General features: G+C 29.9%; 42 protein-coding genes. 36 read left to right on the top strand and 6 right to left on the bottom strand.

The genetic code is table 11. From position 1 onward, the window contains the following. Nucleotides 1–60: 60 nt before the first annotated feature. The 5 genes from BLU40_RS00210 to BLU40_RS00190 are packed head-to-tail and all read left to right on the top strand — an operon-like array spanning nucleotide 61 to nucleotide 3,217. Nucleotides 61–468 carry a hypothetical protein gene (locus tag BLU40_RS00210; protein WP_090118513.1) on the top strand — a complete coding sequence of 136 codons (408 nt, stop codon included), beginning with the start codon at nucleotides 61–63 and terminating at the stop codon, nucleotides 466–468. 27 nt (nucleotides 469–495) lie between these two features. Further along, nucleotides 496–1,131, top strand: coding sequence for a hypothetical protein (locus tag BLU40_RS00205; protein ID WP_090118511.1), 636 nt, complete (start codon nucleotides 496–498; stop codon nucleotides 1,129–1,131). An 11-nt stretch (nucleotides 1,132–1,142) separates the two neighbouring features. Continuing rightward, nucleotides 1,143–1,772 carry a hypothetical protein gene (locus BLU40_RS00200; RefSeq protein ID WP_090118509.1) on the top strand — a complete coding sequence of 210 codons (630 nt, stop codon included), beginning with the start codon at nucleotides 1,143–1,145 and terminating at the stop codon, nucleotides 1,770–1,772. Between the two features lie 3 nt (nucleotides 1,773–1,775). Beyond that, nucleotides 1,776–2,552, top strand: coding sequence for a sensor histidine kinase (locus tag BLU40_RS00195; protein ID WP_090118506.1), 777 nt, complete (start codon nucleotides 1,776–1,778; stop codon nucleotides 2,550–2,552). An 11-nt stretch (nucleotides 2,553–2,563) separates the two neighbouring features. After that, complete coding sequence (locus BLU40_RS00190) at nucleotides 2,564–3,217, top strand: response regulator transcription factor (RefSeq protein ID WP_090118504.1); 654 nt, start codon at nucleotides 2,564–2,566, stop codon at nucleotides 3,215–3,217. Here BLU40_RS00190 and BLU40_RS00185 read toward each other — a convergent pair. Then, on the bottom strand, nucleotides 3,214–4,128 hold the full coding sequence (locus BLU40_RS00185) for a glutaminase (RefSeq protein WP_090118503.1): 915 nt from the start codon (nucleotides 4,126–4,128) through the stop codon (nucleotides 3,214–3,216). The two genes, BLU40_RS00190 and BLU40_RS00185, sit on opposite strands and share 4 nt — an antisense overlap. A gap of 163 nt (nucleotides 4,129–4,291) precedes the next feature. On the opposite strand from BLU40_RS00185, the gene BLU40_RS00180 reads away from it, so the two are divergent. From BLU40_RS00180 to BLU40_RS00160, 5 genes are all read left to right on the top strand, one after another. After that, complete coding sequence (locus tag BLU40_RS00180) at nucleotides 4,292–7,636, top strand: DUF4175 family protein (RefSeq protein WP_090118501.1); 3,345 nt, start codon at nucleotides 4,292–4,294, stop codon at nucleotides 7,634–7,636. 1 nt (nucleotide 7,637) lies between these two features. After that, complete coding sequence (gene ybeY / locus BLU40_RS00175) at nucleotides 7,638–8,051, top strand: rRNA maturation RNase YbeY (RefSeq protein WP_090118499.1); 414 nt, start codon at nucleotides 7,638–7,640, stop codon at nucleotides 8,049–8,051. A 33-nt stretch (nucleotides 8,052–8,084) separates the two neighbouring features. Beyond that, complete coding sequence (gene mnmG / locus BLU40_RS00170) at nucleotides 8,085–9,956, top strand: tRNA uridine-5-carboxymethylaminomethyl(34) synthesis enzyme MnmG (protein ID WP_090120256.1); 1,872 nt, start codon at nucleotides 8,085–8,087, stop codon at nucleotides 9,954–9,956. Between the two features lie 369 nt (nucleotides 9,957–10,325). After that, nucleotides 10,326–11,192: a class I SAM-dependent methyltransferase gene (locus BLU40_RS00165; RefSeq protein WP_090118497.1), complete on the top strand. Its 867-nt coding sequence runs from the start codon at nucleotides 10,326–10,328 to the stop codon at nucleotides 11,190–11,192. 225 nt (nucleotides 11,193–11,417) lie between these two features. Then, on the top strand, nucleotides 11,418–11,927 hold the full coding sequence (locus BLU40_RS00160) for an OmpH/Skp family outer membrane protein (RefSeq protein ID WP_090118494.1): 510 nt from the start codon (nucleotides 11,418–11,420) through the stop codon (nucleotides 11,925–11,927). Nucleotides 11,928–11,982: 55 nt separating this feature from the next. On the opposite strand, the gene BLU40_RS00155 is transcribed toward BLU40_RS00160, so the two are convergent. Genes BLU40_RS00155 through BLU40_RS00145 form a run of 3 tightly spaced genes read right to left on the bottom strand, consistent with a single transcriptional unit; the run spans nucleotide 11,983 to nucleotide 14,054 of the window. Then, a complete protein-coding gene (locus BLU40_RS00155; RefSeq protein WP_090118492.1) occupies nucleotides 11,983–12,510 on the bottom strand; it encodes a hypothetical protein in 528 nt (175 codons plus the stop codon). Nucleotides 12,511–12,520: 10 nt separating this feature from the next. After that, nucleotides 12,521–12,916 carry a hypothetical protein gene (locus tag BLU40_RS00150; protein WP_090118490.1) on the bottom strand — a complete coding sequence of 132 codons (396 nt, stop codon included), beginning with the start codon at nucleotides 12,914–12,916 and terminating at the stop codon, nucleotides 12,521–12,523. A 1-nt stretch (nucleotide 12,917) separates the two neighbouring features. Further along, nucleotides 12,918–14,054, bottom strand: coding sequence for a DNA polymerase III subunit (locus BLU40_RS00145; RefSeq protein WP_090118488.1), 1,137 nt, complete (start codon nucleotides 14,052–14,054; stop codon nucleotides 12,918–12,920). A 107-nt stretch (nucleotides 14,055–14,161) separates the two neighbouring features. On the opposite strand from BLU40_RS00145, the gene BLU40_RS00140 reads away from it, so the two are divergent. The 13 genes from BLU40_RS00140 (at nucleotide 14,162) to BLU40_RS00080 (ending at nucleotide 27,153) form a co-directional block, all read left to right on the top strand. Further along, a complete protein-coding gene (locus tag BLU40_RS00140) occupies nucleotides 14,162–14,734 on the top strand; it encodes a Crp/Fnr family transcriptional regulator (protein WP_090118487.1) in 573 nt (190 codons plus the stop codon). Nucleotides 14,735–14,807: 73 nt separating this feature from the next. Beyond that, entirely contained in the window at nucleotides 14,808–15,248 is a 441-nt protein-coding gene (locus BLU40_RS00135; protein WP_090118485.1) for a hypothetical protein, read from the top strand. A gap of 1 nt (nucleotide 15,249) precedes the next feature. Next, on the top strand, nucleotides 15,250–15,579 hold the full coding sequence (locus BLU40_RS00130) for a TfoX/Sxy family protein (RefSeq protein WP_139170903.1): 330 nt from the start codon (nucleotides 15,250–15,252) through the stop codon (nucleotides 15,577–15,579). 15 nt (nucleotides 15,580–15,594) lie between these two features. Further along, nucleotides 15,595–15,780: a hypothetical protein gene (locus BLU40_RS00125; protein ID WP_090118481.1), complete on the top strand. Its 186-nt coding sequence runs from the start codon at nucleotides 15,595–15,597 to the stop codon at nucleotides 15,778–15,780. A 6-nt stretch (nucleotides 15,781–15,786) separates the two neighbouring features. Further along, nucleotides 15,787–16,119 carry a DsrE family protein gene (locus BLU40_RS00120; RefSeq protein WP_090118479.1) on the top strand — a complete coding sequence of 111 codons (333 nt, stop codon included), beginning with the start codon at nucleotides 15,787–15,789 and terminating at the stop codon, nucleotides 16,117–16,119. A gap of 121 nt (nucleotides 16,120–16,240) precedes the next feature. Then, nucleotides 16,241–17,428: a phosphoglycerate kinase gene (locus BLU40_RS00115; RefSeq protein WP_090118477.1), complete on the top strand. Its 1,188-nt coding sequence runs from the start codon at nucleotides 16,241–16,243 to the stop codon at nucleotides 17,426–17,428. Nucleotides 17,429–17,595: 167 nt separating this feature from the next. Next, a complete protein-coding gene (locus BLU40_RS00110) occupies nucleotides 17,596–18,633 on the top strand; it encodes an aldo/keto reductase (RefSeq protein ID WP_090118475.1) in 1,038 nt (345 codons plus the stop codon). A gap of 206 nt (nucleotides 18,634–18,839) precedes the next feature. After that, nucleotides 18,840–19,457, top strand: a complete 618-nt coding sequence (gene nrfH, locus BLU40_RS00105) for a cytochrome c nitrite reductase small subunit (protein ID WP_090118473.1) — start codon at nucleotides 18,840–18,842, stop codon at nucleotides 19,455–19,457. Next, nucleotides 19,450–20,940 (top strand): ammonia-forming cytochrome c nitrite reductase, encoded by a 1,491-nt coding sequence (nrfA, locus tag BLU40_RS00100; RefSeq protein WP_090118471.1) that lies wholly within the window; start codon nucleotides 19,450–19,452, stop codon nucleotides 20,938–20,940. Before nrfH ends, nrfA begins: the two co-directional genes overlap by 8 nt. Nucleotides 20,941–21,009: 69 nt before the next feature. Further along, the gene (locus BLU40_RS00095; RefSeq protein WP_090118469.1) at nucleotides 21,010–22,254 is read left to right on the top strand and encodes a cytochrome c biogenesis ResB family protein; all 1,245 of its coding nucleotides are present in this window, start codon (nucleotides 21,010–21,012) and stop codon (nucleotides 22,252–22,254) included. Nucleotides 22,255–22,259: 5 nt separating this feature from the next. Beyond that, nucleotides 22,260–23,063 carry a cytochrome c biogenesis protein CcsA gene (gene ccsA / locus BLU40_RS00090; protein WP_090118466.1) on the top strand — a complete coding sequence of 268 codons (804 nt, stop codon included), beginning with the start codon at nucleotides 22,260–22,262 and terminating at the stop codon, nucleotides 23,061–23,063. Between the two features lie 482 nt (nucleotides 23,064–23,545). Further along, entirely contained in the window at nucleotides 23,546–25,969 is a 2,424-nt protein-coding gene (locus BLU40_RS17820; RefSeq protein WP_090118465.1) for a TonB-dependent receptor, read from the top strand. 59 nt (nucleotides 25,970–26,028) lie between these two features. Continuing rightward, nucleotides 26,029–27,153, top strand: coding sequence for a PepSY-associated TM helix domain-containing protein (locus BLU40_RS00080; RefSeq protein WP_090118463.1), 1,125 nt, complete (start codon nucleotides 26,029–26,031; stop codon nucleotides 27,151–27,153). A 12-nt stretch (nucleotides 27,154–27,165) separates the two neighbouring features. Here BLU40_RS00080 and BLU40_RS00075 read toward each other — a convergent pair whose 3' ends face one another. Both BLU40_RS00075 and trpS read right to left on the bottom strand, forming a co-directional pair. Then, the gene (locus BLU40_RS00075; protein WP_090118461.1) at nucleotides 27,166–28,338 is read right to left on the bottom strand and encodes a DUF418 domain-containing protein; all 1,173 of its coding nucleotides are present in this window, start codon (nucleotides 28,336–28,338) and stop codon (nucleotides 27,166–27,168) included. 105 nt (nucleotides 28,339–28,443) lie between these two features. Then, complete coding sequence (gene trpS, locus BLU40_RS00070; RefSeq protein ID WP_090118459.1) at nucleotides 28,444–29,412, bottom strand: tryptophan--tRNA ligase; 969 nt, start codon at nucleotides 29,410–29,412, stop codon at nucleotides 28,444–28,446. A 180-nt stretch (nucleotides 29,413–29,592) separates the two neighbouring features. Here trpS and BLU40_RS00065 point away from each other — a divergent pair, with 180 nt between their 5' ends. The 13 genes from BLU40_RS00065 to BLU40_RS00005 all read left to right on the top strand — a co-directional run. Next, nucleotides 29,593–30,261: a lysophospholipid acyltransferase family protein gene (locus BLU40_RS00065; RefSeq protein ID WP_090118457.1), complete on the top strand. Its 669-nt coding sequence runs from the start codon at nucleotides 29,593–29,595 to the stop codon at nucleotides 30,259–30,261. A 27-nt stretch (nucleotides 30,262–30,288) separates the two neighbouring features. Next, on the top strand, nucleotides 30,289–30,945 hold the full coding sequence (trhA, locus tag BLU40_RS00060; RefSeq protein WP_090118455.1) for a PAQR family membrane homeostasis protein TrhA: 657 nt from the start codon (nucleotides 30,289–30,291) through the stop codon (nucleotides 30,943–30,945). Nucleotides 30,946–31,043: 98 nt separating this feature from the next. Further along, complete coding sequence (locus BLU40_RS00055; RefSeq protein WP_090118453.1) at nucleotides 31,044–36,623, top strand: alpha-2-macroglobulin family protein; 5,580 nt, start codon at nucleotides 31,044–31,046, stop codon at nucleotides 36,621–36,623. Between the two features lie 169 nt (nucleotides 36,624–36,792). Next, the gene (locus BLU40_RS00050) at nucleotides 36,793–37,161 is read left to right on the top strand and encodes an endonuclease domain-containing protein (RefSeq protein ID WP_090120254.1); all 369 of its coding nucleotides are present in this window, start codon (nucleotides 36,793–36,795) and stop codon (nucleotides 37,159–37,161) included. Nucleotides 37,162–37,272: 111 nt separating this feature from the next. Beyond that, on the top strand, nucleotides 37,273–39,612 hold the full coding sequence (gene pbpC, locus BLU40_RS00045; RefSeq protein WP_090118451.1) for a penicillin-binding protein 1C: 2,340 nt from the start codon (nucleotides 37,273–37,275) through the stop codon (nucleotides 39,610–39,612). A 68-nt stretch (nucleotides 39,613–39,680) separates the two neighbouring features. Beyond that, on the top strand, nucleotides 39,681–40,418 hold the full coding sequence (locus BLU40_RS00040; RefSeq protein ID WP_090118449.1) for a LytR/AlgR family response regulator transcription factor: 738 nt from the start codon (nucleotides 39,681–39,683) through the stop codon (nucleotides 40,416–40,418). 8 nt (nucleotides 40,419–40,426) lie between these two features. Next, a complete protein-coding gene (locus BLU40_RS00035) occupies nucleotides 40,427–41,758 on the top strand; it encodes a sensor histidine kinase (protein ID WP_090118447.1) in 1,332 nt (443 codons plus the stop codon). 303 nt (nucleotides 41,759–42,061) lie between these two features. Continuing rightward, on the top strand, nucleotides 42,062–44,389 hold the full coding sequence (gene porZ / locus BLU40_RS00030; protein WP_090118445.1) for a type IX secretion system anionic LPS delivery protein PorZ: 2,328 nt from the start codon (nucleotides 42,062–42,064) through the stop codon (nucleotides 44,387–44,389). 1 nt (nucleotide 44,390) lies between these two features. Further along, nucleotides 44,391–45,107, top strand: a complete 717-nt coding sequence (recO, locus tag BLU40_RS00025; protein WP_090120251.1) for a DNA repair protein RecO — start codon at nucleotides 44,391–44,393, stop codon at nucleotides 45,105–45,107. Between the two features lie 3 nt (nucleotides 45,108–45,110). Beyond that, nucleotides 45,111–47,558, top strand: coding sequence for a TonB-dependent receptor plug domain-containing protein (locus tag BLU40_RS00020; protein WP_090118444.1), 2,448 nt, complete (start codon nucleotides 45,111–45,113; stop codon nucleotides 47,556–47,558). A 238-nt stretch (nucleotides 47,559–47,796) separates the two neighbouring features. Then, entirely contained in the window at nucleotides 47,797–52,107 is a 4,311-nt protein-coding gene (locus BLU40_RS00015) for a LamG-like jellyroll fold domain-containing protein (protein ID WP_090118442.1), read from the top strand. A gap of 393 nt (nucleotides 52,108–52,500) precedes the next feature. Then, nucleotides 52,501–53,433 carry a T9SS type A sorting domain-containing protein gene (locus BLU40_RS00010; RefSeq protein WP_090118440.1) on the top strand — a complete coding sequence of 311 codons (933 nt, stop codon included), beginning with the start codon at nucleotides 52,501–52,503 and terminating at the stop codon, nucleotides 53,431–53,433. Nucleotides 53,434–53,700: 267 nt separating this feature from the next. Next, a partial coding sequence (locus BLU40_RS00005; RefSeq protein ID WP_090118438.1) for a M14 family zinc carboxypeptidase occupies nucleotides 53,701–57,671 on the top strand: 3,971 nt, incomplete at its 3' end.

Genomic DNA, 57,671 nt, shown 5'->3' with positions numbered 1-57,671 from the left:
CCTTTTTATTTTATTTAATTATAAATACTATCTTTAACTAATCTTTAATTTTTATTTACAATGACACGAATTACAAAAGATGAAGCAATTGCTTTAAACCAAAATTTTGTTACCACACGAGGTAATATTATAAACAAAACCTTAAAAAAGAAAGATGCTATTTCTAGCTGGTTTTCTGTTGAAGAATTAGAAAAATTTATAACCGATGCTAAGCTAGAAGCTAAGCAGCAAAAGAAAGAAGTTTCTGGCTTTAGAGTTTATTTTGGAGCTTATGGAGTGCAAGAAAAGGACAAAGAAAAAGATAATATGTCTACAATTTTTATTGTGCCAACACAAGAAGTTATTAAAAATAGCGAAACAGAAAATGAACCTGTTGATGCTGTAGTACATAATGCAGATATTACAGATATTGATGGGTTAAATGACGGTGGATTAGGTGATCCTCCATATGGCATATTCCCTCAATAATTAATAACATTACATTAATAAACTATAATGTCGGATAAATATGCTTATATTATAATTTATGCAATAATACTTATTACAGGTATTGTAAGTTATAAAAAATACAACCATAGTTTATTATTAAAATTTTGGTTGTATTTTTTGGTTTATTCGTTTTTAACGGAGTTAGTAGCTAGTTATTTTATCCATATACTAAAAGTAAGAGCATATTTATTGTATAATTTATGGGGTATAATAAGTACGTTGTTTTATCTTATTTTCTATAGTTATATTTTAAAGAAAAAAATAAGAAAAAGATTTGCTTTCTTATTAATTATGGTATTTGTTGTATATACTATTATTGAATTATTATTTTATAAAAAAATACAATCAGATATATTGGTTTTTAATTCCATTATAGGGATGCTGTTAACTGTGCTTATTATATTGATTTATTATATAGAGTTATTAAACAGCGATTCAATTTTAACACTTCAAAAATCCTTATTTTTTTGGATTAGCTTGGGTGTTTTAATTTTTAATATAGGTTTAATACCTGTTTATGTAATAGGTGAATTAATAGATTGGCAAGGTATTTTTAATTATATAATTTTAATTTTAAATATTGTAATGGCTGGTTGTTTTATAACTGGCTTTACTGCTAGTAAAAAGGAGTTTAATAATTAATATAGTTAACAATGCCTTATTATACATATCCGTTACTTTATTTACTAACTATTTTAGTTGGTATTTACAATTATAAAAAGTATTCTCAAAATAAATATCTAAAACTGTTTTTATTTTTTTTGATTTACACCTGTATATCAGAATCTTTTGGAGTTTATTTATATTTAGTTTTAAAAATTAAAACAAATTTTATTTATAGTATATGGAACATTGTTAGTTTTATTTTTTATGCTATTTTCTTTTTAAGTATTATAAAAAATGTAAATAGAAAAAATAGTATTAAAGCATTAATTTTACTTTTTTCTGTAATTACTATAATTAATATTTTTTTAAATGGAATTATTGAAATTCCGTTGATTAATAATATGATTTTAGCTAAATTTTTAATTGCAATATCAGTAATTATTTATTTTATTGAAATAATTAAAAGTGATGAAATTTTAACCATTCAAAAATCATTATTTTTTTGGGTTAGTTTAGGAATCTTTATATACAATATTGGTTTTTTACCGGGTTTTGCTTTGGTAAAATACACGTCATTTGTTGGTATGTTTAAATACATAACTTTTGGTTTAAATATTTTAATGCATTTAAGTTTTATTGCTGGTTTTATAGTTAGTAAAAAGGAGTTTAATAAATAGTTTATGGAGCAAAAAGAATTACAAATATTAGTTTTAATTGTTACTATTGTAATTGTAGTACTAGCAGCTACTTTAGTAGTTTTCTTGTTGTATTTTCAGAAGAAAAAAACAGCATTTATATTAAAACAACGTGAAACGCAATTACGTTTTGAAACAGAAATAAATCAATCTAAATTAGAAATTCAAGAACAAGCCTTGCAAAACATTAGTTGGGAAATACATGACAATATAGGTCAGTTATTATCTGTAGCAAAAATGCAATTAAATATGGTACAATATACCTTACCAGAAACTGAAAAAAGCAAAATTAGTGAGGTTGGTGATATAGTTGGTAAAAGTTTAGAAGAATTGAGAGGTTTATCTAAATCATTAAATCCAGAAACTATTAAAAATAAAGGACTTGTAGATTCGTTAAAGTTTGAAGTTGAACGATTTAACCGTTTAAATATTATTGATGCTAGCTTAAAAATTACTGGTGAAGTATTTGATTTATCTAATGAAAAAGAGATAATTTTATTTAGAATTCTTCAAGAATTTTGTAACAACACATTGAAATATGCCAATGCTAATAACCTAATGCTAAATCTTACTTTTTTAGAAAATAAATTAGAAATTTTAGCCGAAGATAATGGTGTAGGTTTTAATATGTATGATACTTCAAAAGAAAAGGGTATAGGTTTAATTAATATAAAAAGTAGAGCCGAATTAATAAATGCAAAATTAGAATTAAAATCTGCTGTTGAAAAAGGAACTAAGTTGTATATTAGTTGCCTGAAATAAAATGTGTTAAGATGGAGAAGAATAGCCCAATTAAAATTTGCATTGTTGACGATCATCGTTTGTTTTTAGACTCTTTAAAAGGTTTAGTATCAAGCATTAGTAATTTTAATGTAATTGAAGTTTTTAATGATGGTGATGAACTTGTTACTTATTTAAAAGAAGGAAATGAAGCGCCAGATATTGTACTTTTAGACGTAAAAATGAAACGTATGGATGGTATTGCAACCTGTGCTTGGGTTAAAGAAAATTATCCAGAAATTAAAGCGCTTGCTTTATCTATGGAAGTAGATGAAGATACTGTTTTAAAAATGCTAAGAGCAGGAGCAAAGGGGTATTTATTAAAAGATATTCATCCAAATATTTTAGAGCACTCAATAAACGAAGTGCATACAAAAGGTTTTTATTATACAGAGAATATTACTAGTACACTTTTAAATTCTATAGATGGTAAAAAAAGCCACGATGGAGTTGAATTAAAAGAGCGCGAAATAGAATTTTTAAAACTAGCTTGTTCAGAAAGAACATATAAAGAAATTGCTTCTGAAATGTGCTTAAGTCCTAGAACTATAGATAATTACAGGGAAATACTTTTTCAAAAAATAAACTGTAAAACCCGTATTGGTTTGGTTTTATACGCTATAAAAGAAAAAATTGTTATTCTTTAAAAAATAGATAATTCTGTTTTTGTAGTAAATAATTCTAAAGCTTTAAAGCCTTTATTAGAGTTTCCTTTTTTGTTTAATTTTGGGCTCCAAACTGCAATAGCATATTTATTTGGGTGTATGGCAACTAAACCGCCACCAACGCCACTTTTACCAGGTAAACCTACTTTAAACGCAAAATTACCAGCCTCGTCGTAAAGTCCACAAAGTAAGGTAGTTGCATTAATTCGCTTTGCAATGCTTTTAGATATAATTTCTTCGTTGTTATAAGGTAATTTACCCTCATTTGCGTATACTAAAAATGAGGAAGAAAGTTCGTTACAAGTCATTTCTATAGAACACATATGGTAATAAAAATCTAAAACAGTTTCTACGCTGTTTTTTATATTTCCAAATGATTTCATTAGGTTAATATGCGCGGCATTTTTAAAACCACATTTTTTTTCTGAAGCAGCAACAGTTTTGTTAAAATTAATAGCGTTGTTGTTACTTAATTTTTGAACAAAACCTAAAAATTCTTCTTTCGGATTTTTTAAATTACTTACCAAAATATCGCAAATAACTAAAGCGCCAGAGTTTATTAACGGATTTCTAGGTATTCCTTTTTCAAATTCTAATTGCACCAACGAGTTAAAAGGATCTCCAGAAGGTTCTACACCAACACGTTTCCAAACTTTTTCGCCAATTAGTTTTAAAGCTAAGGTTAATGCGAAGACTTTTGTAATACTTTGTATCGAAAATTTTTCATTAAAATTACCAACTCCATAGGTATTATTATTCAGTGTATTTAAGCAAATACCAAATTTAGTTGGATCAATTTTTTTAAGTTCAGGAATGTAATTGGCTACTTTACCTTTATCAGTTTCACTGTTGCAAGTAGTATATATTTCGTTTATTATTTTTTGAAAATCCATAGGTGTAAAATTTCGTAACTAATGTAAAAATTACTCGTAATCTGGCAGCATTTTTATGTAATTATTTTACATAGTTTATGTTAAAATAATGGCAAATAAAAAATTAAAACTTAAAGTACTATAATTTTAGTTATTTTTATAAGTTAAAAACGTTATTACAAAGGTGAGTTATATAAATAACATAGAGCATAAACTTCAAAAGTTTATAAAAAAATATTACGTAAATGAACTTATAAAAGGAGTTATTTTATTTGTTTCAATTGGGTTGTTATATTTTATTTTAACCTTGTTAATAGAATACTTTTTATGGCTTAAACCAATGGCAAGAACCGTTTTATTTTGGTTTTTTATTTTGGTTGAAATTGCGCTGCTAGTATTTTATATTGTAATTCCTTTGTTTAAAATTTTTGGCTTAAAAAGTGGAATATCTAGTATTGAAGCTTCTAAAATAATTGGTAATCATTTTCCTGAAGTTAATGATAAATTGTTGAATATGTTACAATTACATACTTCAAGTCAAAATTCGGAGTTGTTAGAAGCTAGTATTGAACAAAAATCAAAACAACTGCAACCAATACCGTTTATAAAGGCCGTAGATTTTTCAAAAAATAAAAAATATTTAAAATACGCAGTATTACCGTTTATAATTTGGATGTTGGTTTATGTTACAGGTAACATAAATATTTTTAACGATAGTTTTTCTCGTGTTGTAAATCATACGCAAGTGTATGAACCACCTGCTCCTTTTTCTTTTGTGGTTTTAAACCCATCTTTAAAATTTGTTGAAGGCGAAGCGTTTACCATTCAAGTTAAAACTGAAGGAAGTATTGTTCCTGAAAATGCAAAAATTAAATTTTTGAATGAAAATTATTTTTTAGAGAATAATGGCTTAGGAAATTTTAAATACACATTTCCAGGATTAAATGAGTCTGTTTTTATTCAATTTGAAGCTAACAATGTTGTTTCTAAAGAATATAAAGTTGAAGTAATACCAACACCAATAATTACAAATATAAAAATGGTTTTGAACTACCCAAGTTATACAGGTAAGCGTTCAGAAATTATTCAAAATACAGGTAATGCAGTTGTTCCTTTAGGAACTTTTGTTAGTTGGCAAATTGAAACCGATAAAACTGAAAAAGTAGACTTAAATACTGATAATGAAGTGTATACATTTAATAAAACTTCAATAAATCATTTTAATTATAAAAAGCAAGTTCATAAAAACTTAAATTACACCATAAGTTCATCTAATAAAGAATTAAGTAATCACGAGCAATTAAATTTTAATATTGATGTAATTTCTGACGAATTTCCAAAAATTACGGTGCATTCTAATATCGATTCTATTTCTCGAGGACCTGTTCAATTTGTTGGTCAGTTAAGCGATGATTATAAAGTAAGAAAATTACAGTTGGTATATTACAATAAAAATACGCCATCTATTAAAAAGAATTTAAATTTAAAAATTGAAGGAAGCTCCTTTACTAATTTCGATTATACATTTCCAGATCAAATTGAAATTGTAGATGGTATAGATTATGAAATGTATTTTGAAGTTTTTGATAACGATTTTGTAAATGGAAGCAAAAGCACAAAAAGTAAAGTGTTTAGTTATTACAAAAAAACCGAAGAAGAAGTTAAAGAAGAATTGTTGAAGGAGCAGAGTGAATCTATTTCTAATATTTCTAAAGCCCTGGAAAAATCTAAAAAGGATAATTCTAACCTAGAAAAGTTTAAAAATCAATTGCAAAAAAAGGCAGAGTTTAATTGGAACGATACTCAAAAGTTAGAGCAATTTATGAAGCGTCAAACGCAGTATAAAAACATGCTTCAAAAGCAAACAGAAAAATTAGAGAATAATTTAAACGAACAACCAGATATTGAAAAGTTAGCTGAGAAAAAAGAAGATTTAAAAAAACGAATCGAAGAGACTAAAAAGTTAGCAGATCAAGATAAGTTGTTAAAAGAATTACAAAAACTTTCAGAAAAATTAAATAAAGAAGACTTGGTAGAGAAGTTAAAAGAAATGACCAAGAAGAATAAACGAAACGAACAAAGTTTAGAACGTATTTTAGAGTTAACCAAACGTTTTTATGTTGAACAAAAAGCAACTCAAATTCAAGAAAAATTAACCGAGTTAAGCGAAAAACAAAATGAATTGGCTAAAAGCAAAGACGAGGAAAATACTTCAAAAAAACAAGAAGAAATTAATAATGAGTTCGAAAAAATAAAAGAAGATTTTAAAGAGTTAGATAAAAATAATAAAGATTTAATTCGTCCTATGAAATTGCCTAAACCAGATGATGATTTAAAATCTATTGACAAGGATTTAGAAAATGCAATGAACGAATTGAATAAAGAAGAAAATTCAAATTCTAGTGATGGTGGAGATGATAAGAAATCTGACGCAAAAAAGAGTCAAAAATCTGCTGCAAAAAAAATGAAAGAAATGGGGTCTCAAATGGGAGAATCTATGGAAGGGATGGAAGGTGAAGAAATTGATGAAAACATTGAAGATTTACGTAAAATTGTTGAAAACTTAATTGAGTTTTCTTTTCAGCAAGAAGATTTATTAGAAAAATTTTTAAGAGGAAATAATCAACATCCAGAGTTTGCGAAAAATTTAAAAAATCAACATGTTTTAAAAGAATATTTTGAACATATAGATGATAGTTTGTATGCTTTGTCTTTGCGTTTAGTAAAAATGGGTGATAAAATTCAAAAAGAAGTAAGTGATGTACATTACAATATGGATGGAGCTATTTCTAGTTTTACCGAAAACAGATTCGATCAAGGAAGTTCTAAACAACAATTTGTAATAACTAGTGCTAATAATTTGGCTAATAATTTAAGTGTTTTATTGCAAAGTTTAATGAATGCTTCACCAAGTTTTGGTAAAGGAAAAAGTGGTAAAGGACAAGGTTTTAGTTTGCCAGACATTATAAAAAAACAAGGTGAATTAAGCGAGAAAATGAAAGAAGGAATGAAGAGTGGCGAAAAGGGGAAGAAAGGAGAAAAAGGAAAACCGAAAAATGGTAAAGGATCTGAAAAAGGTGAAGGAGATATTAATGGTGAAGATGGTGAGATGAAAAGTGCCGAGTTGTTTGAAATATACAAACAACAAGCTCAATTGAAAGAAATGCTAAAAGAATTATTAGGTGAGCAGGATGGTAAAAATGCAAAAGCTGGTAGTGGTAAAGCTGTTAAGCAAATGGAAGAGTTAGAAAAGGAAATGCTAGAAAAAGGTTTTTCTAAAGAGGTAATTGAGAAAATGCAAAACATAAGTTATGAGTTGCTTAAATTGGAAGAAGCAGAATTAAAACAAGGTAAGGATAGTAAGCGAAAAGCAAATCAAAATAATAGCGATTTTGAAAAAAGAAACATTGAAAAATTGAAGTTACAAAAGCAGTATTTTAATTCAACGGAGATATTAAATAGACAATCATTACCTTTGCGCTCGATTTATAAAAAAAAGGTTCAAGAATATTTCAAAGCAAAACAATAAAATGATAACGTTTAATTACGAAACAGAATTTAAATTAGAAAAGGAAAAACAGTTAAAAAACTGGATTTCTTGTTGTATTGAAAAACAAAATTTTGAAGAGGGTGAGTTGAATTATATTTTTTGTGACGATGAATATTTATTAAAATTGAATGTAGAATTTTTAAATCACGACACTTTAACCGATATAATTAGCTTCGATTATACAATAGGAAAACTAATTTCTGGAGATATTTACATTTCTGTGGAAAGAGTTGCTGAAAATGCAAAAAAATTTAGTCAATCATTTGATAATGAATTAAATAGGGTCTTGATTCATGGTGTTTTACACTATTGTGGGTTAAAAGATAAAAATGAAGAAGAAAAAGCTGCTATGAGAATGGCGGAAGATGAATGTTTAGAATTATATACTAATTAAAAAAAAGTGTTCCACGTGGAACAAATGAAAAATATGTTTAATACTGTTTATGATGTTATAGTAGTTGGTGGTGGTCACGCTGGAGGTGAGGCTGCAGCTGCAGCTGCAAATATGGGAGCGCACACTTTGTTGGTAACAATGAATTTACAAAACATAGCGCAAATGAGTTGTAATCCTGCTATGGGTGGAATTGCAAAAGGACAAATAGTAAGAGAAATTGATGCGCTTGGTGGTTATAGTGCAATAGTTACCGATAAAACTGCTATTCAATTTAAAATGTTGAATAAGTCTAAAGGTCCTGCAATGTGGAGTCCAAGAGCTCAAAGTGATAGAATGCGTTTTGCAGAATGTTGGAGAACTATGTTAGAACAAACTGATAATTTAGATTTTTACCAGGATATGGTTAATGGTCTTTTAATTGAAGACGGAAAAATTATTGGGGTAAAAACAGCATTGGGAATTGAGTTAAAAGCAAAGGCTGTAATTATAACTGCAGGTACTTTTTTAAATGGTTTAATTCATATAGGTGATAAAACTTTTGGTGGAGGTAGAGCAGGAGAAAGTGCATCGGTTGGGATAACTGAAGATTTAGTTAAAGTTGGTTTTGAATCGGGAAGAATGAAAACGGGTACGCCTCCAAGAGTTGATGCTCGTTCTTTAGATTTTTCAAAAATGATTGAACAACCTGGAGATGATAATCCTGAGAAATTCTCATATTCTCCAGATACAAAATCGTTAGTAAAACAACGTTCTTGTTATATGAGTTATACTTCAAAAGAAGTACACGATTTGTTGAGAACTGGGTTTGATCGTTCGCCAATGTTTAATGGTAGAATACAAAGTATTGGTCCAAGATATTGTCCTTCTATTGAAGATAAAATTGATCGTTTTGCTACAAAAGAAAGACATCAAATTTTTGTTGAGCCCGAAGGATGGGAAACAGTAGAGATTTATGTAAATGGTTTTTCAACATCATTACCAGAAGATGTGCAAGATAAAGCACTGCGTAAAGTTGCTGGTTTTGAAAATGTAAAATTCTTAAGATATGGTTATGCTATAGAGTATGATTATTTTCCACCTACACAATTAACACATACTTTAGAAACTAAGTTGGTAGATAATTTATACTTTGCTGGTCAAATAAATGGAACTACTGGATATGAAGAAGCGGCTGCTCAAGGATTAATGGCAGGTGTAAATGCTGCATTAAAAATTCAAGAAAAAGAACCTTTTATATTAAAAAGGAATGAAGCTTACATAGGTGTTTTAATTGATGATTTAATTACAAAGGGAACAGAAGAACCTTATAGAATGTTTACATCAAGAGCTGAATATAGAACATTGTTAAGACAAGATAATGCTGATTTACGTTTAACTCCTTTGTCTTATGAAATAGGTTTTGCTTCAAAAAATAGGATGGATAGGGTAATAGAAAAACAATTAAAAACTGATCTTTTTGTAAAATTTTTAATTGAAACAAGTGTTAAGCCAGAGGTTATAAATCCAATATTAGAAGAGAATAAAACAGCTCCAATTTCGCAATCAATGAAAATGTTTAAGATAGCTGCTAGACCTCAGTTAGATTTTACGGATATCCAAAAAATACCTTCTGTTGCAAGATTTATAGAAGAGAATAATATTGATTTTGAAATAATAGAACAGACCGAAGTGCATGTTAAATATGCGGGTTATATAGAAAAGGAAAAGAATCAAGCAGATAAATTAAATAGGTTAGAGAATGTTGCTATTCCATCTACTTTCGATTATTCTAAAGTAAAATCTTTATCTATAGAAGCTCGTCAAAAATTAGCTAAAATTCAGCCTACATCAATTTCACAAGCAAGTAGAATTAGTGGAGTTTCACCTAGTGATGTTTCTGTACTTTTAGTTTATATGGGAAGATAAATTTAAATGTTCCACGTGGAACGCTATCGATAAATATTGAAGGTTTAAGAAATATAATAGTGTTTTTTGTTTTTATTGTAAGCTTATAGTTTGGTTAAAATAAGAGTTTGTGAGTTGAAAAATTTATAGGTAATCTTAAAAATATATCTTCTAAATTCAATAGATTTTTATTAAAAAGTATACAGCATTTGAATTCGATAAAGTTTACAAGTTTGAAAATAGGAGGTTTGTTTAAAATTAATTTATAAGAATGAATTCAAAAAAATGAGTTAAACAGATTAATTCAATTAGTAGAAGAAAAATTAATATAGCATAAAATTGCTTATTTTTTTCTGAATATAAATTTTAATAATACAGTTTTAGATATAAATGAAATACCAAAATTCAGTTTACTTAAAGTTAAAAGATTACTCAGTTTCGAAAGAAAATTTTGAATTGATTTATAATTCAGAATTAGAATTACTTGAAACTTCACCAAAACCTACGTTACAGAAATTACCGTCATATTACGAAAGTGAAGATTATATTTCGCATACCGATGCTAAAGAATCTTTGGTTGATAAAGTGTATCAATTTGTAAAAGGAATTGCTTTAAAGAATAAATTAAAATTGATTAACTCTTTTAATTTAGAAGAAAAAAATATGTTAGATGTTGGTTGTGGTACAGGTGAGTTTTTATTGACTTGTAAAAATAATCAATGGAATGTAGTAGGAGTAGAGCCAAATAAAAATGCTCGAGATTTAGCAATTGGTAAATTAGATAAAAATACTTCGGTAAATATTTTTGCTGATATTGATGAGTTAATTTCTCAAAAGTTTGATGTTATTACAATGTGGCATGTGTTAGAACATGTTCCAAATTTAGATGAATACATTTTAAAACTGAAACAATTATTAAAACCTAATGGAGTTTTGATTGTAGCAGTACCTAATTATAAAAGTTTTGATGCTTTGCATTATAAACAATATTGGGCGGCTTTTGATGTGCCAAGGCATCTTTGGCATTTTTCACAAAATTCTATTTCTATACTTTTTTCTAAAGTAAATTTAAAAGTTGTAAAAACATTACCAATGTATTTCGATTCATTTTATGTTTCGCTTTTAAGTGAAAAATATAAATCTGGTTCTGGAAATATTGTAAAAGCTTTTTTTACAGGTTTACGCTCAAATTTAAAAGCAGCAAGCACAAAAGAGTATTCTTCTCTTATTTATGTGTTAAAATCGAGTGAAAACTAATTTTAAAAAGACGTATTCTTTTGTTTTTAGTTATAACGCTAGATAACCTTAGTAATTTCTAAAAGTGGCTTAAAACGCTTTATTTAAGGTTGATTTCAATAAAAATATCTTATAAAATAATAGTTAACTATAAATATTTTTAATACTGAGTTTTTAGGTTAATAAATAGGCTTTATTGTTTTATATTCGCAGCTATTTTAATTAGCAAATCAAAAAAGGTAAAAAATGAAAAAATTAGTAGTATTAGCTTTTGCTTTAGTTTTAGCTTCATGTAATCAAACAAAAATTGCTTATATAGATGTTGAAGATTTAATGAAAGATTATGAAGCAACAAAAGTTTTAGAAGAAACTTTAAAAGCTAAACAAGAAACAATGGCAAAAGAGTTAGATAGTTTAGGAGCTCCTTTTCAGGCTAAAGTTCAAGCTTATTATAAAGAGGCGCAAAGAATGTCTGCTTCTAAAAGAGCACAAGCTGAACAAGCTTTACAACAAGAAAACCAAATGTTACAAGCTAAACAACAAGAAGCTGCTCAAATTCTTCAAAAAGAAAACCAAGAGCGTAGTGAAGAAATTACAAAAAGAGTTGATAGTTTTGTTACTAATTACGCAAAAGAAAAAGGATTACATTTAGTTTTAGGTACATCAGGTCAAGGTACTGTTATGTATGGCGATGATAAACTTAATATTACAGATGAAATATTAAAAGTATTAAACGACGATTTCGCTAAGGAATAGTTGACTATTTATAACACATAAAAAAAGCCTTTAACTTTCGTTAAAGGCTTTTTTATTATTTAAGTTTTTGTCCAGAGAAGTGATGCTCTTTAATTTTAAAAAGAACGTTAAAAGTGGTTAAACTTCCGTAAATTCTAGATATATATTGTTGTAAATCTATCTTTTCTTGATCGTCTAATTGCTTACTAGAGTTTATTTTTTGTTCCATTACTCTAATACGATCACGAACCATTACAATTTTATGAAAAAATGTATCGATAGGAATTTCTTTACTTGCTAAATTGGTGTCTTTAGGTTCTAAAATTAGTTTTCCACCTTTATAGCGGTCTGCAATTGGGATAATTTCAGAAACATCAGACCATTTTTTTAGCATATTTTTTAAAATGGTTTCAACTTCATAAAAACTAACTGAATCTACTTCGTCTTCTACGCCTTCAATTACTTCAAATTCACTGTTAATTTCAATAGTTTCTAATCCGTTTTCAATAAAAGTTACCCAGTAATGTTTTGAGGTTACGTTAGTTACAACTCCTAATCCAAATTTGTTGTGTTTAATTCGTGAACCAATACCTAATAGTTTCATAGTCAAATTGTTAAGTTAATAAATAGATGCCAATTATGTTTAAAATAAAGTAAACAGTTATATTCATTGCGCCAGGATAGTCTTTTGCAATTCGTTGTCCAAGTAAAAAAACAAGTAGTGTAATAGCCGAAAAAATTAATCCGGTTTTAGCTAGTTCAAAATCGCCATTGCTTAGCAAAAAATAAATACCTATAAATAGAAATAACAGTGTAACTATTTCAATAACAACAACTTTAATTAATAATACAGGAATTAATTTTAATAAAAATGTGTTTTTAAAATGATCTTTATAATAAGCAACTGTACCTTTCCAATCTACTAGTTTTTCAACTACAGAAACAAAGTAAGTAATAATAAAAAAAACTGTAAGAAGTATTTGTGCTGAATTTTGATTGAATAAAGACATATTAAGCTTCTTTAGCGTGTAACAACCTTGTTAATTTTATAGATAAATCTAGTAGAATTATTTTAGCGTTACCGTTACGTTCAATATGGTAAATGGCATCGTTTAATTCTTTATTAATGTCTAAAATATTTCCACTATGTATAAAAGGCGCAAATTTTTCTAATTGAAAGTTTGTTTTTGGTTGCAAATAAACTAGTTCTTCTGCATTATAATTTAGAAGCATAGCTTGTCTAAAAAACTGTAAGCAATAGTTTAAAAAACGTTTTTGTGTTTCTCTACCGCTTTTAGCAATGGTTTCGCTCCAACCAATTAATTGTTGAATTACTGCTGCGTTTCCTTTTGCTTTAAAGGCTGCTCTAACCCAAGTTGTAAACCATTCTTCAAACTGTTCATCAGCATTGTCGTTATGTAATAAATGTAATGCTTTATTAAAGCTACCATTTGCTTGGCTGGCAATTTGCTCAGCAATAGGAGTGTCAGTTCCTTCACGTTCAATTAAACCTTTTGTAATATCTGCTTCAGAAAGTAAAGAAAAATTTAATATTTGACAACGTGATTTTATGGTAGAAATTATTTGTTCTTCACTCTCGGCAATTAATATAAAAACCGTTTTTTCTGGTGGTTCTTCAATAAGTTTAAGTAATTTGTTTGAAGCAGAAGTGTTTAGTTTTTCAGCCATCCAAATAATCATTACTTTGTAACCACCTTCATAGCTTTTTAAGCGTAACGATTTCACAATTTCTTCTGCTTCATCTACACCCATTTGACCTTGCTTGTTTTCTATACCAAGAAATTGCAACCATTCAAATAAATTACGGTATGGGTTTTCAGTTATAAATGTTCTCCAGTCTTCTAAAAATAAATTACTAACTGGGTGTTTTTTTACAGTGTCATTTATAGCTGTTGGAAATGCAAAATGTAAATCAGGATGCATTAATTTTTCGCATTTAATTTCACAATTTTCTTTATTATCGCTACTGCTGCATAAAATATATTGTGCGTAAGCAATTGCCATTGGTAAAGTACCTGAACCCTCTTTTCCAACAAATAATTGTGCGTGAGAAATTCTACCATTATCGGTACTTTTAATTAAGTGGTTTTTTAAATGTTCGTGTCCTAAAACGTCTTTAAATTTCACGTGAAACTATTTTCTGGTTACTACAACGAAAGTAAGGTATTTTTGTTAAGTCTGAAACTTTTAAACAGGTAGCGTTAATTTGATAGACTTATTTGTATTTTTATTCTATGAATGTTTATAAAGATTATTTAATTTCTAAATTAGGAATGAACAATGATGATGCAGATTTGTTTCTTTCCGGTTTTGAAGAAGTTATTTATAAAAAGGGAAGTTTTCTTCAGAAGGAAGGCGATAAATGTAATGTAATTAGGATTATTTTAGAAGGCTGTGCAAGAGGTTTTGTGGTGGTTAATGGAAAGGAAATTTCTACTAATTTTTATTTTGAAAACGATCATACTTACGATTATGTGAATTTTTTATTGAACAAAAAAGGAACGTTAAATATTAAAGCATTAGATACTATTCGAGCAATTGAAATGACTATAGAAGCTTTAGAATTTTTACAATCTGAAGTTATTGGTTTTCACAGAATGAGTTTTCATATGTTTAAAATGAATTATATTAAAACCGAAAATGAACGGATGAATTTCATTATAAAATCGCCAAAAGAACGTTATTTAAATCTTGTGAAGAATAACAAGCATATAATTTCCCGAATTCCACAACATCAAATAGCGTCATATATTGGAATTTCTCCTGAACATTTAAGCCGAATTCGAAAAGAAATTTCAACTTCTTAATTTTCTTGATAAATATCAACGAGTTAAAACCTGAGTAAGATTTAATTTTGTTTCATACAATAAAAATAATAGTATGGAAGTACAAAAATTTAATCTTAAACAATTTGTAATTATTACATTAATAACAAGTATTTGGATTCATATTGCAGAAGTAGCAAGAGCGTATTTTGTTGCTTTTCCTAGAATGTCAGCCTTTTTTGAAGGAAAACTACAGATTATTGGTTTAGATCAAGCCGAAATGAGTCACGCTTTAATTTGGGGAGGATGGGATTTCTTGTTAACAGGTGTTTTGGTGTTTATATTTTGGCTGTGTTCGATAGCATTTGGTAACAATTTTAAAGCAGTTTTTATTTCAGGAACCACAACTGCTTTTGCAACCATTGGTATTTTTTGGATAGCAACAGTAAACTCTGGTCTTGGAGAGTGGAGCACTGCATTTATTCTTTTTCCAATTGCTTGGTTAGAATTGGTAATAGGTGCTTGGATTGCTTCAAAATTGTATTCAAAAAATTAATATGGCAGTTTCAAACGATTTTTTACAATTTGTTCTTGATCAATTGTCCGGTTGGGGAACTGTAAACATCAAAAAAATGTTTGGTGGAGTAGCATTGTATCAAGAGGAGTTGGCTTTTGCAATGCTTATGAATGATGAAGTTTATCTAAAAGTTGATGATTTTACTGAAAAGAAGTTTATAAAAGCTGGCTCAGTTCAATTAAAACTATTTAAAAATAATGCAGTGGTAGTATCTTTTTACAGCCTACCTTCTGAAGTTTTAGAAGATGCTGATTTGTTTAAAGATTGGTCAAAAGAAGCTTTTGAAATTCAAAAAAAGAGAAATTTATAATTAAAAATAAAGAAGATGAAAAAACATATGTGTAACGAGTGTAAACTACGAGCAAAGTACGATGAAAAACCAAATTCATTTGTTGGAAAATTTTGGCGATGGCATATTAACTTTTGTCCAGGATGGAAAGCATATTTAAAGTCTTTAGATAATGATGCTAAAAACAAGTTGAAATTAAAATATAATCTTAAAAACAGTTAATAAAAAATGGAACAATTAAACATTCTTTGGACAAGTAACGATAAAGATACTTTTATGAATATGGTAGCAATGTATTCCAAAAATTCTATAAAAAGTGGATGGTGGGATGCTGTTAATATTATTATTTGGGGTGGTTCAACAAGATTATCTGGAGCAGATGAAGAAGTTCAAAAGGAACTTCAAAAATTAATGGAAGTAGGAGTTACCGTTGAAGCTTGTAAAGCCTGTGCAGATAAAATGAAAATTTCATCAACACTAAAAGATTTAGGAATTACAGTAAAATATATGAGTAAATTAACAGGTCTTATTAAAAAAGAAGCTAAACTAATTACTATTTAGTAGCTTTTAATTTTTTTACTGCTTAAAACTAACAACCTGTAACTGAATTGAAATCGCTTTCGTAAAAAACTTAATTACCTAAATTAATTTAATTTATATTTGTAATACAAATTTATAAATAATGAAAACAATACAAGACATTAATTTTGAAGGTAAAAAAGCCTTAATTAGAGTAGATTTTAACGTACCATTAGATGAAAATTTTAATGTAACAGACGCAACTAGAATACAAGCTGCGAAACCTACAATTATTAAAATTTTAGAAGATGGTGGAGCTGCTGTTTTAATGTCACACTTAGGACGTCCAAAGGGAGCTGAAGATAAATTCTCTTTAAAACATATTGCAGAAAAAGTATCAGAAATTATTGGAGTATCAGTAAAGTTTGTTGCTAATTGTGTTGGTGCAGAAGCTGAAGAAGCAGCTGCGAATTTACAAGCTGGTGAAGTTTTATTATTAGAAAATTTACGTTTTCATGGTGAAGAAAAAGCTGGAGATGTAGCTTTTGCTGAACAACTTTCTAAGTTAGGAGATGTTTATGTAAATGATGCATTTGGAACTGCGCACAGAGCACACGCTTCAACAACAATAGTTGCACAATTTTTTCCAGAAAATAAATGTTTTGGAGCTTTATTAGCACAAGAAATTGTAAGCTTAAAAAAGATATTAGAAGAAGGTGAAAAACCTGTATTAGCAATTTTAGGAGGAGCTAAAGTTTCTTCAAAAATTACAGTAATTGAAAATATTTTAGATAAAGTAGACCACTTAATTATTGGTGGTGGAATGAGCTTTACTTTTATTAAAGCACAAGGTGGAAAAATTGGAATGTCTATTTGTGAAGATGACAAGCAAGAGTTAGCCTTAGATATTTTAAAACAAGCAAAAGAAAAAGGAGTTCAGGTTCATATTCCTGTAGATGTTATTGCTGCAGATGATTTTAGTAATGATGCAAATACTCAGGTTTGTGATATTTACGATATTCCTGATGGTTGGGAAGGTGTAGATGCTGGACCAAAAACTAGAGAAATGTTTGACAAAGTTGTAAACGAATCTAAAACTATTCTTTGGAACGGACCATTAGGTGTGTTTGAAATGGAAGCTTTTGCTAACGGTACAATAGCTTTAGGTAATTCAATTGCAAATGCAACTAAAAACGGAACATTCTCACTTGTTGGTGGTGGAGATTCTGTTGCTGCTGTAAAACAATTTGGCTTTGCAGATAAGGTAAGTTATGTTTCTACAGGTGGTGGAGCAATGTTAGAAAGCTTAGAAGGTAAAACATTACCAGGCATCGAAGCTATCTTAAAATAATTAAACGTTATGCTGAACTTGTTTACTCACCCTCTTTCTTATTTCATAATAAGGAATTCGTGAATCTTCGATTTCAGCATCTCATCATATTTAAAAACCATTTTCTATTAAATTTAGAAAATGGTTTTTTTGTCCTAATAAAAAATTGAAACTAAAGAAATCTAATAATGAAATATTCTAACATTCCGAATACCAATATAAAAGTTAGTAAAATATGTTTGGGAACTATGACCTTTGGTCAGCAAAATAGTGAACAAGAAGCTCATGAGCAATTAAATTACGCAGTAGAGCAAGGTGTTAATTTTATAGATACTGCTGAAATGTATTCGGTTCCTGCTAGAAAAGAAACACAAGGAAATTCAGAAAAACTTATTGGTACTTGGTTGAAGGATCAAAAGCGGGAAAATTTAGTGGTAGCAACTAAGGTAGCTGGTCCCAGTCCAAATTTTCATTATTTAAGAGATAATTTAGGGTTTTCAAAAGCAGCAATTTTAGATGCTTTAAATAATAGTTTAAAACGTTTACAAACCGATTATGTTGATGTGTATCAATTGCACTGGCCAGATAGAAATGTACCAATGTTTGGAAATCGTAATTATAAGCATAATCAAAACGAACAATGGGAAGATAATATTAAAGAAGTTATTGAAACGTTAGATGGTTTGGTTAAAGAAGGTAAAATACGCCATTACGGAGTTTCTAACGAGAGTTCTTGGGGTGTTATGAAACATATATCAGAAAGTACACAAAACAGTTTAACACGCTGTAAAACTATTCAAAATCCGTATTCATTATTAAATAGATTGTTTGAAATTAATTTGGCTGAAGTTTCTATGCGAGAAAAAGTAGGTTTAATGGCTTATTCTCCTTTGGCTTTTGGTGTGTTATCAGGTAAGTATTTAAACGGAAGATTACCAGAAAATTCGCGAATTAAGTTATTTCCACAATATAGTAGGTATAGTAGTAAACAAAGTACTTTTTTAGTTCAAAAATATGCTGCGCTTGCACAAGAATTAAATCTATCGTTAACTCAACTTTCGTTAGCTTTTGTTAATCAACAGCCATTTTTAACTGGTAATATAATAGGAGCCACTACTATAGAGCAGTTAAAAGAGAATATTTCAAGTATCCACGTGGAACTTTCGGAAGATACCCTTATAGAAATAGATAATATTCAAGAATTACAGCCTAATCCGGCTCCGTAGGTTTAAATTATTTTAAATAAAAAGGTTAATTTATTGAAATTTAACGAGTTGATTGCTTAAATTTAATACGATATTAACAATTGTTAATAAATGTAACATTTATGACAATTGTCATAGGTAGAGTTTAAAAAAAGCTTCAATTTTGTATTTGTAAAATAAAAGATAAAGAAATCTTAATATCTTTTCTTAAAACTAAGAGTCTAACAATGAAAAGACTATTTAAAATATTAATTCCACCCAAAGAATGGAGACTTCCAGTAATTATATTATTGGGAGCCATAACAGGTCTTACTATGTATGCACTTGTTGAGTCAAAAGCGATATCTTATTTATCGGACGATCCTAAAACGTGCGCAAACTGCCACGTAATGACACCACAGTACACAACATGGCAAAATAGTTCTCACCGAGAGTGGGCTACTTGTAATGATTGTCACGTACCACATGATAATGTATTTAAAAAGTACGCATTTAAAGCAAAAGATGGTATGTACCATGCATCTGTGTTTTTAACTCGTGGAGAACCTGAGGTAATTAGAATGAAAGAAGCTGGTAACGAAGTTGTTCAAAGCAACTGTATTCGTTGTCACGGAGATCAAGTTACTGATGCTAAATTGGCTTCTCAAGTAGAAGATCATATATCTAGCAGAACAGAAAAAAAATGCTGGACTTGTCATCAAGAAGTTCCTCACGGAAGCATACACAGTTTATCTTCAGTAAAATATTACGGTAAAATAGACAAAGAACATCAAGAAACTGTACCAAGTTGGTTAAGTAAATATTTAAAAGAATCAGATAATAAAAAAGATAAAAAAGATGAGTAATACAAGAAAACCTTGGAAAAACTGGGTGTTATTTTTAGCATCATTAGTAATTGTGTTTTTGTTAGGACTTTTAGTTTCTTCAATAACAGAACGTAAAATGGAGGCTAAATTTGCATATACTCCAATGACAGAAATTAACAAATTAGAACCTCGTAATGAAGTTTGGGGAGAAAATTTCCCACGTGAGTATCAATCTTACTACAAAACTGCAGATACTACTTTTAGATCTAAGTACAATGGTGGTGCAATGATTGATATGTTAGAAGAAGATCCTCGTTTAGTGGTTCTTTGGGCTGGTTACGGTTTTGCTAAAGATTACAATCAAGGTCGTGGGCACGTTTACGCTATTGACGATTTAAGAAACTCATTAAGATCAGGTGGACCTACTGGGCCAGATGATGGACCAATGCCTGCAACTTGTTGGACTTGTAAATCTCCAGATGTTCCACGTTATATTAACGAAAACGGAATTAACGATTACTATAAAGGTAAATGGGCTGGAAAAGGTGAAGAAATAGTAAACCCAATTGGTTGTGCAAACTGTCACGATGAAAAATCTATGGGTCTTACTATTACACAACCTGCTTTAATTGAAGCATTTGCTCGTCAAGGAAAAGATATTACAAAATCATCTCATAATGAAATGCGTTCTTTAGTATGTGCGCAATGTCACTCTGAGTATTATTTCAACAAAAATTTACCAGATAGTAAAGGAATTCCTTACTTAGTATTCCCTTGGGATGAAGGTCAAACTGTTGAAGATATGGAAGCATACTACGATAAAGTTGGTCACGTAGATTGGACTCACAAAATTAGTAAAGCTCCAATGTTAAAAGCTCAACACCCAGGATACGAAGTATTTAAAATGGGTATTCACGGACAAAGAGGTGTTTCTTGTTCAGACTGTCATATGCCTTATAAAACTGAAGGTGGACAAAAATTTACAGATCACCATATCCAATCTCCTTTAAACAACGTAGCAAATTCTTGCCAAGTTTGTCATAGAGAAGAAAAAGATGAGTTAATTAAAAATGTATTCGATAACCAAGACAGAATTATTGGTAACCGTGATCAATTAGAACGTTTATTAGTTCGTGCTCACGTAGAAGCTGGTAAAGCTTGGGAATTAGGTGCTACTGAAGCTCAAATGAAAGATATTTTACACGGTATTCGTTTAGGACAATGGCGTTGGGATTATGCTGCGGCTTCTCACGGTGGTTCTTTCCATGCACCAGTTGAATTAGGTAGAGTTCTTGGTAGAGGTATTGATATTACTCAAGAAACTAGAATTAAATTGGCAAAATTATTAATGAAATTAGGATTTGATGGTGAAGTACCTTATCCAAACATTGATACTAAAGAAAATGCTCAAAAATTCATTGGTTTACCTATGGAAAAATTAGAAGAAGAAAAAGAACGTTTCTTAAAAGAGTTAGCTCCAAAATGGGACGAAGCTGCTAAAAAACGTGAAGCAACTTACTAAATAAAAATAGTAGTTAGATAGGTATAAAATATTTTTAAATACTTTTGCTAAAACTACTAACTACTAACAATGAGTAATAATACAACACAAATTCGACGTAATCTATGGGATGCTCCCTGGGGTTACGTCGAATCTTTTTTTATAGGCATAGGCTTAATGCTTACAGGTTTCTTTTTAGAAATCTCTTCTAGCGGAAGCCTTGATTTTACAGTTTCATATCCATATAACTTATACTTTTTATTGGGTTATGTAGGCTTTTTATTAATACTGTATTTTGGTTTTAGAAACACACAAGTTGTGCGTTGGCTTACAAAAGTACCAGCGTCAATATCTAGTATAGTTTTAATTACCTTTTTGGTAATGATTATGGGAATTGTACCTCAAATTCCTTCAGAAAATAACATTATTACCAACTTAGGCCTAAATAAAATTACCAGTAATTGGGCATTTTTATTAGTCTTGTTTCAATTTTTAACTTGTTTAGGTTTAATAACTATTAAGCGTATTGTACAATTTAAAACAGAAAATATTGGTTTTATTTTAAATCATTTAGGCTTGTTTTTAGCGTTGGTTGCAGGTATGTTAGGTACTGGAGATTTACAACGTTTATCTTTAAATACTTTCGAAAACAAGCATAGTTGGGTAGCTACAGATATTAATAATAAAGAAGTAGAATTACCTTTTGCTGTTTATTTAAACGAATTTTTAATTGAAGAATACAACCCAAAACTAGCATTAATAGATAACGTAAGTGGAGAAGTTGTAGAAAACGATGGTAAAAACCTATATTTAATAAATAAAGACGAAGATTATATTTACAAAAACTACCAAGTTAATGTAGAAAAATTTCATACATCATCCGGTAGAATAGGAGATAGGTATATGCCAGTGAGCGATATTGGTTCGCCTCCGTCAGCATATCTTTCAGTAAAAAATATAGAAAACGATTCTATTGTAAAAGGTTGGATTTCTTGTGGAAGTTTTGCACATCCATACCAATCTTTAAAATTAGATAGCAAATATTCTTTTGTAATGACAATTCCTGAAGCTAAAAAATTTAGTTCAGATATAGATATTGTTTCAAAAGAAGGTGATAAAACAAAAACGGTTTTAGAAGTAAATAAACCGTATAAATACAACGGTTGGAAACTATATCAATTAAGTTATAACGAAAAAATGGGCAAATGGTCTAAATTAAGTGTAATTGAATTGGTTCGAGATCCGTGGTTACCTGTTATTTATACAGGAATTTTTATGATGATAGCAGGAGCTTTCTATATGTTTTGGGTAGGAAATAAAATAACTAAAAACTAATAATTATGACTTGGATAGATTTTCCTTTATACAGCGGAATTGTATTTGTACTTTGGGTTGTTGGTTTAGTAGTATTGCTAATTTCCTATAAAAAGAAACCATTAATTAAAGTAGCAAACATTTTATTTGCACTAGGTTGGGTAGTATTAATTGTATTTGTTGCAAAACTTTGGAACGAGTTAGACAGGCCACCAATGAGAACCTTAGGCGAAACCCGCTTATGGTATTCCACATTTTTACCCTTAATAGGTTTTGTAACTTATTTTAGATGGAAATATAAGTGGTTTTTAGGCTATAGTTTTATTATGGCAATTGTTTTCCTTGCAATTAACTATTTAAACCCAGAAACATACTCAAAAACGCTTATGCCAGCTTTACAAAGTGTTTGGTTTGTTCCTCATGTATTGGTATACTTATTTTCATATGCAGTTTTAGCAGCATCAAGTATTGTAGCCATAAAAGGTTGGTACGATTCTTATAAAGGTGATTTTAAATTAGAAACCCTAAAATTGGCAGATAACTTGGTTTATATAGGCTTTGCTTTTTTAACTTTAGGTTTACTATTTGGAGCACTTTGGGCAAAAGAAGCTTGGGGGCATTATTGGACTTGGGATCCAAAAGAAGTTTGGGCATTTTTAACCTGGATGGGTTATTTAATATACATTCATTACCGTCATTTCCACCCACAAAAAACAAAACAATCTCTTACCATTTTGGCGTTAGCATTTGTGGTTTTATTGGTGTGTTGGTTTGGAGTAAATTACTTGCCAGTAGCAAATACAAGTGTGCATACCTATACGCAGTATTAATTTTGTAACTGTACTTAACTTGTTCACTGAGCGGGGTCGAAGTGTTTCAGCATATTGGCTTGTATTATAAAGTTTAATTGTACTTCTCAATAATGGTGAAGAACCTCACAATACAATAGATTTTTCATTACGCTGTTTTAAACAAATATTTTTGTGCGTTTCCCTTTGGGTCAGGCTGTCTCTACTCGCTTTTTTTTATTGTGAAAAACATTAAAAAAAGAGCTCAAACAAGCCGTTCCATCCTTAACGCATAATACAATGTAAAAGTGCTATTGTAATTGAAGGTGTACAGAGCAATTCAATAGATTATTAACTAATTTCAGTAATGGTATATGCTCATTTTTCTCAACTAACATTTTCATTTTTAAATTAATAACAAATATTTAGCGTTCTTATTTAAAATAATTCTAAATAAGCTTTGTTGTTTAAGTCATGCTTGTTACATTTGCATCTTATTTATAATTAGTCTAAATAAAAATAAGATGAACAAACAACTATCAATACTACTATTTTTAATGCTTACAACCATTATGTTTTCCCAAAACGGAAGTGTAAAAGGTATAATAACTAACAACAATAATAATCCACTTTATGATGTGAATATTATTTTAAAAACAACAACAAAAGGCACCCTTTCAAACAAAAAAGGGTATTTTCAAATACAAAACCTGCAAGACGGAACTTATGTTTTATCAATTTCTAATCTTGGGTATAAAACAAGAGAAATAAAAGTTTCTATTTCAAATAATAGTGCAATAGATTTAGAAACTATTAAACTTTACGAAGGAAATGAAATTTTAAATGAAATTGTAATTGAAAGTGAAAGAACAAATAAGTTTTCAAGAAAACAAAGTGCTTATGTAGCTAAAATGCCTTTAAAAAATATAGAAAACTCTCAAGTTTATAGTACAATTACAAATCAATTATTAGTATCACAATCAGCTAATAACTTTGAAGATGCTTTAAAAAATGCCGTTGGTGTAGACAAATTATGGTCTTCAACCGGTAGAAGTGGAGATGGAGCTGGTTATTATAGCATTCGTGGGTTTTCTGTGCAACCACAATTAGTAAACGGAGTTTCAGGAATTACAAATGGATTTATAAATCCATCAAATGTAGAGCGTGTTGAGGTTATCAAAGGGCCTTCAGCAACCTTGTTTGGTAGTACACTAACTTCATATGGTGGATTAATTAACATAGTTACTAAAAAACCATACAATAGTTTTGGAGGAAGTGTTACTGTTGCAGGAGGTTCTTTTGGTTTTAGAAAAGTTAACGCAGATATTAATTTAAGTAATAAAGAAAACCTTTCTTTTCGTTTAAATACGGGCTATCAAGAAGAAGATAGCTTTCAAGATAACGGTTACAAAAAATCTGTTTTTATAGCACCATCACTTACGTATAAGGTAAATAACAATTTAACGTTTAACTTATCTTATGAAGCTTCGGAAAACGAGCAAACAAACCAAACCTTTTTGTTTTTAAACAGGTCTGCTCCATTGGTATTTAATACAATTGATGAATTGAATTATGATTCTAATAAATCATTAACAAACGACGGTGTAATTATTGAAAATCCTACACAAAATTTTAGAGGAGAAATAGCATATAAATTATCAGACAATTGGTCTTCCCAAACAATAATTGCAGGTGGTACTGCAAAATCAAACGGTTTTTACACTTACTTATGGAACTCTGCCGATTGGACTGATGTGTCAAACCCTGCAGGAACACCAAACTTTGCTTTATACGCTCAAGAAACTGATGCTAAAACAAAAACATTGAATCTTCAACAAAACTTTATTGGAGAGTTTAAATTAGGAGACCTTCAAAATAAATTATTAGTTGGTTTTGATTATTTAAAAACAACAATTATTGATAAAAGTTCTAATTGGGGTTATTTACATTCGATCAATATTCAAGGAGATCTTATTTATGGAGAACCCGAAATTTCAGCAGCTAATTTAAATACCGTTTTAGATGGAATAGGAAATTCAAACATTGAAACAAAACAAAATGTTTTTGGAGCTTATGCATCTAATGTAATTAAGCTTACTTCTAAATTATCGGCAATGGCGAGTATTCGTTTTGATAGATTTGAATATGAAGGTGATGTAAACGATCCTTCAGACGATTTACAAGTCTACGATGAATCTACTTGGTCTCCAAAATTTGGTGTAGTTTATCAACCAATACTTAATAAATTCGCAATTTTTGGTAACTACCAAAACAGTTTTTCATATGTAAACCCAGAATTAGTTCCTGCTGATTTAAGCAATCCTTCTGCTGGAACTGTATTGCAATCGTATGATTTAGAGCGTGCAAATCAATTAGAATTTGGAGTTAAAACAAACCTTTTTAATAACAAATTAGAAGCTACTTTAAATTATTACAATATAGAAGTTAAGGATAAAATAATGGGTTATGGAGCTTCAAAACAACAAGACGCAACTGTTAATAGTAACGGAATAGAACTTGAATTAAATGCAAGTCCAACTAAAGGACTTAATTTAAGAGGTGGATTTAGTTATAACAACGCTGAAGTTACAAAATCAGCTTCAAGACCCGATTTAGTTGGTTTACGACCTGCAGAGTCTGGTTCGGACGTAATTTATAATTTCTGGGGAGATTATAAAATTACTCAAGGTTTTGCTAAAAACGTTGGTTTTGGAGCTGGATTTAATGGAGCAAGCAGCTATAATACTATGAGTGATTATACAAATTCAGGTGGTTTTGAGTTGCCTGCTTATACTGTATTTAATGCTTCTATTTATTATGAAACTAATAAGTATAGAATTAGTTTAAAGGGTAATAATTTAAGTGACAAAGAGTATTATTCAGGTTGGAGTACAGTAACTCCACAACAAAAAAGAGCATTTATTGCTACATTAAATTATAAGTTTTAGATATATAAATTGATAAAAGGCAACTATTATAGTTGCCTTTTATCTTTATTTTTTTTCAAATGAAATATAGAAAAACAATACTCTCAATTCATAAAATACTTGGTTTAGTTACCGGTGTTGTTGTATTTATAGTGTCAATAACTGGTTGTTGTTGGGCTTTTAGAGACGAAATTGAAAGTACTTACAACGAATATAAAAAAGTTGAGCCACAAAACGTGGTAATTTTAACACCAACAAAAGCTAAATTAATTGCTGAAGAAATTTTTCCAAACAATACAGTTCATGGAACGGTTTTTAAAAAAGCAGACGATGCTATTGAAGTTATTTTTTACGATGCTAAACCAGAATTTTATCAAAGTATATTTTTAAACCCATATTCTGGTGAAGTAATTCAAATAGACAATCATTTAAGCGGATTTTTCGCCTTTATTTTAAAAGGTCATATACGTTTATGGTTACCAAAAGGAATTGGAGAGCAAGTAGTTGGAGCATCTATTTTAATCTTTATTCTAATAATTATTTCAGGCTTTGTTTTATGGATTCCTAAAAAAAGAAAAAACTTAAAACAACGATTAAAATTTGATTGGAAATCTACAACAAAATGGAAGCGTAAGAATTTTGATTTACATACAGTAATTGGGTTTTATGCTTGTACTTTTGCTTTGGTTGCGGCTTTCACAGGAGCAATGATATCGTACAATTGGTTAAAATACGTTGTATATGTCTCAACTGGAGGTGAAAAAATACCAGCTTTTATTATTCCAGATAATATTAGTGAAAATCCTGAAATAGACAGTAAAACATTGCCATTAGATAATTTAATTGTAACGCTTCAGAAAGAATCACCAAACGCAAAAAGTTTTGAATTACATTACCCTGAAACAGAAAATTCAAGTATTTATGTTGAAGTTTCAAATAGTGAAGGATTATATTACGATTCTGATTATAGGTTTTTTGATCAAAAAACCTTAAAAGAAATTGAAACAGAAACCATTTTTGGAAAATATAAAAATGCCAAGTTTGCAGATAAAATAGTACGTATGCACTACGATATTCATGTTGGTGCTATTGGAGGTTTAGTTGGTAAAATTATTGCTTTTTTAATAAGTTTAATAACAGCAAGTTTACCAGTAACAGGTGTTTTACTTTGGTATGGACGTAAGTATAAAAAGAAATACAAATAGCTGTTAAATTAGCTATTTTGAATTCAACCAAGTTAAATTATGCCAAATTTGTTCTAGAGGTCCACGTTTATGGTTTTTCATCCACCATTTACTAAACAATATCAATGCAATAGAACTAACAATACCTATTAGTAAACTGTAGGTTGCACCTGTATATTTGTATAATCCAAATCCAAAACCGTAATAAAGTGTTGTGCCAATTATGGTTTGTAAAATGTAATTAGATAAACTCATTTTTCCCATTGGAGAGAAAACGTTTAGTATTTTTTGCCAAAATTTAGAGTAGAATAATAATAAAAACCCTGAAAGCATTACAAATGTAAACGCAAAATTAGTCCACGATTTTTCAATGGCTTTAAACGTGGCTCTTATTGCTTTACTTTCAATAGTTCCTAAAGAGTACTTTTGAATATAAAATAGAGGTATAAACAGTACAATTGACACAATAAAAACCCGTAACCAAAACTTTTTGTTTTTTACTGTTTGTACAAATAAATTCTTTTTTGAAGCTACCATTCCAAGTATAAATAAGGATAGTAAATGCAAAAAGCGTCCGTTTTCCCAACTCCATATCCAAACAGCTTTTTTACCGTTTGTTAAATTTCCTTTTATAGTTTCTAAGAGTGAATCTCCAGGAATATACTCTTTTAACTTTCCAAAATAAGTCCAAGATTGAGGGTTTCCAATTTCAATATTAGGATGCTGGAAATAGTAGATTAGTTTTCCTATTTCAAAAGGTTGTAAAAACAAGATAAATGCAACTATTAGAACCGTTTTTGAATTCAACTTTGCAAACGGAATTAAAAACAACCCAACAAATGCATATAAAGTTAAAATATCACCTTCATAAAAAGCAGAATTTATAGTTCCAAAAATGAATAGTAAAAACAATCTCCATACAAATCGAAGTCTAAAATCATTTCCTCTTTTTGCTTGATTATTCATTTGAATAAAAAAAGTTACTCCAAATAAAAAGGCAAACATTGCGTATGATTTCCCTGCAAATAGAAAAAAAGTAGTATCCCAAATAGATTGATCTAATTGGATCATCCAATTTGGTAAATTTTTGGGCTTAAAAAAGAAATCGAAGTGTTCTAAATTATGTAAAAGCATTATAGAAACCAAAGCAAAGCCTCTTAATGCATCTACATTTAAGAGCCTTTGTTTTGTATTTAACGTTTCCATAATTTATGTTTTATTTGTCATTACTAAGTGATAACGAAGAGTCTCACATTGCTGTGCTAGGATTCTTCATTTCGTTTCACCTCATTCAGAATGACAAATGTTTTATTAATAACCAACTTTTTCTCTAACTCTTTGCAAAACATCAGTAGCTACAGCTTTTGCTTTTGCAGCTCCAATTGCTAATGCTTTATCTACTTCTTCCAAGTTTTCCATATAGTAATTGTAACGTTCTCTTTCAGTAGAGAATTTATCAATTAACAATTCATAAAAAGCTTGTTTTGCGTGTCCATAACCATAATTTCCACCTTCGTAATTAGCTCTCATTTCAGCAATTTGCTCTTCTGAAGCTAATAATTTGTATAAAGCAAATAAGTTACATGTATCTGGGTTCTTTGGTTCTTCTAACGGAGTAGAATCCGTTTGAATCTTCATAATTTGTTTACGTAACTTTTTGTCTGGTAAAAATATATTGATAATATTCCCGCTAGATTTACTCATTTTTCCACCATCAGTTCCAGGAACCCACATTGTTCCTTCTTGAATTTTAGCTTCTGGCGGAACCAAAGTTTCCCCCATTTGATGATTAAACCTATTTGCTACATCGCGTGTAATTTCTAAATGTTGTAATTGATCTTTTCCAACTGGTACAACTTCAGCATCATACAATAAAATATCTGCAGCCATTAACATTGGATATCCAAATAAACCAGCATTTACATCTTCTAATCTATCTGATTTATCTTTAAAACTATGTGCTAATGTTAACCTTTGGTAAGGAAAAAAGCAGCTTAAATACCAAGTAAGTTCAGTAGTTTCAGGAATATCACTTTGTCTGTAAAAAACAGTTTTTTCTAAATCTAACCCACAAGCAAGCCAAGTTGCAGCAGTACTATAGGTGTTTTGACGTAATTCTTCGCCATTTTTAATTTGAGTAAGTGAGTGCATATCTGCAATAAATAAAAACGACTCGTTTTTTGGGTTGTTAGCCATTTTAATTGCTGGAATAATAGCACCTAATAAGTTTCCTAAGTGTGGTGTTCCAGTACTTTGAACACCAGTTAAAATTCTTGACATTTATTATAAATTTAAGCTGCAAAAATACATATTTATAAAAGAAATTAAGAATAGATTTTAAATTACTATTTTTGGCTTTGTTCTAATTTAAAAATACGCGTGATTTCTATCCTTAAATATCCTTTAATTCTAATTTGGAGAGTGTGGTATTATTGTTTGGTTTTTATAACCATTTTGGTAATGTTACCAATTTTGTTAGTCGTTATTTCAAAAGATAAATATTACAAGGCTTTTTATAAAATTGCTCATAATTGGGGAAAGTTAATACTCTTTGGAACAGGTTTTTGGAGCGAGGTTAAAACACTTCAAAAAATAGAAAAAGAGAAAAGTTATATGTTTATTGCCAATCATACTTCTATGATTGATATAATGTTAATGCTTTCTGTAGTTAAAAACCCTTGTGTGTTTGTTGGAAAAGAAGAATTGACTAAAATTCCATTATTTGGTTATGTTTTTAAAAGAACAAGTATAACAGTAAACAGAGGAAATACAAAAAGTAGAAAAGCTGTTTTTGATGAAGCTCAAAAAAGATTGAATAAAGGCTTAAGTATATGTATTTTTCCTGAAGGATTAGTTCCTGATGATGAAAGTGTAGTGCTTTCTGATTTTAAGAACGGAGCATTTCGTTTAGCAATTGAACACCAAATTCCAATTGTTCCAATGACATTTTTTGATTGTAAAAAGCGATTTTCATATACTTTCTTTAGTGGAAAACCAGGGAAATTAAGAGTTAAAATTCACCCTTTCTTTGAGACAAAAGAGTTAAATTTAAAAAACAGAGAAGAATTGAAGAATAAAGCTTTTAATTTAATTTATAACGAATTAATTTCTGATTCAAAAAATACTTAAATCTTCAAAATTTCGTTTTCATAAAAAATGAAAGAAAAAAACATAACATACTATGAGCCTGTTGAAGAAAAAATGAATGTGATATCACATTTAATTGGCTTAATTTTAAGTATTGCTGCGCTTGTTTTATTAGTTGTTTTTGCAAGTTTAGAAGGTTCTGCTTGGCATATAGTAAGTTTTAGTATTTATGGTGCTAGTTTAATTGTGTTGTATTCAGCATCAACATTTTACCATTACTCACAAGATCCTGAATTAAGACGAAAATTAAACATTTTCGATCACGCAGCTATTTATGTTTTAATTGCCGGAACCTATACACCTTTTACTTTAGTAGCTTTAAAAGGTTGGGTTGGTTGGACCATTTTTGGAGTTTCTTGGGGATTAGCAATTGTTGGAATAGTTTTAAAACTTTTTTATACAGGTAGGTTCGATAAAATTTCTACAATAGCTTATGTGTTAATGGGTTGGTTAATAATTTTTGCTATAAAACCATTGGTAAATAATTTACCTTTTGAAGGTTTAATGTGGCTTTTAGGTGGAGGTTTGGCTTATACCATTGGCGCTATTTTGTATAGTATAAAAAGCATACGATACAACCATGCAATTTTTCACATATTTGTGCTACTAGGCAGTTTTGCTCACTTTATAGCAGTTTTCTTTTATGTGTTGCCAATAAAAAAATAATTCAGATTTAGCTTTTTAGTTTTTTTTACGTTTATTTTTTTAAGTATCTTCAAGCAAAATTTTGCTAAACAAAAAAACTATACCCAAAACTCAAACAAATGAAACTTCAAAAAGTAATTTTTGCATTGCTAATAAGTGTGGCTATCATTTCTTGTAAAAATGAAAAACCACAAGAATCAACTAACAACTTATTTAAGTTTAAAGAGTACATAAACTACACAACTTCGGGTGTGGTTTCGGTGGCCGAACCAATTAGAATTGATTTAGCTAAAGAAGTTGAAGGTTGGGTTTCCAACGAAGAAATTTCAGAAAATATTTTTGATATTTCCCCAAGTGTTAAAGGTAAACTTTCAGCATTAAATACAAGAAGTTTATTGTTTCAACCTTCTGAAAAATTACAACCTAATAAGGAATATACGGTTACCGTAAAGTTGGGTAAAATGTATGCAAATGTTCCTTCAGAATATAAATCCTATACATTTAAGTTTAAAACCTTGGAGCAAAATTTTAATATCACTACCAATAACTTACAATCGTACAATAAAGAATGGCAGTATGTTGAAGGTGTAATTAAAACTGCTGATATTTTAGATTTAGAAGATGCTCAAAAAATAATTTCAGCAGAGCAAAACAATAAAAAACTTAAAATAAATTGGAAAAATGCTGATTCAATTAGTACAAATTTCAATTTTATAATTGATAGTATTCAACGTTTTGAGGACGATTCTAAAATTCTAGTTTCTTGGGATGGAAGCAACATAAATGTTGATAACGATGGTAAAAACGAGTTGAAAATTCCAGGAAAAAACAATTTCTCTATTGTAAATATTGAAGTATTTCAATCTCCAGAACAACATTTAAATATCAATTTTTCTGATCCGTTAAAAAAACAACAAAATTTTAAAGGTTTAATTGCCATTAAAAATGCAAGAAACTTAAAATATGTAGTTGATGGAAACGTGTTAAAAGTATATCCAAATACACGAATTGTTGGTAATGTTTTGGTAGATGTTTTCCAAGGAATTAAAAGTACAGATGGTTATAAATTGAAGAATGCTTTTTCTGAAAATGTAGCATTTCAACAAGTAAAACCAGCAGTTAGATTATTGTCTAGCGGTGTTATTTTGCCAAGTTCTAATGATTTAAAATTCAATTTTGAAGCAGTTAATTTAAAAGCTGTTGATGTTAGAGTTATCAAAATTTTTGAAGATAACGTTTTGCAGTTTTTACAATCAAATGAGTTAGGAAATACAAACCGTTACAATATTAGAAGAGTTGGACGTAGAGTTGCTAAAAAAACAGTTACGTTAATTAAAAATGAATTAGAAAACAACGGAAAATGGAAAGCTTATGCCTTGGATTTATCTAAAATGATAAAAGCTGATCCTGGGGCAATTTATAGAATTGAGTTAAGTATAAAACAAGAATATTCGTTGTACAAATGTAGCGATAGCGATGTGGTAACTAATGAAGAAGATGGTTACGATGATTATTACGAAGATGAATATTATTACAATGAGCACGAATACACAACACAACAAGCAGCCGATTTAGATGAGCGTGAAGAACAATATTGGGATAATTTAATTTACAATTACAGCAATAATTATTACAATTGGGAAGACCGAAGTAATCCTTGTAAAAAAGCCTATTACGATAATAATGATCGTATAGTTTCAGTAAATATTTTAGCTTCAAACTTAGGTGTAATTGCTAAAAAAGGCGCTAATAAATCGTACTTTTTTGCAGTAACAGATATTTTAACTACCAATCCGGTTTCAGGTGCAAAGGTTACTATTTACAATTACCAACAGCAAGAAATTTCGAGTTCTGTAACCGACAATCAAGGAATTACCGGAATGGACGTTGATAAAAATGCCTACTTCGCCATAATTTCAGATAAAAAACACAAAACGTATATAAAATTAGATGATGGACATTCGTTATCGTTAAGTAAATTTAATGTTTCAGGTAAAAAATTACAGAAAGGTTTAAAAGGCTTTATTTATGGTGAGCGTGGCGTTTGGCGACCTGGAGATTCTATTCATTTAACCTTTGTGTTGAACGACAATGCGAATCCGTTACCAAAATCTCATCCTGTAAAATTAGAAGTTACCGATGCGCGTGGAAAACTAACCAACAAGCAAGTTACAGCAAACAATGTAAATGGTTTTTATAAGTTCTCAATACCAACTTCCGATAGTGATCCAACGGGAAATTGGAATGCAAATATTAGTGTTGGTGGTGCAAAGTTTCACAAGTCGTTAAAAGTTGAAACCGTTAAACCAAACCGATTAAAAATTAAGATAGATTTTGATGATGAAGTACTTTCAAACTCCAAACCAATTGTTGGTAATTTGCAAGTAAATTGGTTGCACGGTGCACCTGCAAAAAGTATAAAAACAGAGGTTAAGGCAAAATTTAGTAATAATTCAAGTGCTTTTTCAAAACAGTTTCCAGGATATATTTTTAACGATCCTACTCGTACTTTTTATGGTGAAGAAGTTGCCGTTTTCGATAGTAAATTAGATGTTTCAGGAAATGCAACTATCAATAAAAAGATAAATTTAAAAGGAAAAGCTCCTGGAATGCTAAAAGTGGCATTTTTAACCAAAGCGTTTGAAAATGGTGGAGATTTTTCAATGGACGTGATTTCTAAAAATTACGCTCCGTATAGTTCATTTGTTGGGCTGAAATCACCGAAACCAAAACGTTATAGTTCTTTTGAAACAGATGATAATGTTACGTTTGATGTTGCTACGATTACTAAAGACGGAAAACCAATTGCTAGAAACGGAGTAGAGGTTGAAATTTACCAAATTAAATGGCGTTGGTGGTGGAGTTCTTCTTACGATAATCTTTCATCATATAACGGAAGTAGTTATCATAAACCATTCAAAAAACTAAAAGTAAATACTAATTCCGCAGGAAAAGGAACGTTTACAGTTAATGTTCCGGATAAAGATGGAGGTAGATTCTTAATTAGAGTTATTGACCGTAAAAGTGGACACGCAACAGGTAGAACAGCTTATTTCTACAAAAATTGGTGGAAACGTCCTTCAAACGATCCTGAAGCTTCAAAAATGTTAGTTTTTTCAGCAGATAAAGAAAAATACAATGTTGGTGAAACTGCTAAAATTACATTCCCTTCTGGAACTGAAGGTAGAGCTTTAATTTCTATTGAAAACGGAACAGAAGTACTACAAACTGTTTGGCAAAAAACACAAAAAGGAGAAACTACGGTTGAAATTCCTATTACTTCAGAAATGACTCCAAATGTGTTTATAAATATTTCATTATTGCAACCGCATGCAAGCACAGCAAACGATTTACCGTTGCGTTTGTATGGTGTAATTCCAATATTGGTTGAAGATCCAGCAACACGATTAGAGCCACAAATTGAAATGCCAAAAGTGTTGAAGCCTGAAGAGAAATTCACCTTAAAAGTGAGTGAAAAATCAGGAAAACGAATGACCTACACAGTGGCAATTGTTGAAGAAGGTTTGTTAGATTTAACACGATTTAAAACGCCTCAAATTTGGGATTCATTCTACACAAAAGAAGCATTAGGCGTAAAAACTTGGGATATTTTTGATGATGTTATTGGCGCTTACGGTGGAAGTATTGAACAAGTATTTGCAGTTGGAGGTGATGGCGATGCAGCCGGAGGAAAAAACAAAAAAGCAAACAGATTTAAACCTGTTGTGCGTTTTATTGGTCCGTTTGTGTTAGGCAAAGGAAAAACAGCTTCGCACAACATTCAATTGCCAAAATACATTGGTTCGGTTAGAACAATGATTATTGCAGGTGATAATAACAATGCAGCGTATGGAAAAGTAGATGAAACTACGCCAGTTCGTAAACCGTTAATGGTGTTGTCTTCTTTGCCAAGAAAATTAAGTCCAGGTGAAAAAGTAACTTTACCTGTTACTGTTTTTGCAATGGAAAATAAAGTTAAAAATGTAACTGTTTCATTAAAATTATCTGATGGAATTAAAGTAGTTGGTGAGAAAACTCAAAAACTAACATTTGCGAATCCTGACGAGAAAATGGCATACTTTAATTTAGATGTTTCTGATGCAAAAGGAATTGGAAAAATTGAAGTAATTGCACAAGGAAATGGTGAAAAATCTTCTTACGAAGTAGAAATAGATGTGGTGAATCCAAATCCAGTTTCATCAAAAGCAATTGCAGTGGAATTAGAACCAAATGCTACCCAAACTATAAATTTTGAAACCTTCGGAATAAAAGGAAGTAATACCGCAACTATTGAATTTTCTACCTTGCCAGCAATGGATTTTACTGGTAGATTGCAATATTTAATCCGTTATCCGCACGGTTGTGTAGAGCAAACAACTTCAAGCGTATTTCCGCAGTTGTATTTAGGTGATATTTTTGATTTACCTATTCAACAAAAACAAAAAATGACTGATAATATTAAAAATGGAATTGAGCGTTTAGGCGATTTCCAAACTCCAAGTGGAGGTTTAAGTTATTGGATGGGACAAAATTCTGCCAACGATTGGGGAACTAGTTACGCTGGTCATTTTATGATTGAAGCCGAGAAAAAAGGGTTAGTTTTACCATTAACTTTTATGAATAATTGGTTGAAATATCAAAAACAAGCAGCACGCGATTGGAGGCCAAGTTACAAGCGTTATAATTCAGATTTAGCACAAGCATACAGATTGTACACATTGGCATTAGCTGGTCATCCAGATTTAGGTGCAATGAACCGTTTACGCGAGTTTAGAGAAATCTCAAACAACGCAAAATGGCGTTTAGCTGCTGCGTATGCTTTGGCAGGACAAAAAGAGGCGGCAACCAAAATTGCAAACACAGCTAATATTAATTTTGAATCATCACGATACGATTATTACACCTATGGTTCGGTTGATAGAAACCGAGCAATGGCAATGGAAACAATGCTGTTAACGGGCGATAAACAATCCAGAGATTTAGCAAAATTAATTGCAAAACGTTTGTCTTCAAAAAGTTGGATGAGTACGCAAACAACAGCATACAGTTTATTATCAATGGCAAAAATGGTTGAAGTAAATGGTGGAAAATCGGTTAAGTTGAATTATTCAATTAATAGTGGAAAACAAGAAAGTGTAAATACAAAATATGCTATTGCACAGCGCGATTTACAAGTTGTTGAAGGAGCAAATTCCGTAACAATTTCTAATAACGAAAGTAATTTAGTATTTGTAAATGTGTTGAATTCGGGAATTCTTCCTTTAGGAAAAGAAATTGCTGAAAAACGTGGTTTAGGAGTTGCAGTTTCGTACAAAGATTCCAAAGGGAAAACAATTGATGTTTCTAAACTTTCGCAAGGAACAGAGTTTGTTGCTGAAGTTACTGTGAGTAATTTAAAACCTGAAAATGTATATGATATTGCATTGACTGAAATTTTCCCTTCGGGATGGGAAATTGTAAACACACGTTTTACAGATTTTGGAAATACAACTACAGGAAATGCAAATTATACCGATATTAGAGACGATAGAGTTAACTTTTATTTCAATTTAAATAAGAATAAGTCTAAAACATTTAAAGTGTTGTTAAATGCATCGTATTTAGGTAAATATTACTTGTATGGCGTTCAAGCCGAAGCAATGTATGATAATGAATATTTTACGCGTACAACTGGTAAATGGATTGAGGTAGTGAAGTAAACCACCTCTTCTTCCGACTTTTAGTCGGAATTCACTCCTCCTTGAAAAGGAGGAGAATTATAGTTAGAATTGAATGAAGGTTAGAGAAGGAAAATAAAAAGGATTCTTCCCTTTGAAAGGGAAGGTGATTTTAGCAAAGCTAAAATCGGAAGGGTTAACACGCCAAACTATGAAAAAGAGAATTCATAACTATAAACATCTTGAGGAGCGAAGAAAAAAATTAAGGAATAGTTTAACTCCTGCAGAAGCATTTTTATGGAAATGTCTTCAACAAAAAAAATTAGAAGGGAGAAAATTTAGAAGACAACATAGCATTTTAAATTATATTGTAGATTTTTATTGTACTGAAGAAAAATTAATTATTGAATTAGATGGTCAGGTTCATTTTAACGTTGTACAACAAGATAAAGATGCAAAACGAACAATTGAATTAGAAAGTTTAGGTTTTAAAGTAATTAGATTTGAAAATAAGCAAGTTTTTGAAGAAACTGAATTTGTTTTAAATTCAATAAAAAGTAATTTTAAGAAGAGGGATTAAAACCACCTCTTCTTTCGATTTAAAATCGAAATTCACTCCTTCTTTTAAAGGAGGAGAATATAAAAACTCCTTCCCTTTGGAGGGAAGGTGCCGAAGGCGGAAGGGTAAAAAATGAAATTTTTTAAAAGACATAAAATCAAACTAATAATAGCCGTTATTTTATTAACGGCTTATTATTTTTCGTTACCAAAACAGTTGTTTAAAAGTCCAACTTCAACAGTAATTGAAAGTGTTGAAGGCGAATTGTTAGGTGCTAAAATTGCAAATGATGGACAGTGGAGGTTTCCTCAAAACGATAGTGTTCCTTATAAATTTCAACAATGTATTGTTCAGTTTGAAGATGCTCATTTTTACAAGCATCCTGGTTTTAATCCTATTTCAATATTTAAAGCACTTTCAGAAAATATAAAATCGAAAAAAGTAAAAAGAGGAGGAAGTACTATTACGCAGCAAGTAATTAGATTGGCTCGAAAAAATCAAAAAAGAACCTATTTTGAAAAGCTAAAAGAATTGATTTTAGCAACACGATTAGAATTTCGTTATTCCAAAGAAAAAATCTTGTCGTTATACGCATCAAATGCGCCTTTTGGAGGAAATGTTGTTGGGTTAGATGTAGCATCGTGGCGTTATTTTGGACGATTTCCAAACAATTTATCTTGGGCTGAAAGTGCAACATTGGCTGTTTTACCAAATGCACCAAGTTTAATTTACCCAGGGAAAAACCAGCAAGAATTATTAGCGAAACGAAACCGATTATTGAAGAAATTATTCGACGAAGAAATTATAGATAAGTTAACATATGAATTAGCTTTAGAAGAAGAATTGCCTCAAAAACCGTATAGAATTCCTCAAATTGCGCCACATTTATTGCAAAAAGGAGTGAAAGATTTTAAAGGAGAACGTATAAAAACATCGGTTAAAATTGGATTGCAACATCAAGTAAACGACATTGTAAAAACGCATTATAACGAATTAAGTAAAAATGAAATTTACAATGTTGCTGTATTGGTTTTAGATGTTGAAACTCGGCAAGTTTTGGCATATGTTGGAAATTCACCAACTTCAAAAAAACATCATAAAGATGTGGATATTATTAACAAACCACGAAGTACAGGAAGTATTTTAAAACCATTTTTATATGCCGCAATGTTAGATGCTGGAGATTTATTACCAAATACGTTAGTGGCTGATGTTCCAACTCAAATTGCGAGTTATAAACCCGAAAATTTCGACAAACAATTTAGTGGAGCTGTGCCAGCCAGTAAAGCATTGGCGCGTTCGTTAAATGTGCCGGCAGTTAGAATGTTGCAAAGTTTTGGCTTGGATAGATTTCATCATTATTTAAAAGAATTAAAGTTAAAGGATATTAAGTTTAATGCCAATCATTATGGATTGTCACTAATTTTAGGTGGTGCAGAAAGTAATTTGTGGGATTTAAGTAAAAGCTATGCTTCAATGGCTTCAACAGTAAATCATTATGATGATACACAAGGAAAATATTATACTAATGAATTTTTAGAACCTTCGTATTTAAAAGATTTTAAACCAAATTTTGGAGAAACTTCAACGGAAAAACCCATTTTCGATGCCGGATCAACCTATTTAACTTTTGAAAGTTTAAATAAAGTAAACAGGCCAGAAGGCGAACAAAACTGGGAATTTTTTAATGATGCCAATAAAATTGCTTGGAAAACAGGAACAAGTTTTGGCTTCAGAGACGCTTGGGCAATTGGAGCAACAAAAAAATATGTAGTTGGCGTTTGGGTTGGGAATGCCGATGGTGAAGGTCGCCCAGGATTGGTTGGAGTTTCAACAGCTGCTCCAATTTTGTTTGATGTGTTTAATTATTTACCTCAAAGTACTTGGTTTGAAAAACCTTTTGATGAGTTGGTAAAAATTCCAATTTGTAGTAAAAGCGGTTATAGAGCAAGTGAAATTTGTGAGCAAAAAGATTCGATTTTTGTGCAACAAGCAGGTTTAAAAACCAAACCTTGTCCGTATCATTTATGGGTTCATTTAGATAAAAATGAAGAATTTCAAGTAAATACATCTTGTGAGAATTTAAGTAATATGGTGCATAAAAGTTGGTTTGTATTGCCGCCTTTAATGGAATATTATTACGAGAAAAACAATCCATTTTATGCTAAATTACCAAGTTATAGAAACAATTGTTTAAATGAAACTAAAGCTAAAATGGAGTTTGTTAATTTACCTAAAAACACAACATTTTATTTAGCTAAAGATTTTTCGGAAGAAGTAGTTCCAATTGTTGTAAAATTGGTTCATTCAAATCCTGAAACAAAGATTTTTTGGTATTTAAATGAAGAATTTTTAAGCGTTACACAAGAGATACACGAAATAGAATTATTACCAAAAAAAGGACAATTTAATCTTACGGTTGTTGATGAATTTGGGAATGAATTAAAGACTTATTTTGAAATAAGGAAATAAGTTTTGAAGATATGTGCAATTATTGTATCTTGCCTATTTAAAAATAATTATTACATCCCCTTGTTATTATGCTGCAAATTTTACTTGTTGATGATGAAAATGATGCGTTAGAAGCTCTAGAATGGAAATTAAATAACTACATTGATAATGTTGAAATTACAAAATGTAACTCTCCTATTAAGGCCATTGATATAATAAATAAAAATGAGCCTGATGTTGTGTTTTTAGATATCCAAATGCCAGAGATGGATGGGTTTACAATGATAGAAAAATTAGAGAATAGAGATTTTAATCTGATTTTTACAACTGCTCATGATGAATTTGCCTTAAAAGCTATTAAAGTTTCTGCTATAGATTATTTATTAAAACCAGTTGATAAAGATGAGTTATTAGCTGCAATGGATAAAATTACTGAATCTAAAAAAGGTGATTTATTAGAGAATAAATTACAGTTATTATTGAATAATTTAAATGATAATAACGATAAGATTAATATTTCGGCAGACGGGAAAGTGTATTTGCTGGAAAAAGAAGATGTAATTATGCTTAAATCAGATAAAAGTTACACTACAATTTTCTTAAAATCTGAACAACAAATTTTAGTTTCTAAAACGCTAAAAGAGGTTGAGAAAAAGTTTCAATTTTCTGAGTTTTACAGAGTGCATAATTCTTATTTAGTAAACTTAAACCACGTAAAAGAATATATGAAAGGTTTAGGAGGTGAATTAATTATGACTAACGGTTTAACAGCTAGTATTAGTAGAAATAGAAAAGCTGAACTATTTAAGAAACTATACTTAGATTAGAATAAAAAATGTTTTTAGATTTTCATTCTGAATTTTATTCATGGATTAGAGGAGGGCTTTTTGTCATGTTCCTTTATCACTTCATCATCTTTTTTCAGAATAGAAGTAAACTTTACTTGTTTTATAGCTTATACTTACTGTGTTTAACAATTTATTTAACGCAAGATGTAGTTGCAGAAAGTTTTAGTGAAATTTATTTGTATCTTAACTTTTCTGTTCAATTTTTAGCCTATGCTGCTTATATTGCTTTTGCTAGAGAACTTATAGATTCTAGGCATCATTTAATAAAATGGGATAGATATTTTCAGTTAGCTATTAACATACTGATACTATTAGCTCCGCTATTTATTATAATTGAATTTATTTTTGGTTATAGCTTTCAACAAAAAATATTTATTGTTATAGCGCCATTTTTAACATTGTTTTCGTTTATTTCATTTTATGTTATTTTTAAAACAATTAAAGATGTTTTTTCATTTTATTTTATAATAGGATCCGTTATATACGTGCTATTTGCAAATATTGGTTTTGTTCAATTGTATTTTGGTAATGGGTTTTTATTAGAAAATGAAATTCAGCCTATGTTTTTTATTTATTTAGGTGCATTTATACAAGCAATTATTTTTTCTATTATAATTGGTTTCATTATTAAACGAATTAGTGAAAAAAGTAAGAATGCTGAAGTTAGGTTAGCTGTAAAATTAAAAGAAATGGAAGAGTTAAAAATGACAGCTCTTCAAAGTCAAATGAATCCTCATTTTCTTTTTAATTCATTAAATTCAATAAATAATTTTGTAATAAAGAGTGAAGTAGAAAAGGCATCGGACTATATTACAAAGTTTTCTAAGTTAATTAGAGTAATACTTAATAGCTCTTCGAGTCCAACATCTACACTATCAGAAGAGTTGACTATTTTAGCTTTATATGTTAAGTTAGAGCAAATGAGAGTAAGTGGTGGATTTGATTATATTGTAAATGTAGATGATAATTTAGCTTTACATGAAATAAAAGTTCCACCTTTATTTATACAACCTTTTATAGAGAATTCTATTTGGCATGGGATAATGAAGAAAACAGGATACAAAAAAATTGAATTAAATATTAAGGAAAGAGATAATCAGGTTTTTTGTGTTGTTACTGATAATGGGATTGGTATTAATAAAGCTACAGAACTTTCTCATTTGTCGCAAAGAAAGAAGTTTTTTGGAGCAAAAGCAACCGAAAACAGGATTAGAATTCTGTATCAAAATAAAAATGTAAATATCAAAACTGTAGATATTTCCGACGGTGAAAATACAGGTACAAGTGTAATTATTAGCTTTCCGCTACTTAAAAAGTAGTATTTATTACACTATAAAAATACCGTTTATTAGGTAAAACGCACCATTTGTTTAGTTTTAGCCTTTATTTGCTTATTGAACTTAGAATTAACAAGAATCTACCCTATATTTGTAATGTATTAATGTCAAGAGGGGTTTTGGCACAGTACACTAAAACATTAAATAAGTCTTTGGGGTTGATTTATTTATTCCTTGAACATTGTTAAAACGTATAGCAATGTTCGAGGTTTTTTTTTGGAATAAACTTTTCTGTCAAATAAATTCTATTTAGTTCCAATTTTAATAGATATATTTGAATTATATATGAAAAATACTATTAAAATTTTCTTATTTCTTTTTGTAAGTTATTCTTGGGCGCAAGTAGATTATTCTAATAATTGGGAGGATTTTTACTCATATAACAATGTAAAAGATTTTGTTAAAGTGGGTGATGTTGTTTATGCTATAACAGATAATGCCGTATTTAAATACAATCAAATTAATAATGAAGTAACCAAACTTTCGTCTGTAAATGGTCTATCTGGCGAGGTAACTTCGAGTATACATTATAGTAGTAATTTTAAAAGTATTTTTATTGGGTATAATACAGGTTTATTGGAAGTTGTAGATGAAGAAAATAATATTCACATAGCTAAAGATATTGTTAGTTTTAATTATTCAGGCAATAAAAGTATCAATTCAATTACCGAGTATAATAATAAACTGTATTTAGCAACTCCATTTGCCATTGTAGTTTACGATGGTGAAAGTTTACAATTTGGAGACACCTATTTTATTGGAAATCAGTCAACAGAAGTTTTTATAAATGATATTGCAGTTTATAATGATGTAATTTATGCCGCAACAGAAAATGGTATATATTCTGCGAATGTTTCTAATCCTAATTTAATTGATTTTAACAATTGGGAACATTATTCTAGTGGTAATTTTACTTCTGTAGAATTGTTTAAAAATATAGTTTACACTTCAAAAAATAAAAATTTATACAAATTTGAAAATGGTAGTTTAACAGTTATTAAATCAGAATCTAGTGATATTGTAGATTTAAAATCTTCAATTGATTTTTTAGCAATTTCAAAACTTAGAAATATAACGGTTATTAACTCTTCTCATGTTGAGATTTATAATTATACCAGTAGCTCAACTTCTGAGTATTATTTTAATTTAAATACGGCGCTGTTAGAAAATGATGTTATTTTTTTAGGTACTAAAGAGTTTGGTATTTTAAAAGCTGAACTTGCAGATGGTACAAATTTTCATGAAATTCATCCTGAAGGACCTTCATCAAATGAATTATTTAATATTGAAGTTAAAGATAATAATTTGTGGGTGTTGTATGGTGCTTTTGACCCTTTTTATGGGCCAAAAAATGTAAAAAAAGGAATTGATCATTTTAACAATTCAAATTGGCAGCACATTCCATATAAAGATTTTGGCGTTAAAAATTTGGTAAGTTTAACTTTTGATTATTCCAATTCAAATAAAGTATATATTAGTTCTTGGGGGGCAAGTACACCTTCAGATATTTTAAATACAGGAGGGGTGTTAGTTGTTGAAAATGATGAAATTAGCGATTTTTGGAACTATACTAATAGTGGTTTAGAAAAAATATTTTTACCGCAATATCCAAATTACCATACAACAAGAATTAATGGCTCTGCCTTCGATAATAACGGTAATTTATGGATAACAAATGGAGGAGTTTCTAATGCTTTAAAAAAGTATGATACCCAAGGTAATTGGTCTGGCATTGATATGAGTACTGTATATGTTTCAAACTCTGGGTTAAGTGAGGTTGATGTAGATAAAACAAACTCAATTTGGATTGGTACACATAAGGATGGTGTTTTAGTCTATAATGAGGAAGGAAATAGAACAGCTGCACTTGTTGTTGAAGATACTAAAGGGGCTTTACCAGATTTAAATGTTAGATCTATTAAAGTTGATGCCAGTAATAGAGTTTGGATTGGTACAGTTAAAGGTTTAGTTGTTTATTACAATGCTTCAAATGTTTTTAATGAAACTATTTTGAACGCTGAACCAGTTATAATTTTAGATAATGATTTACCGCAAAGATTATTGGGTGAACAACGAATAAATTCAATAGGTATTGATGGGGCAGATAATAAATGGTTTGGAACTTCAACAAGTGGTGTTATGCAAACTAATCCTAATGGATCGAATATTTTACAACAATTTAATAAAAATAACTCTCCACTTCCGTCCAATAAAATTTTAAAAGTTTCAGTTGATAAAAGTACTGGTAAAGTATATTTCGGTACAGATAACGGTATAGTTGCTTATAACAGTAATGTATCAACTTATAGCGATAGTATGCCGGAGGTGTATGCATACCCTAACCCTTCAACAAAAACGAATGATTTTATTACTATAGATGGAAGAAATGGGAGTCATTTACCAAAAGGGACAAACGTTAAAATTGTAGATGCAGCAGGAAATTTAGTGTATGAAACAAACATAAAAGAAGGTCAAGAATTATTTGGAGGTAAGGTGGTTTGGAACAAAACTAATTTGGCTGGTCGTAAGGTTGCTTCTGGTGTTTATATTGTGTTGTTAAGTGCTAATGAGGCTTCGGAAACAGCAGTAGCTAAAATTGCAATTATTAATTAAAATGTTACAAACCACAAAAGCAATTGTTTTAAATTCGATAAAATATGGCGAAACTAGTTTAATTTCTACTTGTTATACCGAAAATTATGGAGTGAAAACTTATATGATTAAAGGTGTTTTAAAGTCTAGAAAAGGAAAGTTTAAAGCAGCCTATTTTCAACCTTTAACTCAGTTAAACCTTGAAGCAAACCATAATACAAAGGGAGCTTTAAACTCTATAAGAGAACTACAGGTTTCTACTTTTTACACTTCAATATATACAGATATTAAAAAGCAAAGTATAGCTTTGTTTTTAGCAGAAATTCTTTTTTATTCAATAAAAGAAGAAGAGGAAAATAAAAGTTTATTTAAGTATTTAGAAACTTCGTTTATGTGGTTAGATACTCATAATAATATTGCTAATTTTCATTTACTTTTTTTATTAAATTTGACAAAATTTTTAGGTTTTTATCCTGAGGTTTCAAGTGGAGAGAAAATGTATTTTGATTTGACTGAAGGTAGGTTTACAAGCACACGAAATTATAATTGTGTGTATGGAGGTAAATTAACCTTGTTTAAAAAGGTGTTAGGCACAAATTTTGATGCAATTCACAAAGTCGATTTAAATGCCGCCGAAAGACAAGAAATACTATTAATATTAATTAAATATTTTGAATTGCATTTAAGCGGATTCAAAAAACCAAAATCATTAGAGGTATTAAAATCTATTTTTAATTAAAAAATGAAACTTAATTTTACATTACTTATACTGCTAATAACAGTTACATTTCAGGCTCAAAATATAAGGGTGTTAGAATATGGAACCGATTTTCCTGTTGAAAATGTTACTATTTATAACGATTCTAATACAAGCATAGTGTATACAGATAAAAATGGAATTGCAGACTTGTCTTCGTTTAAGGATAATGATATTGTTTCGTTTCAACATATTTCATTTATAGAGTACGAAATTTTAAAAAAAGAACTTTCAGTAGTAGAATTTGTTATTTATTTATCGAAAAAGGCACAATTACTAGATGAAATTGTATTGTCAGCTTCAAAAGGAAGTGAAAAAAGAAGTAGAATTGCTGAACAAGTGGCAATAGTATTTAACGATGATATAAAGAAAATAGCTCCACAAACTTCAGCAGATTTACTGGCAGCTATGCCTGGTGTAAAAGTTCAAAAATCGCAATTTGGTGGTGGAAGTCCTGTTTTAAGAGGAATGGAAGCTAATAGAGTATTATTGGTAGTTGATGGTGTAAGAATGAATAATGCAATTTATAGAATGGGACATTTGCAAAATTCTATTACTGTTTCGCCAAATATAATTGATAGAACAGAAGTTATTTTTGGTCCATCTTCAGTAATTTACGGTTCTGATGCGTTAGGTGGTGTAATTCATTATTATACAAAAACTCCCAAGGTTAGTGATAATAAACAAATTAATTCTTCTGTATTTACAAGATATAGTAGTGTAAATAATGAATTTACTTCCGAAGGAAATATTGAATTTAGAAATAAAAAGTGGGCTTCATTTACAAGTGTTTCTCACAGTAAATTTGGTGATTTAAAAATGGGTAAAAATCGTAACCACGGTTATAATGATTGGGGTAAGGTTTTGGAATATTCAAATAACTCTAATAATTTTTATAATGCAACATCTGTTTTGAATAGTAATTCAAATATTCAAAAAAATACAGGTTACTCTCAATTTGATGTTTTGCAAAAATTAGCAATACCACTAACAGACAAAACAAATATTTTGTTTAATGTTCAATATTCAAGATCTTCTAATATTGATAGGTTCGATAAGTTATCTGAATATTCTGACGGAACGTTAAAATGGGCAGAATGGCATTATGGACCTCAAAAAAGATTACTAATTTCTTCGCAACTTAGTTTCGATCCAAATAAAAAATGGCTTAAAAATGGGGTTGTTACGGCTGCATATCAAAAAATTAATGAATCACGAGTTCAACGAAAGTTTTCAAGTATAGACCGTTCGTATAGAAAAGAAGATTTGAATGTTTTTAGTTTAAATGGAGATTTTTATGTTCCCTTAACAAAAACAAGAATTTTGTCATACGGTATTGAAGCCACACATAATGACGTGGAATCTAACTCTTATGGAAAAACTTTAGATATTTATAATAATACTATTGTTGGGTTTTTAGACGATTTTAAAGTGCAATCTCGTTATCCAGACGGAGGTAGTACTTATTCGAGTTTAGCAGGTTATATTAATTACAGACAAGATATTAATTCTAAATCTACTTTAAATACTGGAGTTAGACTTATAAATACTTATTTAAGTGCTAAGTGGTTAGATGATACTTTTATTACATTACCAGATTTTGATATTTCTTCGAACAATAAGGCTGTAACTGCAACAATAGGTTATGCATATAAACCAACAAAAGATTGGCAGTTGAACACCGTTATTTCTTCAGGATTTAGATCTCCAAATATTGATGATATTGGTAAAATTCGTGAAAAATCAGGGAAAGTAACTGTTCCAAATATATACTTAAAACCAGAATTTGCATACAATTTCGAAACAGGAGTTTTAAAGTATTTTAATGAAAAAAGGTTTCAGGTTGGTTTAAATGTTTACTACACTTTGTTAGATAATTATATAACAAGAGATTTTTTTGAAGTAAATAATTCTTCTACAATTCTTTATGATGGGGAAATTGGAGATGTTGTTGCCAATGTTAATAAAGATAACGCATATATTGCTGGAGGAACTTTTTCGTTTAAAGGAGATTTAACAAGTGTATTATACTCTAAAGGTTCATTAACCTATACAGAGGGAGAAACTTACGATACAAAGCTTCCAATGTCTTCAATTCCGCCTCTTTTTGGAATGGTTGAATTAGGTTTTGAAAAAGAAAGATTACAGGCATCAGTTAATTGGAGATTTAATTCAAAGAAAAAATATTCAAAGTACAATTTAATTGAAGGAATAGATAATATTGAACAAAGCCCTTACGATTCTAATTTAGCATCTTATGTTGGTACACCAGCTTGGAATACATTAAATGTTGCGGCAAAATATAAGTTTAATAATAGCATTACTGTTTTTGCAAATTTAGATAACCTTTTTGATGTACATTATAAAGAATTTGCTTCTTCAATAAGTGCCCCAGGTAGAAATATTTCTGTCTCAATTTCTGCTAAAATTTAATAAACTCGCTGATAATTAGTTGAGTAATGTTTTTTTTTGTACTTTAGTACTTCTAAAACCCTACAATATGAAATTACAACTGCACTATTATTTACAGAAACCCGATTAGAAATAGTATTTGTTTCTTTTTTACTGAAATTATTTAATTTCTTAGCTCTTTATTTCTGTTAAATTCAACAGGAAATATTTTAATATAAATTTTTAACAGTTTTTAAATAACATTATAAACCCCTATGTTATGAAAAAAGCAATTTTCACCTTAAGCTTTATTTTTAGTTTAGTTTTTACAACTAACTCCCAAACTATTATACACAGTGCAAGTTTTGAATCAAGTTTAGATAGTTGGACTCAAAACTCTGGAGATGATTTTGACTGGATAAGGCAAAGTGGAGTTACAACTTTATTTGAAACACAACCAATTGGAGTGTCATCTATTAGTAGTTATATAAATGCAGAAATGTCTACTCCTAGAATAAAAGATGATATTTGGAAAAAATCTAATAAATTTAATGGAAGTGATGATACCGGTGAAGAGAATTTTTTTGATAGTGATGGTGATGGTATTTTAGATAATATTGATATTGATGATGATAACGATGGTATTAGAGATGAATACGAAGAAACTTCTTGTAATATATCAAATGTATCAACTAAAACTAATTATAAGTTTTTGAATGAAACTTTTGGAGCAGGATATAATAGAGTAGAAATAAATGCTTCCTATCCTGATGCGACAACTACATATTGTTACGAAGACGGATTTAACGGTTGTTTTGGTGGAGATGATTTAAATGATGGAGAATATACCGTGTATTATAAAGTGGCAGATGGAGATGGAAATGATGATACCCCTAATGGAGAAGTAGGTAGTTGGGCAGATTTATATTGGTATACCGGTGAAGATCATACTTCTGGAGATGCTAATGGTAGAATGGCAATGTTTAATGCTTCATATGATCCAGGATTATTTTACTCGGCAGCTATAAAAGGAGCCTTACCAAATGTACCTGTAACTTATAGTTTTTGGGTAATAAATTTAGATACTGAAGATGCTCCAAATATAGGAAGTAGATTGCGTCCAGATATTTTAGTAGAATTTAAAGATGTAAACGACAATGTTTTAGCATCAATTTCTACAGGAGATATTCCTCCTTCAATTAATGGTGATCCGGAAGCAAGTTGGCATCAGTTTACTGCAGATTTATTGCTGAATGTAGACGAATTTTATGTGTATTTTTATAATAATGAAACTGGAGGTTTAGGAAATGACTTAGCTTTAGATGATATAGTAATTTCACAAACCTTATGCGATATGGATTCGGATGGTGTTGCAGATGTTTTTGATTTAGATAGTGATAATGATGGTATTCCAGATGTTGTTGAGTGCGGGCTTGGGAGTTTAAGTGGTGGTACGGCCAAAATTCCTTTCGATAGTTCTTGGGTTGATGCTAATGGAAATGGAATGCATGATAGTGCAGAAGCTAATACACCACTTGATTCTGATGGTGATGGAATTCCAAATCATATGGATTTAGACAGTGATAATGATACAGTTTTTGATGTTAATGAATCTGGTGCTGTTAATTTATCAGGTGCAAATTATGTGAATGGAGATGGTGATATAAATGGAAATGGTGTAGGTAATGGACCAGATACGGATTCGTTTAGAGAAACTGATGTAGATTCAGATGGAGTTTTAGAATATTTTACAGATGGAATTTTAGATATTTACGATTATTTTAATGGAACTACTTTCGAATTAAGCTATGGAAATGATGGCCAAGGATTAACAGGAGTGGGTTGGTCTTATTATGTTATAGACAGTGATAATGATGGTGTACCTGATTATTTAGATAGTACTTCAGATGGCTCTACATTTGATATTTCTCACACTTTATATGCAAGTTTAGATACAAATAATAATGGTGAAATTGGAGGGTTAAACTATTCTGTAGATATTGATGGGGATGGAATTTTAGATTTATTTGATTCCGATACTAATGTCTTTGGTTCTCCAAGAGATTTAGATAGAAAATTACATTTGTATTTTGATGGTCGTAATGATTACGCAGAAGATGATGCTTCAATTTTAAGTGGGTTGGGAGAAGCAACCATAATGGGATGGATTAAAATTAATCCTACAGCTACAGGGGTTCAAAGAATTTTAGGACAAAACGAGTTTTATATTCAGCTAAACTCAAATAAAAGTATTACAAGTTATGCTAATGGAAGTACACTTAATAGTGTAGTATTAAATACGAATCAGTGGATTCACATTGCGGCAACTTATAGCAGTTCAAATGAAATTTTTAAATTATTTGTAAACGGAGCAGAAGTAAATAAAGAAACTATTTCAGGAGGTTTAGGTATAGATACAGCAAATTTTACAATTGGAAGACGTCCAAATACGCATAGTAATTATTACCATGGATATATAGATGAAGTTAGGGTTTTTGATAAGGCTTTATCAAATAATGAGCTTCAAAAAATGGTTTATCAAGAAATTGAATCTAATGGAGGTAACGTTAGAGGAGTAGTTATTCCAAGAGATGTTACAGATTATGTAGAGATTCCTTCTCCATCAGTAACAGTATTGCCATGGGCAAACTTAAAAAGGTATTATAGAATGGATACCTACAAAGATGATATTATTGATGATTTATCCACAAACACTATAGATGTAGGAACTGGAGCTAGAATATACAATGTAAAAATTATTGATGTACAATCAGCACCATTACCATTTGTTACTCAATTGGATAATACTACATTGCCAAATGCTGTTGATATCCCAACAGATGGAGTATTGGGTACTGATGTCACAACTTATGATTGGTCTATTGTTAAAATTGAACATAATAATATTTCTTATAACAATTATCAAAAGCATTTAGGATTATTTGTTAATTCTATAGATGCAAGTTCAAATTCAATAGAGTATAGTATCCAAAATAACTCAGAATTAAATATTAGTTGGTATTTAGAACTCAACGGAATTATTGATTTAGAAGGAGAATCTCAATTAATTCAAGGAGGAGAAAGTATTTTAGCTGTAAATAGTATAGGATATATAGAAAGAGACCAGCAAGGAATTGGAAATAAATATAGATATAACGATTGGGCTTCACCTGTAATACTTATTGGAACAGGATATAATAATACAACACCATACTCCATTGCTGATGTTTTACGAGATGGAACGGATGCCGAAAACCCATTGGAGATTTCTTTTGTTTCGGGTTATGATGGCTCAATTGGAGTACCTATTGAAGTAAGTGAATATTGGTTGTATAAATACGCTAATTCACCCGAAGGAGATTATAATTCTTGGCAACATATTGGTAGTACGGGTAGTCTTTTACCTGGTGAAGGTTTTTTAATGAAAGGTACTGGAGAACCAGGTGCGTTAGATCAAAATTATGTTTTTATTGGTAAGCCAAATAATGGAGATGTTACCTTAACCGTTTCGGGAACTAATGATTATTTAGTGGGAAACCCATATCCTTCAGCACTTGATGTAAAGAAATTTATAGATGATAATGGACCATCAGGAACTGCGTCCATAACTGGGACAGTTTATTTTTGGGAGCATTATGGTGGAGATTCACATATTTTATCTCAATATCAAGCAGGATATGCAACTTCAAATTATTTGGTAAATCTGCCAGCTACATCACATCCAGATGTTAGTAACTTAGGTTCTCCAGCAAAACTTCAAACACATAACATAGCTGTTGGACAAGGTTTTTTTGTGCAGGGTGATGCTGATGGAGGAGTAATAACATTTAAAAATAGTCAACGTGTTTTTGAAACTGAAAGCTCTGGAAATTCTGTATTTATGAGAAATTCAACAATTAGTAATAGTAATGAAGAAATATTCCCATTATATAGATTAGGGTTTGATGGAGACAAAATAGATCATAGGCAAATAGCTCTAGCTGTTTATGAAGAAGCAACAGACAATTATGATTATGGATACGATTCAGAAATTTACGAGATTTACGAAGATGATATGTATTTCCTAATTGGAGAAAAAAAATGTGTTATTCAATCAATTAATCAAATTGAAGTAAATAAAGAAATCCCTATTGGAGTTATTTCTTCTGGAGGGTTAATTTCTATAGGTATAGATGAAATTCAAAATGTTGATGAAAATTTAAGTATATTTTTAAAAGATCTTGAAACTGAGTTATATTATGATATTACATTATCTAATTATGAAACAACATTACCTATTGGTGAATATAATGATAAGTATGTTGTTATGTTTAAAAATCAAGAATCTCTTCAGGTCAATAAACAGATATTAGATACCAAGTTAACAACTTATTATAACAATGAGGATAAGGAAATAATTATTCAAAATGAAAGTAATTTAAATATTGATAAAGTTGTAATGTATAACATATTAGGCCAGATTGTAAAGCAATGGAGCTTAGAAAGTAGTGAAACTGAAATTAATTTGAAAATTGCTAAAAGTAGTGGAGTTTACATTGTACAGGTATATTCAGAAGAAAATAAAAGTTCAAAAAAAATATTGGTTAATTAGTAATTAATTTTAGGTTTTAAGTGTTTAAAAAAGGTCTTAATTAAGTTTAAATAAAACTAATTTTAAGGTCTTTTTTGTTTTTATCTTTTTTAATTTAAAAAAAGAGTAGTATATCTTGTATATATATTAAAAACAACTACTTTAAGTGTCGTTTTTTTAAATAAAATATATTTTTATTAGCAATTTTTAAATATAATATATTTTGTAAATATGATAATATTTTCTAGGTTATAACATATAATTTATGTAAATTTATACTATAAAAATCCCTATAATATGAAAACAAATATACACTACAAATTTACAAGTCCTTAGAGCTTACAATTAGAAGCTATTTAAGGCAAAACAAACAAAACTTTTTAAAAAATAAATAACATTTAAAACCCCTATGTTATGAGAAATGCAATAATAATATTGCTAATAGCTTGTTGTACCCTATCTACAAGTTACGCAACTACATTAATTAAAGAATCTAAAAACTTAAAAGCAACTACATATTCCGATGAAAGACCAAAATTTAGAATTGGGTTTGATGCCCCACAAATTGACCATCGACAATTATTGTTAACTATTGACCCTAATACAACAGATGGTGTTGACTATGGTTATGATGCTGAAATGTATCAGATGATTGAAGATGATATGTATTGGTTATTAGATAGTAATAAATATGTTATCCAGGCAACTAATGAAGTTATTATTGATAAAGAAATTCCCTTAGGAATAATTATGTCTGCATCTGGAAATATTGAAATTAAAGTTGATGAATTGGAAAATCCAATGAGCGATCTAGTAGTTTATTTAAAGGATTTAGAGTTGAATAAATTTTATAATATCCAAGATAGTGTTTTTAGAACAATACTTCCACAAGGAGAGCATCATTCAAAATTTGTAATAACGTTTAAAAGTGTTGACTATATAAATGAAACTCCTACAGTAGAAGAACCTATAGAAGATGATACTATAGTAGAAGACGAAACAGAAAGTGAAGATGGTACCAACGATATAATAGGTGAGCCTATTATTGTACCTGTTGATAGTGTTTCGGTACCAGAAGTAGTAGCAGATAACTGTAGTAATATTAAAAAAAGAAAACTTCAAGTTTTTTATAATAAAAGATCAGCTTCAATTGTAATAAAAAATAAGTGTGAAGTAGATGTAAAAAAAGTAACATTATTTAATAGACGTGGTCGAAGAATAAAAGTTTGGAAAAGAGAATTTAATCGTAAAAGAATTAGTTTACCAATAGTTGTAAAAAAAGGAATGTATTTTATTCATGTAAAAACAAACGAAACAGTGTTGAGAAAAAGATTACTAATTAAATAATATTTAAAATTTCATTGGGCAAGACCTTATGGTGATTTGTTTAAATAACTAGCTGTAAGGTCATTACCCCAAATAATAATTAAAAAAATTAAGGCTTATATAAATAAAAAGAGAAAAACATACAGGTAATTATAGAATTCTATTATTCTAAAGAGGGATTAAGTTTATCATTTCTTTAAGGATTTAATTAACAATGCAGTAAATTTTGTTAATAACTTCCTTTTTGTATATTTGTAATAATTAAACTTAATTAACCCCCATGCCCCAATGAAAACAAAACTACTCTCGTTTGTTTTACTTATTTGTGTATTTTTTACTTATTCGCAAGAACAAATTAATCCTTTTTCAGGTAAAAGAATCCAAATTAAGAATCCTTCACATGCTGATTTACATAAAATAAAAGAATTAGGAGTAGACCTATCTTGTGGGGCTGTGTTTGATAATAATGGACTAATTCTTGAATTAAATTATTCTCAAATCAATGAATTAGATAAAAATAATATTAAGTATATTACCCTTATAAATGATATATTATCTTATTATTCTGAAAAAAATAAAAGAGAGTTACCAATTGCAAAAGCTCAGTTAGAGTTAAAAAAAAGGAATAGAATTGTAGCTAAATCAAGTAAAATTAAAAGTGAGAGTGTAAATAATTTTATACAGTATGAAGGATGTTCAGAAATTGATTGGGCAATTCCAACTAATTTTAATTTAGGAAGTATGGGTGGTTGTCTAACATATTCTGAAATGTTGGCAGAGCTAGATGAGATGAGAAGTAAATACCCAGATTTAATTTCTGTTAGAACAGATGCATCACCATCAAATCAAAAAACACATGGTAATTCTTATACTTATGGAGGGAATTACGATTCTTGGGCAGGGCAGCCAATATATTACGTTAGAATTTCTGATAATCCTGATACTGATGAAGTAAATGAACCGGAGTCTTTATATTCAGGAATGACACATTCACGTGAAGTAAGTAGTATGATGAATCTTATATATTATATGTGGTACCTATTAGAAAATTATAATACGGATGCAGGTATAAAAAATTTGGTTGATAATCATGAAATGTATTTTATTCCAGTAGCTAATCCTGATGGGTTAATGTGGAATGAGCAAATTGCCCCTGGAGGAGGAGGACTGCAACGTAAAAATTTGGGACCTTATAATACAGGGAATAATTCTAGCAGAGGTGTAGATTTAAATAGGAATTATGATTATTTCTGGGGGGGCAGCTCAATATATGGAGGTTCATCCGGAACTCAAAGTAGTGAAACATATAGAGGTCCAAGTGCTTTTTCTGAGCCAGAGACTCAGATAGTTAGAGATTTTTCTGCAGTTAGGAGTTTTAAAACTGCTATGAACCATCATGCAAGTTCAAACTTAATTCCTCATGCTTATAATGGATACCCAGGAGCTCCGTCTTCAGGACGTGAAAGTGAATATCATAAATTTTGTCATGATATGACTCGCTATAATAGATATATTTATGGTGAAGCGCCAGATGTATTAACTATTGCAAATGGAGATATGAGTGATTGGATGCTTGGTGGAGCAAAGGACATAAATAATTCAAATGGATCTGGTCAAGGAATTCTTGCTTTAGCCCCTGAGAATGGCTCATGGGTTACTTCTGATGGAGAAGGAGGATTTTGGCCTAGTTCTACAAAAATATATGAGATAGCTCAGAGAGCTATGCGTATGAACTTTATGAATGTTTACTATAGCGGTAAATTTGCTCAGTTTCATGATTTGAATTCAGCGGATATAAATGCTATATCAGGAAACCTTGAATTTGGAATTGAGTATTTAGGTCAGACATTGGGAAATATAACATTAAATGTTATACCTGTTTCATCTAACATTGTTTCAATGAATTCTCCACCTATGCAAACAAATTGGAATAAATTAGAACAGAGAACATTAAGTGTTCCATATACTTTAGATTCAAACATACAACCAAACGACCCAATAGAATTTCAAATTAGTTTAAGTAATAATGATGGGTATTTAATGTATCAGGCAAATATTATTAAATATTACATGCCTACTACTTTGCTTTCAGATAGTTCAGACATCTCTAATTGGACCTCTTCAGGAGGTAGTTGGGGCGTTACTTCGGATGCTTATTCAGGTTCTACAGCAATTACAGATTCTCCTTCAGGACCATACTCTAATAATGTTAGAAAAAGTTTAAAAAACAATACTCTTGTAGATCTGTCAAACTCAAATGAGGCTATAGTTCAGTTTTATGCAAAATGGGATTTAGAACGAAATTTCGATTATGTTCAGTTTCAGGGCTCTACAGATGGAGGAAGTAATTGGGTTTCATTATGTGGAACATATACAAAACCTGCCTCTAGTTATTCTACAAATAGATACAGTAGTAGTAATAGTAGTAATACTAGCACGGGGAAAAGTAGCTCAGATCAGAATAATCAACCTACGGGAGAATCTATTTATGATGGTGATACAATGGATAAATGGGTTTTAGAAGAGTTTATTATTGATGGAGCAAATAATAGTTTTTTATTAGGTGAGAATAATGTTCAATTTCGATTTTTATTTGATTCTGATAATTCAAATAGAGCTGATGGATACCCGACCACTTTTGATGGTTTTACTTTCGACGACTTTAAAATAATAAAAGTACAAGAGCCTTGCGTATTAAGTGTGCCAGTTAACTTAACTGCTTCAAGTGTGCAATCTACAAGCGCAAAAGTAAGTTGGGATAAAGTTACTTCAGCTACGTATGATTTAAGATATAGGGAAGTAGGAACAACTACTTGGACTGATGTTTTAGATATAACTTCATTGACATCTAATTTAACGGGTTTATCTGTTTCAACCGAATATGAAGTACAAGTAAGAGCCAAATGTGATACGAATAATTCTAGTTACAGTTCATTAATGAATTTTACAACTTTAGCTGTTGAATATTGTGATGTCACTTCTAATAATTCTTATGAATTTAATATAACTAATGTAACCTTTAATACAATCAACCATTCTGATACTTTGAAAGATAGCGGATATGAAGATTTTTCTGCAATCTCTACTGAAGTAAAAAGAAATGAAGAGCACCAATTAAGTGTTAGTGCTAGTACCTATGCGGATTCATTTTATGGAGCTGTATACACGGTACATGTTTTTGCTTGGATTGATTTTAATGGTGATGGTGATTTTGACGATAGTAATGAAGAATATGACTTAGGTTCTGTATATAATAGTCAAAGCGGAAAAATAACCAGTGTAACACCAACAATTACAATACCGAGTAATGCTGTGTACGGGGCTACTAAAATGAGGGTAATTGCTAAGTATAATTCAGATCCGATAAGTTGTGATAGTAATTTTTTAGGTGAAGTTGAAGATTACACTATAAATATTATTTCAAATTTAACTACTTATTATGCAGATACAGATGGTGATGGTTACGGAAATCCATTGGTTAGTCAAGATGCTACAACGCAACCAACTGGTTATGTTGTAGATAATACAGATTGCGATGACACTGATGAGGATATTCATCCAAATACTATTTGGTATTTAGATGCTGATGGAGATAATTATGCTGTTTCAACAGTAACACAGTGTACAAATCCAGGAGCTGGATATACTAATACAGTGTTACCAGTAACAGATTGTAACGATTCAGATGCAACATTAAATCCTGATACGATATGGTATTTAGATTTTGATAATGATTTATATGCGAAATTACAAACTACTAGTTGTAGTTCACCAGGAATTGGTTATACAAGAGATGTTTTACCTTTAGGAGATTGTAATGATAGTGATGAAGACATTAACCCTAATACCACTTGGTATTTAGATGCTGATGGAGATAATTATGCAGTTTCAACTACAATTCAATGTTCTAATCCAGGAGCAGGTTATACAACAACGGTATTACCAATAACAGATTGTGATGATAACGATGCAAATGAATTCCCAGGACAGACTTGGTATGCAGGTGTAGATAATGACGGAGACGGATTCTTTGGTTCAATTACAACTACAACAGCTTGTGAGCAACCAACAGGATATTCATTAGTAGCACCAGCAGCAGATGATTGTGATGATAACGATGCAAATGAATTCCCAGGACAAACTTGGTATGCAGGTGTAGATAATGACGGAGACGGATTCTTTGGTTCAATTACAACTACAACAGCTTGTGAGCAACCAACAGGATATTTATTAGTAGCACCAGCAACAGATGATTGTGA

Origin of the sequence: Lutibacter oricola, from assembly GCF_900106565.1 — a bacterium.
Taxonomy (GTDB): Bacteria; Bacteroidota; Bacteroidia; order Flavobacteriales; family Flavobacteriaceae; genus Lutibacter; species Lutibacter oricola.
Note: the sequence above shows the minus strand (reverse complement) of the source record. Positions and strands in the feature narration are given on the sequence as shown.

Bases quoted from the DNA above. Each gene is read 5' to 3' on its own strand.
- BLU40_RS00210 (WP_090118513.1), top strand. From the start codon at position 61: ATGACACGAATTACAAAAGATGAAGCAATTGCTTTAAACCAAAATTTT.
- BLU40_RS00205 (WP_090118511.1), top strand. From the start codon at position 496: ATGTCGGATAAATATGCTTATATTATAATTTATGCAATAATACTTATT.
- BLU40_RS00200 (WP_090118509.1), top strand. From the start codon at position 1,143: ATGCCTTATTATACATATCCGTTACTTTATTTACTAACTATTTTAGTT.
- BLU40_RS00195 (WP_090118506.1), top strand. From the start codon at position 1,776: ATGGAGCAAAAAGAATTACAAATATTAGTTTTAATTGTTACTATTGTA.
- BLU40_RS00190 (WP_090118504.1), top strand. From the start codon at position 2,564: ATGGAGAAGAATAGCCCAATTAAAATTTGCATTGTTGACGATCATCGT.
- BLU40_RS00185 (WP_090118503.1), bottom strand. From the start codon at position 4,128: ATGGATTTTCAAAAAATAATAAACGAAATATATACTACTTGCAACAGT.
- ybeY (WP_090118499.1), top strand. From the start codon at position 7,638: ATGATAACGTTTAATTACGAAACAGAATTTAAATTAGAAAAGGAAAAA.
- mnmG (WP_090120256.1), top strand. From the start codon at position 8,085: ATGTTTAATACTGTTTATGATGTTATAGTAGTTGGTGGTGGTCACGCT.
- BLU40_RS00165 (WP_090118497.1), top strand. From the start codon at position 10,326: ATGAAATACCAAAATTCAGTTTACTTAAAGTTAAAAGATTACTCAGTT.
- BLU40_RS00160 (WP_090118494.1), top strand. From the start codon at position 11,418: ATGAAAAAATTAGTAGTATTAGCTTTTGCTTTAGTTTTAGCTTCATGT.
- BLU40_RS00155 (WP_090118492.1), bottom strand. From the start codon at position 12,510: ATGAAACTATTAGGTATTGGTTCACGAATTAAACACAACAAATTTGGA.
- BLU40_RS00150 (WP_090118490.1), bottom strand. From the start codon at position 12,916: ATGTCTTTATTCAATCAAAATTCAGCACAAATACTTCTTACAGTTTTT.
- BLU40_RS00140 (WP_090118487.1), top strand. From the start codon at position 14,162: ATGAATGTTTATAAAGATTATTTAATTTCTAAATTAGGAATGAACAAT.
- BLU40_RS00135 (WP_090118485.1), top strand. From the start codon at position 14,808: ATGGAAGTACAAAAATTTAATCTTAAACAATTTGTAATTATTACATTA.
- BLU40_RS00130 (WP_139170903.1), top strand. From the start codon at position 15,250: ATGGCAGTTTCAAACGATTTTTTACAATTTGTTCTTGATCAATTGTCC.
- BLU40_RS00125 (WP_090118481.1), top strand. From the start codon at position 15,595: ATGAAAAAACATATGTGTAACGAGTGTAAACTACGAGCAAAGTACGAT.
- BLU40_RS00120 (WP_090118479.1), top strand. From the start codon at position 15,787: ATGGAACAATTAAACATTCTTTGGACAAGTAACGATAAAGATACTTTT.
- BLU40_RS00115 (WP_090118477.1), top strand. From the start codon at position 16,241: ATGAAAACAATACAAGACATTAATTTTGAAGGTAAAAAAGCCTTAATT.
- BLU40_RS00110 (WP_090118475.1), top strand. From the start codon at position 17,596: ATGAAATATTCTAACATTCCGAATACCAATATAAAAGTTAGTAAAATA.
- nrfH (WP_090118473.1), top strand. From the start codon at position 18,840: ATGAAAAGACTATTTAAAATATTAATTCCACCCAAAGAATGGAGACTT.
- nrfA (WP_090118471.1), top strand. From the start codon at position 19,450: ATGAGTAATACAAGAAAACCTTGGAAAAACTGGGTGTTATTTTTAGCA.
- BLU40_RS00095 (WP_090118469.1), top strand. From the start codon at position 21,010: ATGAGTAATAATACAACACAAATTCGACGTAATCTATGGGATGCTCCC.
- ccsA (WP_090118466.1), top strand. From the start codon at position 22,260: ATGACTTGGATAGATTTTCCTTTATACAGCGGAATTGTATTTGTACTT.
- BLU40_RS17820 (WP_090118465.1), top strand. From the start codon at position 23,546: ATGAACAAACAACTATCAATACTACTATTTTTAATGCTTACAACCATT.
- BLU40_RS00080 (WP_090118463.1), top strand. From the start codon at position 26,029: ATGAAATATAGAAAAACAATACTCTCAATTCATAAAATACTTGGTTTA.
- BLU40_RS00075 (WP_090118461.1), bottom strand. From the start codon at position 28,338: ATGGAAACGTTAAATACAAAACAAAGGCTCTTAAATGTAGATGCATTA.
- trpS (WP_090118459.1), bottom strand. From the start codon at position 29,412: ATGTCAAGAATTTTAACTGGTGTTCAAAGTACTGGAACACCACACTTA.
- BLU40_RS00065 (WP_090118457.1), top strand. From the start codon at position 29,593: ATGTTACCAATTTTGTTAGTCGTTATTTCAAAAGATAAATATTACAAG.
- trhA (WP_090118455.1), top strand. From the start codon at position 30,289: ATGAAAGAAAAAAACATAACATACTATGAGCCTGTTGAAGAAAAAATG.
- BLU40_RS00055 (WP_090118453.1), top strand. From the start codon at position 31,044: ATGAAACTTCAAAAAGTAATTTTTGCATTGCTAATAAGTGTGGCTATC.
- BLU40_RS00050 (WP_090120254.1), top strand. From the start codon at position 36,793: ATGAAAAAGAGAATTCATAACTATAAACATCTTGAGGAGCGAAGAAAA.
- pbpC (WP_090118451.1), top strand. From the start codon at position 37,273: ATGAAATTTTTTAAAAGACATAAAATCAAACTAATAATAGCCGTTATT.
- BLU40_RS00040 (WP_090118449.1), top strand. From the start codon at position 39,681: ATGCTGCAAATTTTACTTGTTGATGATGAAAATGATGCGTTAGAAGCT.
- BLU40_RS00035 (WP_090118447.1), top strand. From the start codon at position 40,427: ATGTTTTTAGATTTTCATTCTGAATTTTATTCATGGATTAGAGGAGGG.
- porZ (WP_090118445.1), top strand. From the start codon at position 42,062: ATGAAAAATACTATTAAAATTTTCTTATTTCTTTTTGTAAGTTATTCT.
- recO (WP_090120251.1), top strand. From the start codon at position 44,391: ATGTTACAAACCACAAAAGCAATTGTTTTAAATTCGATAAAATATGGC.
- BLU40_RS00020 (WP_090118444.1), top strand. From the start codon at position 45,111: ATGAAACTTAATTTTACATTACTTATACTGCTAATAACAGTTACATTT.
- BLU40_RS00015 (WP_090118442.1), top strand. From the start codon at position 47,797: ATGAAAAAAGCAATTTTCACCTTAAGCTTTATTTTTAGTTTAGTTTTT.
- BLU40_RS00010 (WP_090118440.1), top strand. From the start codon at position 52,501: ATGAGAAATGCAATAATAATATTGCTAATAGCTTGTTGTACCCTATCT.